Raw genomic sequence first — 57,671 nt, forward strand, 5'->3', positions numbered from 1 at the left:
GGAGAGCATCATCGACATCAGCTACACCATCGCCGTCATCATCGGTATCTTTGTTGTTACCAATACCATCGCTATCGGTATCTACTGATTCTGTGCTATCGAGCGGGAACACATCATCAGCATCAGCGATACCATCATTATCGTCATCAGTATCTTTGTTGTTACCAATGCTATCGCCATCAGTATCAACGGACTCTGTTTTATCTAGAGGGAGAGCATCATCGACATCAGCTACACCATCGCCGTCATCATCGGTATCTTTGTTGTTACCAATACCATCGCTATCGGTATCTACTGATTCTGTGCTATCGAGCGGGAACACATCATCAGCATCAGCTACACCATCACCGTCATCATCGGTATCTTTGTTGTTACCAATACCATCACTATCAGTGTCTAACCACTCAGATGAATCATCAGGAAAAGCATCTTTAGCATCAATAATGCCATCGTCATCTTTATCAGCATTAGGGACAATAACTGCTTTACCGTCCTCATCCTTTATAATTAATTGACCAGCAACAACTTGTTTTATCGTTTCTACATGTTCAGATAGCTTATTCTCAAGTTCTTGAATATCTTGTTTTAGTTCTTCAGCAGACTCTGGAACAATACCTAACTCAACAATGGCATTTGCTTTAGATGCAACGTCACCCAAGTTACTTTCTACATAATCAGAAAGAATGGTGCTTGTTTCAATATTTAAATCTTGAGCAACTTTTGCTAATGCTTCTTCCTTTGTCATTTGATTATTCATATTGATCTGAACAAGCGTAGACAAAGGTGAGATAATAGATTCACCAGCAGGTGCTGATAATACGAAAGGTTTTGCAATAGGAACGCCAGCTTTATTGGTCTCGGTTACTGTATCTTCATCGACAGTTTTGCCAGCAATTGCTTTAACCATTACAGAATATTGTTCAGGGTTATCTATACCTGAAACATCTAAATCAGCGACACCGCCATCTTTAGATATTGCGAATGGTTCATTTTTATCGTGTAAAGAGTTGCCATTAATATCAAGCCACACTTCAGCATTTCTTAAATATCCATCCACAGCTTTAATAGAATAGACATCTGACGTTACAGCTGATTCTGGTATTGGATCTTTTGTTTTTGATATTTCTCCATCAGAATCACTACCACACCCTGAAAGTGGAACCGTGGCAAACCCCATTGCTACAATGAGTGGCTTCAATTTCATGTTAACTCCTTTAACTAGCCAAGTTTCTTATCAACACGATAAAACTTATTGATAATTCATCATTGATAAGTTCATTAAAAGAGGGTTTATTTTATCTTTTCATGTAAAAGTAAAAAAATGCGACTCATAACGAATTTTATTGAAACAATCTCACACTTTATAAATAACAAGACCGAGTTTTTCAGATCATTATCTCAGCATAATTATCTACCAAGAATTCGCAAAAGACATAAGTTACTCACTGGTTATCACTAGCCAATAATTCACTGAATACAGTATAAAAATTATCTATCGCAATATTAATGATATTTAACTTCTTTTTTTTGTTGCTATATAACTTTAAACCTTAGGTGTAATTTAAATGAGCTATTTATTCAACATGAATTTATGAACGTAGTTACGGAGTAATTAAAAGCCTACGCATTAATTTCACTATCCTTATCAATATCTTTAGGTCTTGTAATTGACAAAAGAAAAATCCAATTAAACCTTAGCGTTAATTGCTGGTAGTCGCAGAGCCACCCCTGATTTTCCACTTTGATAGAAAAAGGTAATAGTGTTCCAATACACGTACTCACAGTCATCTGTGTATAACAAATATTTTGCTGGCTCTTTATAAGCCAGTTATTTCTAACTTTAACTAACTGATCAATAATATAAATTATGAATGCCTTAGATGAACAAAAACTCAGTCAACTGAGTCCTTTTGAAATTAAAAACACACTACTAACATTGGCTTCATCGCAATCCGACATTGCCCTAATAGACGCTGGTCGTGGCAATCCTAATTGGGTAGCAACCTTACCTCGTGAGGCTTTTTTTCAATTAGGGTTATTTGCACTGAGTGAAGCTAACTTAAAATTTAAAAATTATGATAACTTTGGCGGAACAGCAGATAAGCTTGGCATCTTCCAACGTTTACAACAATTTTGTTTTAAAACAGAAAATCAAAATAATCATGGGTTAACATTTTTACTCAATGCTATTGATTATCTTAAGACGAATCAAGCGATTAATCCTGACGAGATTGTATTTGAATGGACCAATGGGGTACTAGGTGATGATTACCCTGTTCCAGATAGAATGCTTAAACACGCAGAATGCATTATACAACAATATTTAAGTAGTGCGCTTTGCGATAATCAAAATACTTTGCCACAAAGCCCATTTGATTTATTTGCTGTTGAGGGCGGCACTGCGGCGATTGTTTATATCTTTAATACCTTAAAAAGTAATCGCTTATTATGTGCTGGTGATAGTATTGCGATTGCAACACCGATATTTACGCCTTATATAGAAATTCCGGATCTTGAAGACTATGCGCTAAACCGTATTGAGATTGAAGCTAGTGAGGATCTTATCTGGCAAATATCCGATACTGAATTAAATAAATTACTAGATCCAAACATTAGAGCGTTCTTTGTAACGAACCCTAGCAATCCACCCTCAGTAAAATTGAGTGATGAAACGCTAACTAAAATTGCAAATATTGTTAAACAACGTCCAGATCTTATTATTATCACTGATGATGTTTATGGCACGTTTGCCGATAACTTTACCTCACTGGCAATGATCGTTCCTCATAATACGATACTTGTTTATTCATTCTCTAAATATTTTGGTGCAACAGGATGGCGTTTAGGTGTTATCGGTATCCAACCTGATAATATTTTAGATGAGTTACTAAGAAAACAATCAAATGAAGTTAAACATACACTGTTTGAACGCTACAAAAATATTAATTTAGATCCAAATAGTATGAAGTTTATTGATCGCTTGGTCTCAGATAGTCGAGCAGTAGCTTTAAACCATACTGCTGGGCTATCAACACCGCAGCAAATTCAAATGTCACTTTTTGCTGTATTCTCACTCATGGACAATGAACAGCAGTACAAACAAGACGCTAAAAATATCATTCGCGACCGCTATCATCATTTAATGGAACATATGAAAGGTACACCAGTGGTTGCAGAAGATAATCCTAATGGCGTGTTTTATTATGTTGAGATTGATATAGCACGAATTGCTAATGAACTTTATGGTGAGAAATTCTTAACGTGGTTAACCAAAACGTACAACGCACTAGATTTTGTTGTACGACTCGCTCAAGAAAATGCGATCATCGTGATGCCAGGAGCTGGTTTTGATGCTCCTCAATGGTCCATTCGTATATCTCTCGCCAACTTAGATAATGAGAAATACGATACCTTAATGGATAACATTAATAATATGGTAATGAGCTATCACGATGAGTTTAATGGTTGACATACATCATTAATAATAAGCCACCATCTGTTATATATGGTGGCTTATTATACTATAAGCATCGAGATATAAGTTGAATCAACTTTGCCGCTAATTTCGCGGTTTGGTTAGCATAATCATATTCAGGATTGAGCTCAGCGATATCAACTAACTTTACTTTTCCGCTTGCCATAATATGTTTAATTGCCCATTCGACCATAGGTAAACCAACCCCCTGCATTTGGGTCATATTCACACCAGGTGCAATAGATGCAGAAAATACATCAAGCCCAATACTTAACTGTATAACGTCAACACTATCGATATATTTATCAATTTTGGTTTGTACTGCTTTTTTATTGCGTGATGTTATTTGGTTATCAAGCAACCACTCACACCCCAAATCTTCAGCCAATTTAAACATTGCTTGTGAATTAGCACGATCGCATATACCTAAACCAAGGTAATGAAAATCTCGGTGATGCTCCTTGCTATAACATAATGCAGAATGAAAAGCCGAACCAGAACGAACAGACAAGGTTGGTCGCAACTCAAAATGTGCATCAAAATTGATGATCCCAACACGCGCTTGGCAAGGCTGATAACTCATCGTTGGATCTTCTTGCGTCGCCGATAAAGCAACAACATTATCAGGTATCGATTTAGCTACTTGCCATTCGGTATGTATTTTTGCTTTATCATCGGCAAAATCAGATAACGCTTGATAACTTGCAATAGATATTTCATGACCGCCCCCTAACACTATAGGGAAATGCCCAGAATGGAGTAAACCATGTACAACTTGCGCTTGCTTATCACTTAATGATGAGAAATTTGTATCGTCATCAACCAGTTCTATATCGCCAGCATCATAAAAGGGCAGCTTTGAATGCGAATGTGTACTGGGAAGAATACGTCGAATACTTGCTGGTCCTTCCTTCGCCCCTTGTCGACCTCGATTCCAGCCAATACTAAGATCAGAAATAATGCCGAGTAAAACAATCCCTTGTTCTCGTTGATCAATATAAGGAGAAATTAACGTATGTGATCGATGTGGAATACGAGACTTAACATCATCAGTTTTAAATAATTTTTTTAAATGATCTACAAACATACGTTTATCTTCCTTTGATCAAAAACGTTGTAATTTAATGTTGTGGTGGTAAAGCGCGAGCAGCCTGTAAGACACACATAACAATTTTATTTTTACGGCTATTGATACGTTCAGCTGGTGCCATGACACTCACTGCGCCAGCCACTTTATTACCGATAAAAACGGGCGCACTCACACCAGAAACACCTTGGTCAATTTCAGACGTACTAATAGCAAAACCATCTTGTTTAATCAGATCAAGCTCTGTTAACCATGCGTCTAATTGCTCTTTCTCTGTGATCTCGTAATGCTTCAAAATACGTAATTGGCGAGAAAGGGGTAAATGCGCCAAAATAACTTTTGATGAAGCACCACGGATAAGAGGTTGGCTCTGCCCTTTTTCATAGCTACAACGTAAAGTGTATGGACTATCAATGCTATCGACACACAAAGCATTAAAGCCAACAGGCACCATGTATGCCGACATCTCACCCGTTTGTTGCTGCAAACGTTTCAATATCGGTCGAACACCATCTGGTAATGGTGAGTTAATCTGAAAATTACGTTGTAATTGCAATGCCGCAGGCCCGGCACTGTATGTATTCTGACCGTGATTTTCTTCGATTAAATTCCAATCTCTTAGTAATGCTAAGTAGCGGTATAAACTACTAATAGGCATATTCATTTCGACACTTAACTGCTGAGCTTGCAGAGGGAAAGGTGAAGCTGCAATGTGAATTAATACTTGCAACAGCTTTTCATTAGCACTGAGTGAATTTGTCACGGTGTTGGCTTCTTCTTTTTGTATGATAATTACTTTTAACCAATAAAAAACCATACTGCAAATTAAATTCTTACATGATGAGAATTATATAAAATAATACTCAATTAATTACCGCAATATAAGAAACCTAATATTAAACACTTTATATTTACTGAATTACTATCAAGAAACTTTCTTACCCTATGGGATTTATCGGTCTAATAAACATTTAAATAGCGTTTCAATTTGTTAATTAAAGATCAACGCATTATCACAGTAATAAAAAAGATGTAACTTTTCCGAGATCCTCACCGTCAATCAAGTGAGAAAAAAGACGCTTTTCTATGCTAAATAGCAGATCACGCTAGTAATAATAGGAGGGTTACTGGTAAAATCCTTGCAAAATTGACCGTCACACATAGTAAAAGAGAGTGATTCCTCATGGGAAGAAAGTTCGAAGTACGCAAATTGTCTATGGCAAAAACCCAAGGCGCTAAGATCAAAGTTTACTCAAAGTACGGTAAAGAGATCTACGTTTGTGCTAAGAACGGTAGCCCTGATCCAGATGCTAACCTAGCACTTCGCCGTCTTATTGAAAAAGCGAAGAAAGATCAGGTGCCAAGCCACGTTATCGAAAAAGCAATTGATAAGGCTAAAGGTGGCGGCGGTGAAGATTACTCAACAGCACGTTACGAAGGTTTTGGTCCTGGCAACTGCATGGTTATCGTTGACTGTCTAACTGACAACAACAACCGTACTTTCATGGACGTTCGCCAAGCATTCGTTAAAAACAATGCAAAAATTGGTAGCCCAGGTACTGTTGGCCACATGTTTGAACACCAAGCAGTATTTGAATTCAAAGGCACAGATGAAGAAGCTGTTCTTGAGAATCTAATGATGGAAGATGCTGATGTGACTGACATCACATGTGAAGATGGCGTGATCACTGTTTACGCTCCTCACACAGAATTCTTCAAAATTAAAAATGCACTTGCAGCAACAATGCCAGAAGTAACATTAGATGTTGAAGAAATTTCTTTCGTTCCACAGACAATGACTGAATTGGCTGGCGACGACATCGCAATGTTCGAGAAATTCCTTGATGCATTGAATGATTGTGATGACGTACAAAACGTTTACCACAATGCAGAAATGGCTGACTAATATTTAGTTTGCTGTTGATATAAAAAAGGTCACCTAATGGTGACCTTTTTTGTTTCTGCTGAATTATTATTGGCTTAACGACTTGCCTTTCGTGCTCGTGACATTAACCAAAATGCTAAAGCACCAAAACCTAATGCTTGTAACCATAATTGCTGCCACCAACCAATCATTTGAGCAAAGCTTGCGCCCATCTGATTTAAACCAAGAAAACCATTAATAGCAGCCGTTGACGGTGCTAACTGGGTTAACTCTCGTAGTAATGTTGGCAATTCAGAGGTTGGCCAAATAAAGCCTGCGGTAAACACTAAAGGTAATGAGCTTAATAACACCACCAGCGTGACTAACTCAGAACGTGGAATCAACTGTCCTAATACCATTCCCAACATGATTACCGCTAACAAAAAGGCAATCGTCATGGCAAAAAGATCAGGAATAGACGCCAGTCGATTTACTCCATAATAGGTGAAGGTAAAACCGAAATAGTACGCGGCTAAAACCAAATAAATCACGACAAAGATAAACGCCCTTACCGCCATAATCATCCATACTGGATATTCAGACCAATAACCACTTTTACCTGCCGCCCGCGCTTCATTTTCTGATGCACCGACCATACCGACACCAATTAACAATGTCTGATGTAAGATCAATACAAAAACAGCAGGAACAACATAGTTAATGTAGCCCATCGTGACATTAAACACTGGACGCATGTTTAACTTCATTGCACTGTACTGTTCGGTCGCTTGAACGAAGTTATCCCCCTTTAAAACAAGATGGTTTATCTTCGCCTTTACACCTAAATCAGTGCCTGCAGCGCTTAATCCTTCCACAATGGTACCGTATACCAAGAACAATGCCGCATTACCTGCATATGCCAGTGTTGGGCTAGTCCCTAACATCACGTCTTTGTAGAAATCATGGGGGATCACTAAAATCCCTTCTACTTGACGATCAAGTAACGCTTGTTTTGCCGCATCAATACTGCCTAAGTGCTGAGTAATATGAACCTGGGGTGTGGCATCAGCCATACGGATCAATTCACGACTCATCTGGGTTTGATCAAGATCAACCACGGCAACTTTCTGATCGCGAGGGATCTCATTGCTATAAGGTAGCGGATATAAGAACGAGTAAAAAACTACGCCGCCAAATACTGTAAACACCAAAGAAACATTCGTAAAAATGGCTTTTAGTTCATGCTTAAATAAATTTAACCAGCTCATCTAGGCATCCCCTTTTACAGCATCGCCACTTAATGCTTTACGGCGATGGAATAACATCAACATCACTGCTAATACCATTGCAACCATAAAACACGACAAAACAAACAATTGATGAGATGCCTGATACCACCCCGTCCCATAATCAACTTGCTGTAATTGCACTTCAATATAATGACTTACAGGTAGTAAGCTACGCCACATTTTGGCAATTACAGGCATATCAGTGGCAGGGAAAGTGATCCCCATAAAGGCAAAGGCAGGGGCTGTAAATGCCGCGGCAAAACTCATGGCACGTGGTACTTCCATCGCAAGGAAATAGATAAAAGCCCCCATACTTTGACACGCCAGCACCATTAACAATTGCGCGACAATCAAGATATGCCAATCACCATGCATCGGCCAATCCAATGCTACGTACATCCACCACAAGAACAGCAAGCCTTGGATCAAAAATAACCCAGTATAAGCAGCTAATTTACCCAGTAACTTAGAAACAGGTGACGTTTGTAACCACTTCCATAGTCCTTGTGTTCTCGCTTCATAGGCAATAGCTAATACCGTTGTGGCCACAATCAAGATCTGCCAGATAGACGGGATAATGGCAGAAACCAAAAATTGTCCATAATGGCTATTACTGTTAAATAGCGGTGTAATTTGCCCACGAATAGGCACCGCTTGCCCCATCGCTTGCAACGGCACTGGTGCCCCTGTCGCCATATTCTTAACGGTTTCAACCCCTGCATTGAATGTGCCTTCAGCCAGCAGCATTGCAGAGTTGATCAATTTACCTATTAAAATAAATTGTCCATTATAAAACGTGGTGATCTGTGGCGAAAAACCAAGCTTGGTGTCTTTTTCAAAATTATCTGGGATCACCACCATGGCATAGATTTCATTGGCTCGCATCGCTTCACTGCCCTGATCTGGGCTCGTGAATTGACGTGTAACAGCCATTGTCGGGCTGGCATCCACATAACGAGTAAAATGACGAGACAACTGGCTATGATCAAGATCGACAACACCAACAGGTAAGTTATGCGCTATACCCGTAGAAAAAATAGCCCACATAGTGAGAAATAGCACCGCAGGTAACCACAGTGTTAATGCTCGTAACCAGCCATCTTTCCATATGTTTCGCCATTCTTGCTTCACATACTGAAAGCTATTCATATTACTGCTCTACAATCACGCTCATGCCTACGCGCAAGCCATCAATTGGTTGTGTTGGACGTGCTTCCACTTCAAACGTACGCATATCAAAACCTTTCGCCGTGTCTGTTGCACGCCACGTAGCAAAATCACCCATTACCGCAACGTGTGTTACTTTAAATGAATAGGTTTTATCACCTAATGCAGGAATGGTTACGTTAAACTCTTTACCTTCTTGGTAATCTTTTAGCTTATCTTCTCGCACATTAAAGACAGCCCACGCATCGTTAATATCAATAATATTCACCACAGGAAAACCTTGTGGTGCTAGTTCACCATCATGCAGCAGCACTTGTGAAACTTCCCCTTGGTGCCAACTAGAGATCTTGGTATCAGCAACATACGCTTCTACTTCGGCCACTGCTCCTGCAGCCATTTTCACTTTCTCTTGTGCTGCACGCTTCGTTTCTACTCGTGCACCTTCTTTGGCCATCTCATACATCTGGTATGCTGCACTTTCGGTATATTGTGCCGCTTGCCATTGTGTGAAAGCTTCATCGCGTTTTTGCTCTGCAATCACGCCATCTTTATAAAGGTTATTGACACGGACATAAGTCGTTTTCATCAATTTCGCCGCCGCCGTCGCTTTACGCCACTGATCTTCCGCAGCTGCAATTTGCTGACGTCGCGCGCCTTTTTCCGCTTCTTCTGCCAACGCACCAGCCGCTTGCTCACCTGCTTTCGCTTGTTCTAACTTGGCATCAATTTCCGGACTTAAAATGGTAAAAATAAGTTGTCCCGGTTTAACTTCATCGCCTTTACGAACAAGTACTTGGTCAATACGCCCCGGTACTTTTGAGGAAATATTATATTGCTGCGCTTCAATCTGACCTTGCATACGTTCAGGTTGAGGCTGGTAAGCATGCCAGAAGGTGTAACCCAACCAACCCACAACAGCAATTACAGGAACCGCTACTGCTATAGACTTCAACTTACTCATAACAATTAAACCTCTATACCTTGATATTTCTGATAATTATTAAAGGTGTTCATTTCACCGCTTACCGCAAGTAAACGAGTTAAACACATAACATATTGATAGGCCGCAGCAAGTCGCTGGGTTTTAACGGCGGATAAATACAGTTCAGCGTCAACCACATCCAGTGACGTTGATAACCCTTGGCTAAACGCTTTTTCTCGTAGACGAATATTTTCTTTTGCTAATGCAAGACTCGATTGTAAACCGTTATATTCTTCGACTGCTTGATTAGCTTCTCGATAGGTTTTCTCAACTAACACAGTCAGATCTTGCTCAGCTTGCGCACGTAAATGATTCACTTGTGTCACCATCGAATGCGCCGCTTTTACCTTACCTGAACGGCCAGAGCTGTCGAGAAGCGGAACACTAACACCAATACCTACAGCCCAATCAGGTGCCATTTTAGCGGCAAGAGAGTCGCTTTCGTAAAGGTTATAATCACCGTACAAATAGACTTCTGGATAATACTTGCCTTTCTCTACATCAATTAAGCCATCAGCCTGTTTACGCTTAGCATCCAAAATATGTAAACCAGGGTAACTTGCTAACGTTTTATTTATAAACGCCGACATGGGCGGTAAAGAACTATTAATAAACAAATTAGTAGTAGGTACAGTGGTACTCGATTGCTGCAGTAGTCTTGTTAGCGCAACTTGCGCAATTTCTAAATCACGCACTGATTTTTGTGCGTCAACTTTTGCTTTATCGTAAGCCGCTTCTGCTTGTAGACGTTCAACTTTTGCAATTTGACCTTGCTGCTCTAGTTTAAGCGCATGTTCGTAATGACGTTTTAGCCCTGCTTCAACCTCTTTACGTGTTTCGACAACATTTTTTGCTAAAACAACACCAAAGTAAAAGCGGGATAAATCTTCAAATTTAGCCTGTTGCATCATGGCAAGCATGTATTTCGCTTCTTCTGTTTGTCCTTTAGCAATATCTTGTGCCGCACTAATACGACCACCAGTGAAAATAGGCCAAATAGCACGAACAGAACTGGTTAGCACATCACGATCTGCAATCGTTGACGTTAGTGCAGAATTAAGGTCTAGGCCTGTCACTTTAGTAAGCTCGGCAATAATTTTTGTTAATTCTTGCCCCGCTGCTGTGGATGATGCAGGCATACTGCCAAATAAATCTGAAGGTGACAGTTTTACATCTTGATCCAAACGGGTGTAATTTGCACCAATCGTCACAGTTGGCAAATATAAGTCACTTGCCGCATCTTGCATGTACTCTGCTTGCTCAACACTTGAACGTCCGGCCGCCAAACCATCATTCTTCGTCACGACAGTATGCCACGCATCACTAAACGCAATGGGTGATGCATAAATACTCGGTGTGATCGCTAGCAAAGCGATAGCCAGTGGTTTAACCATAAATGGTTTTATTCTCATAAGGTAACCCTTTGATACCAGTTTTTCTTAATGCTTTTTTATTCTAGAGCAATAACTCTAAAACAAAACAATTTTTTATGTATAGAGCCATCTTGCTTTATCGATAAACTGTATGAATATTATTCAGATAATTCGAATAATAACAGCATACTCTTATTGCGTTATTGTTATTACTAAAGATATAAAAAAACCCACTGTCAAGCGGGTTTAATATGGGATCACATCATAGTATTGATTAAACAAATACCCAAATAATGATCTATCGAGCTAAACGAATCAACGAGCGCCCTAATAAGCGTTCTAATTCATCAATACTTTGCTGACCATAACGCTGCTCACAAAGAGTAAATAAGCGTTCAATTCCACGGTGGGCAAACTCATGTGATGTTTCTGCAGAAGAAATATGATGGAAGAGTAAGCGTAAAATTGCACGGAATTTTTCATCATCAAGCGCAACTGACCAGCTTGCAGAAAATGCTGCTAAATCGTCTGTTAAATCAAGCTTATCTACAAACAGCTGATAGATACGCCCATCAAGTGCATGCGCAAAGTCTTGTTTCTTTGGGAAATGATGGCTAATACCGGTACGAGAGATCCCTGTTTGATTACTTAACGTGGTGTATGACATTTTGTCGTAACCTAAGGTAAGAATTTGATCAATTACAGCATCCATAATCGTTTGAATGGTTATCTCTGTATCTTCTTTACTTCGCTTTGGCATAATGAGTTGACTCTATTGTAATCATTTTATGCAACAGTACGATTTCAATAATTATCCTTCATTGAAATCAGTGGCTAGTATTAGTATTACAAAATGTGATTCCCTTAACTAGCGCTAACTCACATTTTTAGCGACATCATGTTGTATCTGGTTAAAAAGCGCCAAATCAAATGTAATTATTTACTTTACAAGCCATTTACTAAATAGAACAGTCCACCAATTAGCGACCAAACTTTTTCGCTTGTTGTTCAATATTACGATAAAGGATCTGGGTCCAAAACGGTTGATTCACTGACGCCAGCAACTTCCCTTTTTTCGGGTCGTGTGGGCTAATAACCACCTCAATATTCTCAAGCCCTGTTCTTTGGGCGAGTAAAAATAGTTCTTCAATACTATAATCGCCCATGGCTAAACAGCCTGTCGATGCTTGTTTACCATGAATGAAAATATTACTACCTGGAGACGTTCTGCCTTCTAATTTTGCGTATTTACGATCAAAAGCATTCGGGTAATCTAGCTTCATCGAAAGGTGAAAGCGACTATTGGGATTCAATAAAGAAACACGATAAATACCTTCAGGAACTTGTTTATCACCTTCCCGTAGTTTAGGTCCTTTTTTACCGCTTATTTTCTCGATATTGTAACGCTTAACGTAAGACCACTTACCTTTCTCTTCTGCCCAAAGTTCTACTGACATTTCTTCTTTCATCGCAAAGAGTGCAATATTTTTCGGAGGGTAAGATAAACCTGCTTGTTCAAAATAACGTTTCATCCTTGGCTCAACGAAAGGAGAGTAACGCTTCATTACATCATCAACGGTTCGTGTACCTGCGGGAGGGTAAGTTGAATACGAATAGGCTGCTTGAGCATCAGTAACAGCGGTGAACATAACCAATAATGGCAATAACGCTTTTTTAAACACAAAACCCTCGGTACTTGCAGTGTCATCTTTGGAAATAAACGAAATCAGTAACAGATATCATCAAAAGTAGGCGCTAGTGTACTGCCGTTTTGCCGTGGCGCAACCGATAGTGTGGACATTTTTACAACAAAATATTGCACATTATTTACACTTCTAGATAAGTCATTAAAATACCTATCGCTATTTCGTTAATTGGCATTCACACTACACAAGGTACAATAGAGACAATACTCTTCATATAATTAGGTATACAGATTTTGCATACGTTAGAACAACTACGCTCTGGTGAACTGGCGCATATTTCCCGACTAAAAATTTCGCAGCAATTAACCACATTTCCTCTCGAAATTCTTTCGCTAGCAAATAGTTTGGAAATCCTAGATTTAACGGATAACAAACTGAGCCAGTTACCTGACGACTTTGCCAAGCTAACCAAGCTGCGCATTGTGTTTATGTCAAATAACTGCTTTACCGAGTTACCGAAGGTCTTAGGGGCTTGCCCAAACTTAGAAATGATCGGGTTTAAATCAAACCAGATCACTACCGTTGATGAAACATCGTTACCTCAAAAACTGCGGTGGCTGATTTTAACCGATAATAATATCGCTCAATTACCACAAAGTTTAGGATTACGCCCCCGCCTGCAGAAACTTGCATTAGCAGGTAATCAACTCACAGAATTGCCAACCACAATGGATCAACTACATAATTTAGAGTTAATCCGTTTATCTGCTAACCGCTTACAAACATTTCCAACTCAACTGCTTAATTTGCCAAAACTCGCGTGGCTGGCCTTTTCTGGTAATGATTTTAATCGCCATCAGCAGGTAAACAATACATTGCCTGAAGTGGTACCGAATGATTACACATTACGATCAGTGCTAGGGCAAGGCGCATCTGGCGTTATTTCATTAGCCGAATGGAAAAATAATACCCATCAACTGGCAGCAGATATCGCAGTTAAAGTTTTTAAAGGTGAGGTGACGTCTGACGGTTACCCACAAGATGAATTAAACGCTTGTCTCAAAACAGGTCGCCACCCAAACCTTGTACAATCATTAGCACACGTTACAGATCCTAAACATTTAGCACTTGTTATGGCATTAATCCCTGCGCACTTTAAAAACTTAGGCTTACCACCAACGTTTGAAACCTGTACACGCGATACCTTTCCTAACGGCTTTACGTTAACCATTGAGCAAATCACAAAAATAGTGTCACAAATGACAAACGTGATTGAACATATGCAAAACCAAGGTGTGGCTCATGGTGATATTTATGCCCATAACGTCCTCTTTGATGAGCATGCCAATATTCTGGTTGGCGATTTTGGTGCCGCTTCCATTTACGATGATTTACCTCTAATAATACAGCAACAAATCAAAACCATCGAAAACCGAGCATTAGGTTATTTCATTGAAGATTTACTCAGTATTTGTGAATCACAAGATCGCACGTCATCGCGTTATCAAACACTCTACCAAAAGGCGCAAAATTACATTCAGTTGTCATCTTTTTAAGCGACAATAAAAGTACTTTTTTATTGTCGCCTTTATCAACAACAAAACAAACATGATCGTGTTAACAAATCTGATACAAAGTCATTAATTTATTCTATAAATAATCAGAATTGTTTTCATACAAGCGTTTTAAATAATTGATTGATTTTATAATAATAAATACCCGAGTCACTCACCAGAACTTAAAATATTGTCTGTTTAGCTCACTGATTTTCCTTACGCAACACCTTGACTAGCACCTAAAATACGCTTTAAATTTAACATTATAATAACAAACGATGTCATCGAACGATTTCATCCTTGTAGCAAACCATTTAAGGGAAACTAATATGGCTCAACTGCTACCCAATGACATGATCCTACAATGGGCAGAAGAACGTCCTACTGATATCTATCTTCGCCAAATTATCAACCGTGAATTTGTTGACTACACCTATGCAGATGTTGCAGATAAGGCTTTACGTCTAGTCAGCGCCTTTCGTGCACTGGGGATCCAACCGGGCGAGCGTATTGCTCTCGTCTCTAAAAACTGTGCGGAATGGTTTATTTGTGATTTGGCCATGATGCTAGGTAGTTATATCAGTGTTCCTATTTTCCCAACAGCTGGGGCTGATACCATTGAGCATTGCATTACTCATAGTGACAGTAAATTAGTGATTATCGGTAAACTTGATAGCCCTGATGCCATCAATAGCGTGACACAAAAGCTATCCGATATACCGACGATCTCTTTTAGCTACCCAGGAACACCTGAAGGGAAATATAATTTTTCTACGCTGATTGAACAACATGCCCCAAGCAAGGAACGTCCAGCACATACTGATGATGAATTAATGTCGATTGTTTATACATCGGGCACATCTGGGCTTCCTAAAGGCGCGATGCTGACCTATGGCGCTTTTGCTTGGGCATCACATCAAATAATCAATCATATTGGATTAGGTGAAACAGAGCGGTTATTTTCTTATCTCCCACTCGCACACATAACTGAGCGGGTTTACATTTTTGGTTCATCCATCATGTCTGGTCTTCAAGTGGCATTTCCTGAGTCTCTTGATACCTTTATCGATGATGTAAAAATGCACCGCCCTACTATTTTTGTTTCTGTCCCGCGTTTATGGACGCTTTTCCAACAACGAATTCAAGAGAAACTACCACCAGCCAAACTGAATCTGTTACTTAAGATTCCATTTATTTCTGGCTTAATAAAGCGCAAGCTCGCTGATGGTTTAGGGCTTAACGAAGCGCGAGTATTAGGCTGTGGTTCTGCTCCCGTTTCTGCGGGTTTATTACGTTGGTATGAAAGTATTGGCCTCAATATTACCGAAGCTTGGGGTATGACAGAATCTTTTGCCTATAGCACATTAAACCACCCATACCGTAGTGACAAAGTCGGTAGTGTTGGTAATGCAGGCCCAGGCGTTGAACTGAAAATTGCCGCAGATGATGAGATATTAGTACGTAGTAAAGGCCTATTTGCCGGTTATTACAATAATGATGCTGCAACCAAAGAAAGCTTTGATAGCGAAGGCTGGTTACATACTGGTGATATCGGTTTTATTGATGAAGATGGTTACCTCACCATCCAAGGTCGTAAAAAAGATACCTTCAAAACGGCTAAAGGGAAATTCGTCTCGCCCGTACCAATTGAGAAACGTCTGTTTGAACTTAGTAACGTCGAGATGATGTGTTTAGTCGGTTCTGGAATGCCAGCCCCTATTTTATTAGCACTCCCGCATCACTTCCCTAACTTTGATCGTAAACGTTACGAGAAACGCGTTCATCATGTAATAGAAACGATTAATCGCGAGCTAGAGTCTCACGCAAAGATCAAAGGTGTGTTAATGATCAAAGAGCCTTGGTCAATTGAGAATGGTATTTTAACACCAACCCTTAAAATTAAACGTCATGTACTCGAGCAAAAATACTCGGATATTGGACATGATTGGCCTAGCGATACATTGGTACGCTGGGAGGAATAAATTTATATAGAATAGAGTAACAAAAGCCTGATAACGCCTTCCAGCATTAAGTTATCAGGCTTTTTTTCTTACTCGTTAAGAAATGACTTAAAATAATTAGCGCTAGTTTTCATCTCCTCGCTAGCGTTATTTTCAATCTAATGAGCACATTCCTTAATTCTCTTTTGTTGCTTATTAAATAGCGAAAACAATTGCCATTATTTCTTATTAAAGACGCGAACTTTGTATAATTTAATTTACAGTATCAATAACTTAGCTGCAAAGTTGTCACTTGCACTGATAAAGAAAATATTTATCATACAAATATCTTCTTTGTTCTATTAATAATTAAGGATTTACAATGGCTAAGGGCGATATGAAAACATGTAAAGGCAAACGTCGTGCACATTCACATGGTAATGCACGTTTAACGACAGAAGGTCAAAGAAAGCATCATCAAGCATAATTTGACCTAAATCGATCTTGCTAATACTCCGAAAACTAAGTCCAGTAATCTATATCTGGACTTAGTTTTTCTGATCGTGTTTATTTATACCATCGATTTCCATACGCTAAAGAATAATCAGGTTGATCGATTCCACTTGCCATCTTCTCATCATCTTGTAATGGGCCAATCACCGTTTTATAAGGAATAATTCCTGCCCAAACGGATAAATCCATATCTCGTTCATCATCATTTACTCCATTACAGCCAATTTTTACTGACGCCTCTGTTAATGGCATCATGAGTAATTCCGTCGCAGTAAGTTCTTTTTCATTACCTTGTCGTACACATTCACTTCGTCCCGGTGCGATTTGCTCAATAAAGTGGTTCAGTAACGCATTTTTATATTGGTTATCATCAATAGCATCAAACTGTCCAAAGACCATTGCTGAGCGATAATGGGCACTGTGATGAAATGCAGAGCGTGCAAGTACCCAACCATCAAATAACGTAAATGTTAAACAACAAGGTTGCCCCTTTTTTAACGCACGAATTAAACGGCTATTTTTAGCCCCATGGACATAGATATTATTATCAACTCGCCATACCAACATCGGAATAACTATAGGTTGCTCATTTTGCTCAATAGCAATATGTGCAAGTAAGCTTTCGTCAATTATTTGATAGAGCTTTTCTGTCTCGAAAACGGCTTTATTCGGATTTTTCTTTATCGTCGTTCTATCTGTGCTTGATAACATCGCAATCTCTCCTATTGATCCACAATTACACTTCCTTCTAATAGACATAACATCAAACTTTGGTACTGTAGGTAAGAGCCAGTTTTGAATAGTGGATGGATCCAGTTTGACATTAATTGATACCGGAGATTTAACCCTTTGCCATCATCAAGGCTCGCGCCAGCAGAGTTTGTTTAATGCTATTCGCGATAAAATCACCCAAGGATATTGGCCGAAGAACAGTAAGTTGCCATCAACTCGTCATCTAGCACAAATACTCGATGTCAGTCGTAATACGATTATTGCCACATACAACCAACTTGTTGCTGAAGGTTATATTCGTAGCCAAGCAGGTAGCGGTTTTTATGTCGCAGCCACCCTACCAGATCATTACCTCACGACAACGAGCAGTGAAGATTCACTTAAACAACCCACAACCAAACAACAAATAAACACAACGAATAATGCCTTTGCTCCTGGCGTACCAGATCTTGCCGCATTTCCTAGAAAAAAGTGGCAACGTCTTTATCTACAACAGTTTGATCGAACACAGTTTCTTGGTTGTAACGATCTACAAGGTGAGTGGGAGTTTAGAGAAGTATTAACGCATTACTTGAAAACATCACGCTCTGTCGATGTCACCGCCGATAGGATCATTTCAACATCGGGGGCACAACAAGCATTAATCATGGCAATAATGGCAAGCACTCAGCCTAACGATATAGTCCTTGTTGAAAATCCCGGTTATGCTCAAATGCGTAAAGTGGTTAACTTATGCAATGTAAAAATAGCACCGCTTTCAGTGACTCCATTCGATGGAATTAACCTTCAACAGTTATCGAAAACAAAAGCGAAAGCCATTTACATTACCCCCAGCAACCAATATCCATTAGGCACAACACTTAATATCTCTCAACGGATCCAATTACTAAAGTGGGCAAGCCAACATAATGTGACCATTATTGAAGATGATTACGACAGTGAATTTCAATATGCTCACCGCCCTTATCCTTCCTTACAAGGACTTGCAGCTCAAACCAATATCAATGTGAATATCATCTATATTGGTACTTTTAGTAAAGTGATGTGCAACAGTATTCGTCTTGGTTATATGGTCGTCCCTCAAGCTCTTCTTCCTCGTTACCTTGAGATAAAAGATGCTCTCAGCGGTGAAACGCAAGCCCAGCTTCAATTAGCAATGACGGAGTTTATTCATGACGGCCACTTGCTTCGTCACATTCGGAAAATGCGCCGGCTATACCAAGCAAAACATCAACAAATGCTCCAAAGTATTAAAGACAGTTTTGCCCAGCAATGGGAAGTGATCAGTCAAGCTGCGGGGCTTCATATTACCGTAAGATGGCACCAGAACGTCTGTGAAAAACAATTTTGTGATCAGGCTTTTAAGCACAATATTATTGTACGACCACTGAGTTATTATGAGCTGCCGAATACTATTCGAAACTGGCAGGGTATTGTACTTGGCTTTGGTAATACCTCCATTGATGACATACCAGTATTGATTGAGAACTTGAAAACTTGCTTCAACCACCTGTTAACGGAAAACAGACATGATGAATATTTTTAGTCAATTACCCGCTAAACTTGATAATGAAGAGTTTACCGACTTACTTAAAACCGATTCGGTACGAATTGAGCGCATTGTCTCGCAAGGACATATAACACCAGTAGATGAATGGTACGATCAATCTGAAAATGAATGGGTTATCGTATTAGAAGGAAGAGCTGAAGTGAGTTTTACCAATGGTGAAATTAAACGTATAGAAAAAGGCGATCACCTTTATATTCCAGCTCACCAAAAGCACCGCGTAAGTTGGACAGAACCAAATAAACTGACGATTTGGTTAGCGGTATTTTTTAATTAACAAGATCACCACACTAAGACAGCATTATGTTAGCGAAAAGCAGTGCGGACATTCCTGCGGGACTCTCGACCTCGGCTAGGTGCATCAATACATGCCAACAACAGCTTAAATTTTAGATACAAAAAAGCCCCGTCATTTCTGACGGGGCTTCGTTGTATTGGCGGAGCGGACGGGACTCGAACCCGCGACCCCCGGCGTGACAGGCCGGTATTCTAACCAACTGAACTACCGCTCCAATTCTTTATGAAACCCGATAAATCGAATCTCTAGAATATGGCGGAGAGATAGGGATTTGAACCCTAGATACGCTATAAACGTATGCCGGTTTTCAAGACCGGTGCTTTCAACCACTCAGCCATCTCTCCGTAAGTGCCGCGAATAATACCTAGCAATCACTCACCTGTAAAGCCTATTTTTAAACAAATCCACCATTCGTTTAAAAAACAGGCTTTAGCGCGCATTTTTACTTAAATATCATACACAAAAAGTTCTAATTTTATTTATCCTGCTAATTTTTCAGCATTAATCTGTGCTTCAAGTTTTTCTCGACCTTGAGGTGTTATACGTAAACATTCTTCAAATTGACTAAAACGCTGACTTTCAATCTGATAATAAGCCGCCAGTAAATCAGGTTCTATCCCGACTCGCTGACGCGCTTCTTTTAAACTTAAATCCATTAGTTCTGCACAATTAATGGTATCTAATGGCTGACAGTCAGAAACGTATCCAAGATGCGCCGCTTTCTTAAATACAGCAATATCATCATCAGAAAATTTATACGGCCCTGGGTATAAATATTTAGCAGCAAACGCGTACATCTTCTTTTCTGCCGTTGACATTCGATTTGATGAGCCCATCGTAAAACCAATAACAAATGCCTCATCTTTCGGTAGCATTCCCCGCCCTAATAAAAGGTGAATAACATCATGATCTTCTAAGCTAACAGCGCCATTAAATAAATTGATCCCAGGGATATCAAACTTAGGATTCTCAATTAATCTCACAATCAATGGTATATCTGCGCTGCCAGCAGCCACTGGAGCTTGAGTCGCTAAACATTCTCTAATGGTGGCATTTTCTTCTTCTAACGGTACGTACCATTTTTTCCAATGCGTGCCGTTCGCTGGTAGTAAATTTTTCTTGATTCCATTTTCCATCTTAAATTCCTTTTCAAAGATTAAAGTTCAATTAACTGAGACAAGTTCTGTTGAATGTCTTTGCCCTTTTCAGCATCTTTAATACGGCTTTCCATTTGTTCGGTTAATTGATCCATTTCTAAAATAGATTGTGCCATTTGCGGTAAAGCTTTAACTCGATACTGGCTAATATCATTTAATGCAGCATTAATATTTGAAAAGGCTTGTTTTAACTTACTGATATCTAATTGGCTCTCAGAAGCTTGTTTTTGGATACTGACCCCTTGATCTCGAAGTTGCTCACTGGTTTGTAATATCAGATCATTAGTAGTGTCATTAACAGCTTGGGTCGCATCTAATAGTTTTTTCTGATGTTGAAGTGCAATCGACATGACTGACGCTGTTTCAAGCGCAGATACCGTCACATTTATCGCGCGATCAACGCCTCGAATAAGCTCGCGGTTATTTTGCATGATAACTTCAGTGGTAATCACCGCTTGCTGATTAACAGCCAATGTTTGCTGCAAATCCATCACACGCTGACGTAATGGAAATAACACCTGCTCTTGTAAAAACTTAACTTTGGTTTCTGTATTTTGGGCTGTCTCGATTGTTTGATTTACTTTCTCATCAAGCAATTGACCAAAGCGAACATAATCTTCAAGCAGAAATGTTAACTCACGATAACGAATTTGATCGGCTTCAAGTGTGATATTGTCACGTTGTAATTGTGCTTGACCGCCTCTAAGCGATTGCACAATATCCTTAATCACCCCTTCTGCCGTTTGATAACGTGAAAACCATTTCGCTATAGGGGTTCCAACAAAAGGAAGAAAGCTGAGTAAACGTCGTATCGTGCCCATGGTAAAGTCAGTACGATTGGGATTAACCGCATTCACTTGTTGTTGCAAGTCTAATAAGCTTTTTGCTGTTCCACCACCATCTTGAGCATCATCAACTAACGTATGCAATGGGGTTTTCAATAACTGGCTACATTGAGCTAACTGACGACAACTATCTTCACCTAAAGAGGTCATCAAGTTTGTCATGTCTCGTTGCTGCGTTAAATCACGTTCGCCGATAGCTAATAACATTGAAACGGTTTCTTCTACTTTCGTACTGATTTTATCGTGAGTTTCAGGAACTGATACTGGAATATCTAAGGCTTGTTTTACCGTATCAGGCGTCGCTACTATAAGAGTCGTATTTTCCTGTGCCATTGTTCATCCTTAACGAGTACTGTATTTTTGTGCGCGCTGTGCAAGTAGACGTAACTCTTCCATTGCCGTTTCTAATTCCATTCCTTGCTGCGATGAAAGAAGCGATATTTGAGAAAGTTGCGTTGTGACACGATCAAGCTCTGTCATTGCTTGTTCGTTTTCGATTAATACGGTTGTGATATGCTGATGAGCATCTTTATAGATAACAATTCGATGCTGCAAAGCATCTATTTTTTGTTCTAATAAGATTTGAGGCGATGTGATTTGTGTTAATTGGCAATTAAGATCACTGAGTTGCTGTTGAATATAGTCAATATCAATACCTGAGACGGCTTTAGTATTTACAATCACTGTCTGCAAATTATCTAACGCTCCAACAAAGACCGCTTCAGCCATTGTGATATAGCGTGAGTACGCTAATTCGTCTTTATTTAAGACCCTATCTAATACCTGCTGGAACGCATTGAATTTTAAACCTAATTGATCAACTTGCTTTAGCGCATCTTGCTGTTTTATTTGGCTTAGCTCTTGCTTTAAATCAACCAGCGTTTGCTCTCGTTGTTGTAATAAACTGCGATGATACTTCTCAACAATAGCCTTAGCATGAGAATTATAATTAACCTTATATCCCCACAGTAATTTACTAAAGCATAATGCAGTAGCTGCAATCGTGACTCCCCAGCTCAATAACTCACCAGAGAACAATAAGCTATATACGGCTCCAATCGCGCCCACCACACCACTATATATAACAATCGGGTGTTGAATACTGTTTGAAATTACCTGATTTTTAATAGCTTGAGGCGACAGAATATCCAATCTACTTCCTTTTAATAAGTTTCACTCATCAACGCAATTTCAACGCGCATTAATCTATTGGCATAACGACGCTGACTTTCCCCACTTAATTGAATTAATGGTTCATCACTTCCTTTACCCACAGCATGAATACGACTGGCTTCAAAGCCGAGTTGATTAACTAAATAGCTTTTTACTGCCTTTGCACGTTTGGCTGATAACTCGATATTTAACGCTTTATCACCACGTAGACCCGTATGACCTTCAACTAGAATTCGAAAATTCGGGTAATGCGATAAACTTTCAGCAGTAAGATTAAGTTGCTGCTGACCGTTTGGTGTCAGTCGCTCGCTACCACTAGAGAAAATAACTGGACGGGTTTTCAACGTGCCTATTTCACTCATATGTGCCCATTGCTTTGCACTTAATGCAGCAAATACTTCGCTAACTGGCCTGTGTGATGGTTCATTTAAAGCAATATCATTAAGTGTTTGTTGTACAGTTTGAATAGGAGGGGAATGTATTATCCTATAAGGATCATTATTGGGTAACCACTGTTGTGGCGTTGCTGATGTATCATTGATAATTGTAATAGTGCTATCGATGGTATCGAGTAGTAACTGGGATTGACTAAACCAAGCAGAGACGTTGTCGTTGAGCCCTATCCATCGTACACCGTTAAGCAACTGCTTAACTTGAGTATTCGGTAAGTCTGTAATACTTTCGAGCTCTTGAACTAATACATTAGGATTATCACGATAATATTTAAGTACCTTAAAATAGGTTGCTAATACGCGATCAAGTATTTCAGGCTTATTTTTAATCACGGCTTTATTGGCAAGAAGTACATCAACAATTAAGTTTTTCGTATCATCAGTACTAATAATGGTTTCAAAATTACCTTCGGCAAGCGCGGTTGACACGTCAGGCTCCCACAATACAGCAACATCTAATTTGCCTTCTATTAATTGTGATAACGCATCGCTTGAGCCAGCAGTCGCAACTCGTTTAACGTTGTTAGATTTAAAAAGATTAAGATCGAAGTGAGAAGATATCGCGCTCAGTAAGTGTTCACTGGGTGAATCATGAGTGTAACCAATCGATAAGGATTTATTCGTTTTCAAATCATTGATCGACGTAACAACATCGGTATTCGCAACAATAGCATCGCCACCATGTGATTCATCAATGACAGCAACAATACTGGCTGGATAACGGTATGCTTTACCTGATGTAATATAAGCATCCACACTTGCAACGGCAAAATCTAATTCACCGTTAGCTATACCTTCCATACGTTGGGAGTAATTAGCACCATCATCAATGCAAGATAAACGATAGCCTTCATTGCGTAATAATCGACGCATTTCTTTAGAGCATAGCGGGTAATAGCCAACCCAGTTATCCATCCCTATTTTTATTACACCTTTGGTATTACGCGCATCCGATGTATCAGCATAAACATGATCATCAATATGGGGCTGTAAAAACTTATAGCTAATTAAACCCATTACCCCTAGCACTAAAATAAAAAGAGCAAACTTACTATGCTTTTGCATATATGACCTTTTTCTTAATTAAAACTAGCGACATCAAACTCTGCAGATTCTGCTAATACATTTTTTAGCCCTGCTAACAGTTTTTCTGGGTTATTAGCCGATTGGTAATAGGTGATCCCTTTTGCATTAAGCGCATGTTGCTCACCAATGCAAAAGCCTATGGTATGAATGGTAACGGGTGAGTCACGGTAGATACGATTAATCGCAGGTTGTGGATTTTCTCCTTGGCTTGCATCACCATCGGTAACAATCACAACGTTATATTCCCCATAACCCAATTGTTTACTGGCTTGATGCTCTAATGCTGCGTAACTCGAATCTAGAGAGCTTTTTAATGGTGTTGCACCACCAGCTGTTACGTCATAAATCGCTTGTTTTAATGTCGCTCGATTATTATTGCCAAGTGGTACACGCAATGACGCATCTTTATTATCAAAAACATATAACCCGACATTGGCTGAATTAGGAATATCATTAATAAAGGTTTGTATTGCTTGCTTTGCCGCGACAATTTTCTTTTGCCCATTACCACAATTAGTATTATCCATAGAACCGCTACCATCAAAAATTAGTAGGTAGTTAGTCGCCAGCCAATTATCAGAAACGAGTGCATTATCATTATTTAATGCTGGCCAATCATTTTTTAATGCGTCAAATCCATATCCACTTAATGCATCTGTTTTTTTTATCTGTGCACTACTGTCTTTTGATCCTGTCGAGTTAACCCCAGAGCTAGGTTTAAAAAACACCACAGCAAAAGCAATAAGGCAGCAAGAATAAATTATAAATCTCATATCATGCCCACTTATAAAGGTTGGAATACATCAGATTCAGCTTCTAACTGAATAATACGAAAGACGACACGCATATTTGATCGCCACTCAGATTCAGTTGCAGGAGCACAAGGTTCATTACCACACATCCCTGTTTTTGGATTACCAAAACCATGCCCAACTAAAGCAAACTGACTCGCATCCAAAGCAATGCCTTGATCGGTAGCGTATGTTAATACGCTTTGTTTAACGCTTTGCGCACGCGATAAGCTGATATTGCGGTTGGATTGTTTAATGCGGTTTAACACCACACCTGTTTCGCCTTTTTTCTTAGAGCGTAAATATTTCAAAGGATCACTGTGACCTTCAACAGTGATCACCGCACCACCATAAGTAGAGGCCAATTCAATTACACGCTTAAACTCTGTTTGATATAGCGACGAATTAAAGTTGTTTTGGTTAGGCTGAAAAGCGACTTCAAAAGAAAACAGTTCGCCATCTGCCAATGAATTCTGTTGCTGTTTCTTTGCAACCACTGAAGCGACACGCTCACTGTTAAAACGTGATTTATTATTAAACTCAATATCAGCACCTAATTGGGTAAAATCCCAATTTGCTAATTGAGGAAGTGAGGAAGCTGACGTTAAACCGAGTCGCTTTAACGTCGTTTGGATTTCTTTACTGACTTTCGTAATATTTCTTGGGTACGCCATGTCACTAAACAATTGCTTATTAGCGTTAATATCTAAATGCTCTGCGTCAGCATAAAGCCCTTTTATGTCTTCTATTGCATCGGGAGAATCAAGCAACAGATCAGCAGAATAAGACAATAACGGTGTCAATTTTGCGCTTTGAGCGTTCGCATTATTAAACAAAACCTTCACTTCATCTGTTGCGCTATTTAACGCTTTTACAAAATTCATTACGTCACTGCGATGGCTATTAAAATAATCCGCTCGCACCGCATAAACATCCGCTATCACTCGGTTAGCCGTTTTAGTTGACATTAATATCTTCGCGCCTTTAACCGAATCTTCAGATCCAGTACCTACAGCTCCCCCCGATGTCAGTGCTAACGCATCAGGTAGAATTACAAATACTGCATCGATATCATTTTCATATAGCGCACTGGCTGGGCTATTATTCGTTCCAGTAAGATCGGGCAACCATTTAATGGTGACATCATCAGGTGTTAACCCTGCATCTTTTAATACAGCTCCCATATAATCCACATGTGGACCATACGCTTGAAGCGCAATCGTCTTACCTTTTAAATCTGCCACGGTACGAATAGTTGGTTTAACAACTAAAGCATCACCACCTGATGACCAAGATAATTGATGAATAATAATAGGGGTAACAGAAGGATTGCTGACGAGTAAATCAGAAGCGGCATTAACCATCCCTAATGTTCCGCGAAGGTATGGCGTTTTTCCTGATAGGTAATTCGTGAGCTGATCTGAAAATTTATCATTTCGATTTAATCTAAATTTCAGTCCATAACTAGAAAAAAGAGAATTACTTGAGGTGATCGATTGGCTACCATTCGCATAAATCGTATTAATATCTGCGCCCCAAGTAATCACTGGCAGTTCAAAAGTCTGTTCATTAACTTTTGAAACTGGCGTATTAATAAGTTGGGCAAGTGGTATTGGATTTATATATTGGGGTTTTGCTGCAGCAAACGTTGAAATCAATACAGCCAACAAAAAAAGCCAATACCGAAAATATCTGATCATCAATCCCATTGTTTCCCCCATTACAACAGTCAAAAACGTAACTACGCTTTTTTGAGTAATAGGTACCATACCGGATAAAAAATACGCGTCAGGCTTGTAGCACGAAACATATGCCAATTTGCGATTGAATTCATAGTAATTATATAAACGATTTTTTGACTTTCAGTTTTTCTAGATAACGCGCATTGAATACTCATTCACCAAAAGCAATAAAACTTGCTTATAAATATGTATTTTAATGTCATTCATTCACTACCAATGCAATCGTTGTGCGTTTTGTTTGAGTCATGTCCGTATATTGTTAACTCAACGTCAAATCAACCCGCGCAATAAAACACCTTTCAATTCCATGACATTTAGCTTGTGAATGCATCATATTCTCCCCATCAGCAGTTAGTGACATTCAAGAGTTAGAGTATTAACTCTTGAAAAATCAATAAAAACATAAAGGAAATTATGATGAAAAAGATTCTATTACCATTAGCACTTGTTCTTACAACAGCATCTGGCGTAGCACTTGCCGATCAGACAGGTCCATACGTAGGTGCAAGCCTTGGTAATGCAACAACGGATCTTAAAGCTGACCATTGGGAACATAACTACGACGAAAATGTAGTTGCATACGGCTTATACGGTGGTTACAACTTCACTGAAAATCTTGGTCTTGAAGCAACATTAGGCCAAACTGGCGAACAAGATAACATTAAAAAAGGTTACGCGACTCTGACTCCTCGCGTAATGATGCCAATTAACGATCAGTTATCCCTATTTGCAAAAGCAGGTGTCGCTTACGTTGCTGTTGATGGCGATTACGATGGCATCGACAATATGAACCGCCACGATATTGATGTTGATGGTTTTGGCTGGACTGCGGGTGCAGGTGTTAACTTTGCCGTTGCTGAACACATCGATCTTCGTGCTGGCATTGATTATCTATCAACAGATCTTGAAAAAGCGGATAACGATAAAGATTTAAACATCGACTCAGAAACAACGATGTACTACGTAGGTGTTAACTACAATTTCTAATGTAGTGTGATCATCTCTAATTGAAAAAAAGCCATTAACGAAAGTTAATGGCTTTTTTCATTATTGCAGTAAAGCACGTTAGATATTTTTACCCAATCTGATTTTTGTGGAATTTTTATTCGTTTACCTCACTAAAAATGAACATATGTTCAACCTTAAGATCATCCGCTCAGCATTTAAAACCAAAGTTATTCTAGTTAGGAGCAACATCTCGCGGTTAACTTCAATTTAACCCACTTTTATTGGGATCCAAACAGGATTTATTCGCATTTTGAATTGACAAAAACACTGAAAAAGTCAATTATCAATTCATCAAATGCTCTTACATAAACCATTCGCTCACAATGTGTGTAAATGGCTTTGTATGAACAGGTTAAGAATAAGTAATAAATTCTTTTGAGCATGACAGCATTTCACGTTATAAATAGTGGCTGGCATGGCATGAGCCCTATAGATAAGGTCAATAGATATGAGCACAAAATTAGAACAACTACGCGCACTAACTACTGTTGTAGCAGATACTGGCGATATTAAAGACATAAAAAAATACCAACCAGAAGACGCGACAACTAACCCATCTTTGATCTTAAAAGCGGCCCAAATCGCTGAATACGCACCACTTATCGATGCTTCTATCGCTTACGCAAAAGCGCAAGGTGATGATAAAGCACAACAAGTACAAGATACTTGCGACATGCTTGCTGTAAACATTGGTAAAGAAATTCTTAACGTTGTACCAGGTCGTATTTCAACTGAAGTTGATGCGCGCCTTTCTTACGATACAGAAGGCAGTGTTACTAAAGCACGTCAACTTATCAAAATGTACAACGATGCTGGTATCAACAACGATCGTATCCTAATCAAACTAGCTTCTACTTGGGAAGGTATCCGTGCAGCGGAAATCCTAGAAAAAGAAGGTATCAACTGTAACCTAACGCTTCTATTCTCTTTTGCGCAGGCTCGTGCTTGTGCTGAAGCTGGCGTATTCCTTATTTCGCCATTCGTTGGTCGTATTATGGACTGGTACAAAGCGAAAGAAGGTCGTGATTTTGCACCACAAGAAGATCCAGGTGTGATTTCTGTAACGAATATCTATAACTACTACAAAGAACACGGTTACAATACCGTAGTTATGGGCGCAAGCTTCCGTAATACTGGTGAAATTCTTGAACTAGCAGGTTGTGACCGTTTAACGATTAGTCCACAACTTCTTCAAGAACTAGAAGAAGCACAAGGTGAGGTTGTTGAGAAACTAAAAGCAACAACTGATCTGAAAGATCGTCCGGCAGCAATGACACATGCTGAGTTCCTATGGGAACATAATCAAGATCCAATGGCCGTTGAGAAACTAGCGGAAGGTATCCGTAACTTCGCAATTGACCAAGGTAAACTTGAAGCTATGATTGCAGAGCGTCTTTAATCGCTTAATTAAGTATTCCAGAAAGCGGCCTTTGCCGCTTTCTTAAGTTTAAATCTCATATATTTGGTGGAAACACTATGGAACATAAAATGTTAGCGAATGCGATTCGTGCTCTAAGCATGGATGGTGTACAACAAGCAAATTCTGGTCACCCTGGCGCACCTATGGGTATGGCAGATATCGCTGAAGTACTTTGGCGTGGTCACATGAATCACAACCCACAAAACCCACAGTGGGCTGATCGCGACCGTTTTGTATTATCAAACGGCCACGGTTCAATGCTTATCTATTCGCTACTTCACCTTACAGGTTACGATCTTTCTATCGATGATCTGAAGAATTTCCGTCAACTTCACTCTAAAACACCGGGTCACCCAGAATACGGTTACGCGCCAGGTGTTGAAACAACAACAGGTCCTTTAGGCCAAGGTATTACTAATGCGGTTGGTATGGCACTTGCTGAAAAAGCAATGGCTGCACAATTTAACCGTGAAGGTCATGACGTTGTTGATCACTACACATACTCTTTCCTTGGTGATGGCTGTCTAATGGAAGGTGTTTCTCACGAAGCATGTTCACTAGCAGGTACATTAGGTCTTGGTAAACTGATCGCATTCTGGGATGACAACGGTATTTCTATCGATGGTCACGTTGAAGGTTGGTTCACTGACAATACGCCAGAGCGTTTTGAATCTTACGGCTGGCATGTCATCCCTGCTGTTGATGGTCACGATGCAGCAGCAATTAATGCAGCAATTGAAGCAGCTAAAGCTGAAACAGGTAAGCCAACACTTATTTGTTGCAAAACAATCATTGGTTTTGGTTCTCCAAACAAATCTGGCTCTCACGACTGTCACGGTGCTCCACTAGGCGCTGATGAAATTAAAGCAGCACGTGAATTCCTAGGTTGGACTTACGGCGCATTTGAAATCCCAGCAGAAATCTATGCTGAATGGGATGCGAAAGAAGCAGGTAAAGTGAAAGAAGCAGCATGGGATGAGAAGTTTGCCGCATACGCTGCTGCTTACCCTGAATTAGCTGCTGAATTCAAACGTCGTATGAACGGCGAGCTACCAGCAAACTGGGAACAAGTGACATCGGAAGTTATTGCAGATCTTCAAGCAAACCCTGCAAATATTGCTTCTCGTAAAGCATCACAAAACGCACTTGAAGCATTCGGTAAAATTTTACCTGAATTCATGGGCGGTTCTGCAGACCTTGCACCATCAAACCTAACCATGTGGTCTGGCTCTAAGTCAATCACTCCAACAGATGCTTCTGGTAACTACATTCACTACGGTGTACGTGAATTTGGTATGACTGCAATCATCAATGGTATGGCACTACACGGTGGTTTTGTTCCTTACGGTGCAACATTCCTAATGTTTATGGAATATGCACGTAATGCAATGCGTATGGCTGCACTGATGAAAATTCAGAACATTCAAGTTTACACGCACGATTCCATCGGTTTAGGTGAAGATGGTCCTACACACCAACCTGTAGAGCAGATTGCTTCTCTACGCCTAACACCAAACATGAGCACATGGCGTCCATGTGACCAAGTTGAATCAGCAGTGGCTTGGAAATACGCAATCGAGCGTAAAGATGGCCCAACATCGCTAATCTTCTCTCGTCAAAACCTAACACAACAAGATCGTGATGCTGCACAAGTAGCTAACATCGCTAAGGGTGGTTACATCCTTAAAGACTGTGAAGGTCAACCTGAGCTAATTTTAATTGCAACAGGTTCAGAAGTCGGTATTGCAGCCGAAGCTTACGCGCAACTAACGGCTGAAGGTCGTAAGGTACGCCTTGTTTCTATGCCTGCAACAGATCTATTTGACAAGCAAGATGCCGCATACCGTGAAAGCGTATTACCTTCAGATGTAACAGCACGTATTGCTATTGAAGCTGGTATTGCTGATTTCTGGTACAAGTATGTTGGTTTCGATGGCCGTATCATCGGTATGACAACATTTGGTGAATCAGCACCAGCTGAAGAGCTATTTAAAATGTTTGGCTTTACAACAGATAATATTGTTGAAACAGCAAAAGAATTATTAGCATAATCGCTTAATAATCATGAAAAAGCCGAGCTTTAAAGCTCGGCTTTTTACTTTCATAAAATGTACTAAATGTTACATATTCAAAGCAACTGATTAGAGACATTAAGCTGTAATAGCTCTTCCCCATTCACTTCAAAACGCAACTTTAAGTGCCCTTCAGTTGATAAGTCTTTAATTAATTTAATCCCTTTACCAGCAAATCTCCGGCTTATTAGTTCATGTATGTCATTGATTAAATTAACCTTATCTTCATTAGATAACACTGATTGTGATGTGACTTTATAGGTGTTAAAAAACATAATTTAAGCTCTGTTCAGACATTTAATCACCCTATGTCAAGTTGCATATTTTGACAATTTTATTTTTGTTTATACATGTAAAGATTAATTAATTTCTTACGTAGAACATTTAACACTTAAAATGAATAAACCTTAATTAATAGACCTATTTCGTTATATCAGCAATTACCAAAAACAAAACTTTTGATTATAAAAACGTGTATTGTTCAATATTTAAATTAAGCGTAAATTTAAATCCATAGACAGACACCAACTTATTTTTAACGCTGTTTATCAAAGGATTTAGTTATGGCACATTTTAATAGTCAAGAGCACAAAGGTTCACAAGGCGGTCATCAACATGGCGCTGAGTTCGAGCATGAAAAAATGGAACGTCGTTACGATGACGGTGCTGAGCATAAACATAACCGTGATCATCATGAAATGCGTGATCATGAGAAAAGTCACCCACATACACAACATGGTGGTGATCCTGTAGGTCATAAGCACCCAGAACAAACTCATGGCGATCGTCATGAACATGATGAGCATCGTCATCATAAAACTAAAGAGCATGACCATAAAGAGTCATCTCGTTTACACCACAAAACATCAACTAAATAAGACTATTTAGTTGAGATAAAGTTCTTATTTAAATAAGAATAATATAAAAAGATTAAGAGCCCAATTAATGAAAGTCTATTTTTATTAATTGGGTTTTTCTATTTATGTTATCAATTTCTAATTAAGTAAGGCTCAATAAAATCTAACACTTCATTTTCACAAAGCCCAACTTCAACCTCGATACCCGCCTCTTTTAAAACCGCGATACCTTTACCACTATTGCGACTGTCTGGATCCAGCGTTGCAACAACAACTTTCTTAATACCTCGTTCAACCAATGTATGTGCACAAGATGGGGTACGTCCGACGAATGAGCACGGTTCTAATGTCACATAAGCAGTAACATCCGTAAAAGGACCGTCATAATTAGCTAGCGCCATCGCTTCAGCATGGTGTTGCCCTGGCGGCTGAGTAAATCCTTCACTCACAACCTCACCATCTTTAACTAATACACATCCAACAGGAGGATTCGGGCGACAGGCTGGTAATGATTGATGAGATAATAAAAGTGCACGCATCATAAATGCTTGTTCTTGAAAATCGTGGTTCATGGTTTCAATACACCTTCGAATAAAACATCTAGTGTATGCTGAATCATAAAAAAAAGCATTTGTGAATAATAACGTATTTATTTTTAATAAAATGTCACTGAATTATGAATGAAATATGAATACTTGCATCATGCTTAATTCAGAGGAAATATCGTTTACTGTGTCCTTCTTAATATAGAGAGACAACCATGAAACGCGTTATCACGACTCTAGTCTTATCATTAACACTGCATTCGTTATCAGCTTTTGCCATGACCGCCAGTTCTCCACAATATACCCAACAGATCACAGATAGTACGATTAAGTATCTGGACCATACTCAACAATTAAATTCCAATCAGCAACAACAAAGCCATGTGTTGACGACAATAAATAACAATAATTACTTATCAACCACAGGGCATAAGGAAGGGCATTTAGAAAGAAACCGGTGGGAAGAAACCCGTATAAGCCGAAGCAACAACCGCTATCGAGAAGAACATAGAAATAAATAATCTCATTCATCAGCCCAAGTTTTGAATCATTCAGTTCAGCCTTGGGCTTTTAGTCAATAACGTAACGAATATTATATCAACACCAACACAAGAATGGTTTTAGGCCCATAACAATTGTCAATAAATCATCGGAACAATGTCTATCATTTAAACAGTAAAAATATAAAACATTGTAAAATAACTAACTTATGTAAGATATTATCTACTTTTAATAAAAATACACCGTAGAATTACTAATCACAACATTAGTTCATTTACGGTTCAGAAAAGCTATGTTTTTATACTCCATCGCAAAAATAAGCTAGTGCCGATTGCACTCACTAAAAATAAAAAACTGACGAGCATTCCAGATTTATGTCTACGTTAAAAACGACAATCTTGAGCAAATTTATTAATTTTCGCTATATTAGCCTTGCAGGTATTTCTCTTATTACTGTAGCTGCAGTTTTATCTATTAATACAACATCAACCCCTCATAAACAGACGGAAGTACAGCTACCCATTTCAACCACACCTGAAGTTGTTCTCCCTGCATTATCACCAAAAGCAATGCAAAAGACAGTCGACATACCGCCGAGTTATGAATATAAGATCAAAAAAGGCGATACCTTAAGTGAGATTTTTTCACGACTGTCGATCCCCTATTCTGATGTCCAATCGATTATGGAAGCCGATTTAAACACGCTTCAAATTGATAAGTTAAAACCCGGCGATATATTACGTTTTTGGATTAATGAAAGTGATCACCAGCTGAATAAATTAGAGCTTGAGTTCAGTTTAGCGCAGCGAATTGATTACATTCGTACTAAAGATGGTGATTTCGATGTAAAAGAGATCACATTACCTGGGGTATGGCGTGAAACAGTTGCGACTGGAACAATTCATGGCAGCTTTAGCGCATCAACTCGTAAAGCGGGGTTATCACACAGTGAGACTCTAGAAATCATGTCTTTACTAAAAGATAAAATGAATTTTAATAAAGACTTAAAAGCAGGTGATACCTTTGAAGTTGTCACTAAACGCAAATATATTAAAAACCAAGCCACCAATGATAGTGAATTACAAGCGATCCGCATTTATTCAGGTAAACGTTTAATTTCAGCCTATTTACACACTGATGGAAATTTTTATGACCAAAATGGTGATAGCTTACAACGTGCATTCCTTCGTTACCCTTATCCGGCGTCGAAGCATTTCCGTATCAGTTCGCCATTTAACCCAAACCGTATTCACCCAGTTACAGGCCGTCGCCAACCACATAATGGTGTGGATTTTGCGACACCATCAGGTACACCAGTACTCGCAACAGGTGATGGCGTTGTAACGTTAGTGACTAACCACCCTTATGCGGGACGTTATGTCGTCATTAAACACAGTGCTAACTACAGCACTCGTTACTTACATAACAGCCGTATTTTGGTTAAGAAAGGTCAACATGTTAAACGTGGTCAAGAAATTGCGCTATCAGGAAGCACAGGCCGTGTAACAGGCCCACACATTCACTATGAATTCTTAATTCGAGGAAAAGCAGTAAATCCAATGACAGCAAAAATTCCATTGGCAGCGTCTGTTCCTCGTAAAGAAAAGAAAGAGTTTGAAAGCGAGGTCGCTAAATATAATAGCTTAATTAAACAATCGGTCGAACAAGATAAAAACCAAATCGCAAGTGTGAATAAATAATACACCAAGCTTTAGTTCAATCATCATAAAACACACGAAAAGCACTTCTTAAATAGAAGTGCTTTTATTTCAGCTCAAACATAACAACTCGCAACAAGTATCTATTACGATAATAACAATTTAATATAACAACAAAGATACATTTAGAAACATTTTACTCGGTAAACATCACTATTTTTGTGACAATGTTATCTATTTATAAAATGAATTTACGCTTATTCTTTTGCCATTGTATGCGCCATGATTGACCTCCTTGTGTTATCGGCATCCAACAATTTTCTATTCTTATATACACTACCGAATACAGGAAGTATCTATGGCTAAGAAAACGCCACCTTTTGAATTTGCCGGCTTATCGATTGACGCGGGTAAACACATTAATTGTGAATTAGAAATTGCTCGTCTTTATACTCATTCACCTCTTTCGGTTTCTGTTGATATTCTTCATGGTAAACACCCAGGTCCCGTATTATTAATCAATGCGGCGATTCATGGTGATGAATTAAATGGTATTGAGGTTGTACGTCAAGTTATTGAAAAAATAGATTTAAACAAACTTCACGGAACGATTATTGCGGTACCTGTGGTTAACGTTTTTGGCTTTATTCATAAATCTCGCTACTTACCCGATCGTCGAGATTTGAACCGTTGTTTCCCTGGCTCTGAACGGGGCTCAATTGCAGGACGCATGGCTTACCAATATTTTAATCAAGTGGTTCGTCGTGCATCGCATGTTATCGATCTACATACCGCTGCAATTTACCGTACTAACTTACCTCAAATTAGAGCTAACCTTGAAAATCCATTAGCTAAAGAGATGGCAATGGCATTTGGCTCGCCGGTTGTCGTTGACGCAAGTCTGCGCGAGGGCTCATTACGAGCAGCTGCTGAAGCATTTAACATACCCGTGATCACATTTGAGGCAGGTGAGGCGTTACGTCTTGATCCACATGCAGTAGGATCTGGCGTTCAAGGCGTATTAAAGGTAATGCGTCATCTAAATATGCTGCGCACTAGCCGTAGCAAAAAAGTTATTGAACCAATGGTGCCAAAAGCGACCCGTTGGATTCGTGCCGACTATGATGGCTTGCTTCGATCCCATGTGGCCTTGGGGGAGAAGGTATCGAAAGATCAAGTCATCGCCACTATTAGCGATCCTGCTGGCAGCAGTGAAGCACCTGTTATTGCGCCACAAGGTGGGATCGTCATTGGCCAGCAAACATTGCCTTTAGTTAACGAAGGTGATGCTATTTTCCATATTGCTTTCTTTGAAGAGCCCGATGGCTTAGTTGAAGAGCAAGTGGAAAGTTACCTTGATGATGCCATCGAAGAATTAGATGATGAGCTAAAATGGGGTATGACAAACTGATTTAGCAGTTCGATCTTCAGTGTAAAACATACAGATATAAAAAAGGCTAAGTGCGAACACTTAGCCTTTCATTTTTATATTAAGCCAATAATGGCAAAACAAAAAATATCATTACCAATCAAACAACTTATCAAAGAAGCCTTCGACTTTTTTCTGCACTTCTTTCGCTTGTTGCTTCACAGCTTGTACCTGACAGTTTTGTTTAAGATCACCATTCGGATCCCAAATAGGCATTCGTGTTGTACCTGAACAATCTTCAATATAGGTACCGTTCGCCGCTACCGTATATTTCTCTCCTTCCAATTCTGAAGGTTGAGTTAAGATTAATGGCTCAGGTTTACGATGCTGAATGTAATCAGTATATAAACGCAATGCGCCTGTCGCACCCGTTAGGTGGGCAGTTTTATTGTCATCACGTCCCATCCATACTGTTACCACTTCACGCCCATCGATACCGACATACCAACTGTCTTTACCATCGTTTGTCGTGCCCGTTTTACCTGCCAAATGGCTATTTGGGAACAATTTATTCAATGAATGTGCGGTACCAAATTTTACCGTATCTTGCAGTGCATACATAGTTAACCATGCAGCCTGACTTGGCACTACCGATGAAGCTTTAGGCCAATTTTGGTAGAGTACTTTGCCATCTTCATCAACCACCGCATTTAATGCCGTTAATGGCGCTAAATAGCCATTATTACCAATGGCTTGGTACATCTGAGTAACTTCTAATGGCGACAAGGCGATCGAACCTAAAAATAACGACGGTACTTGAGGGATCTCTTCAAACGGAATCCCTAATTTTGTTAATGTTTTTGAGACTTTTTCAACTCCCAAAGCCATACCTAGATTAACCGTCGGAACATTGTACGATTTGGCTAACGCCACAAATAAAGGCACTTCACCACGATATTTACGATCATAGTTTCGAGGACTCCATACCGCACCATCTTGCATCTTAATAGAAAGAGGCTGATCTTTGAGTGAAGTTGCAAGCGTGTACTGCTCTGGGTCTTCTAATGCTGATAAGTAAATAGAAGGTTTCACTACCGAGCCAATTTGACGTTGTGCATTTATTGCACGATTATAACCAGGGAAATTAGGGTTACTTCCTCCAATCATAGCGCGAATTTCACCTGTTGTACGGTCAGCAATCACCATCGCGGTTTGTAAGTTTTTACCCGAACGTTTTTCCACTAACGGGATCATTTTCTCGACAGATTCTTCAGCCAACTTTTGCGATTGAGGATCGAGTGAAGTAAACAGACGTAAGCCTTTACCTTCTTCAAAAGCATCACCTACTTTTTGCTCTAACTCACGTTTAAGTTGATCAAAGTACGCAGGCTGACGTTTCGCAAGTTGTCCTTTTGATTGAACATCCAACGGTAATTTTATTGCTGCTTGATATTCTTTATCCGTTAACAATTTATTGTCTAACATGATTTTTAATACCACGTTACGACGATCTTTCGCGCGCTCAGGGTTGCGCCAAGGGTTGTAGTAAGACGGACCTTTTACCAAACCAATTAACAGTGCTAATTGATCAGGACGCAATTCCGACAATGGGCGATCAAAGTAATAACGAGATGCCAAAGCAAAGCCATGAATACCACGTCCACCATATTGAGCGAGATAAACTTGGTTCATGTAAGCATCAAGTACTTCTTCTTTACCATATTTATAATCGATGATAATCGCCATATAGGCTTCTTTAAATTTACGCCATAAACTGCGCTCACTCGATAAAAACATATTTTTAGCAAGTTGCTGTGTTAGCGTACTACCACCTTGAACTGTGTGCCCAGCTTTGATATTAGCGACAAAAGCACGAGCAATACCCACTAAAGAAATACCATCATGCTCATAAAAGTGACGATCTTCAGTATCAATCAGACCTTCGACTAATAACTTAGGCATTTTATCTTCAGGGAGATAAATTCGTTGCTGGTCATTTTTCGCTTCTAACATGCCCAACATTTTAGGATCAATATGAAGGAAACCAAGCTCTTTATTTGTATCAAGATCCTTGATTTGGCTGATCCCTTCGCTGTTGAATGTCACAACAACATGACGAGCACCTTCTGCACCCTCTTTAAAGTTAAATGGTCGACGAACAAATTCAACAGACCAGCCATTCGCTTTATATTCACCACTTTGATCAGGCTTCGCGACCTTTTGATAACCCAATACTTTTAACTCATTCACTAACGAGTTATAGCTAACTGGCGCTCCTGGTTGAAGGGCAAGCTCGCGAGCATAAACCACCGAAGGTAATTGCCACAGTTGACCTGAAAACTTCTCACTGATGGTTTTGTTTAAGTTATTCCCAAGATAAGCCATGCCCAAGCCACCAATAATGGCAACAGTAAGAATACTACGCTTAATTAATTTACGCGTTGATGATGGCTGTGGCTTATCCTGTTGATTATCAGGCTGATGTTTATTTGATGTCATTCATTTTTCCAATTTAACAACTACGACTTTACTAAAAAATAATTATCAAACAATAAGATAAATAAGATGGCTGTTAAATTACTACCTTATATAAAATCAATATAGTTGGGCTAAACATAATCCTAATTATCAATGATCATGTCATCCTAGTGTCAGTTCTATATTGTATGATTTTTTTATCAAGGCTGGCAAAAAACATTATTTTATATGGCGCGTTCGTTGAACATCTATCTCTGTAATAATGAGATTAACCTATCCTCAAAAGACAGCGTTTGATTTCGTATCATTAGGCATGACAAATGCTTTGTGGCGTAATAAGCGGTTAATTCATCTGGCTTTGGGTCGCAATTTATTCGCAAATCATCCACAATAACGCCTTTAAGAAAGCCAGCGATCAATTCCGATCGGGCACAGGTACCATGAGATAGCTATGCAACGTGATTATACTTTAAACTGCCTATTAACAATGCCTCGCCATGAGCTTGAAGAATTTAGCTTACGCGTAATCAGCCGCATGGTGCCGGAAGATGTAATGCAGGAAATATTCACTTTTGAACAAGAAGAAGTGGATAGTGAAGAACGCCTTAAGTCAGCACAATTTGATGCAATGCTACGCATGACAGCGGTTGCTTTGGGTGAAGTCAAGGAAGCATTTTCAGAATCGGATAACGCTAAGCAAAATATTGAACGTATGACACGCTTAATTCTTTGGCATTTTTACGCTATCTCATTCCAGCTAGAGGAAGCTGTCACATTAGAGCAGCACTGTGCTGAAGTTGAAAAGATTTTAGCCAATGCGCCTGACAACGCATTTGGTTGGATAAGTGTACTGACAGAATTACTTCATCGTTACGCAGCATTAAGCGAAGAAAAATAACCATTCCTCGCATCATTAATAGTTAAATAAAAAGGCGTACCCTTAGGATACGCCTTTTTTTAAATTTTTTATTGCCGATACTAAATACTATTAATAATCGAAATCGCTGTACTCCGGACTCTCAAAACGTGAACGTGTCATACGACGTTTCTTTTTGTTACGAGATTGATTCAAATCTTGAAAATCATCATTAAATTCAGAGTTGAATTTTGATTTGCTGCCCTTGTGAAACTTTTGGTCTAACTTAGCCATTTGCGATTCCTGAACTACATCCAGAGTAAGTAATTAATAAATAGAACACAGGCAATATTAATGCTCTATTGTGACAAAAATACGTCGCTTTTTTGTAAAATCAGTGACAACTGCCTTGTTTGTTTTCCACTTGATTTATTGCTTAATTCGTATTTTTTCTAAGACTAATTCAGGAACTCGCTCTCTGTACAACAAGATATTTTACTGCTTATCAGCAAAAAAACTTATCCATTGTTTTCGGTCACATTCTTAAAAGGAACTTCGACCAAAGCGTTGATCAAGTCCTCTTTTTCGTTATCTTCTCGCCATACTAAATATAAGCTTTGATCCATAACTGGCGCGTCTTTTACGACATGAAGTAAGCCTTTTTTCTTAGCACTTTCGACAACAGGCGATGGCAGATAACCAACTCCAGCATTCGCTAAAATATAATCAAGCGCCATTTTAACAGAATGTGTATGCATAATTGGTGTACGCTGAAGCTCAGCAATACGACTGTGCTCAACAGAAAATCGTGTGCCCCAATCTAAAAAGACAAGTGGAATATCACGCGTATCATGTAAGCAACAATTACTTTTATTAGTCACTAACTGTAATTGGTAATCTCGAACTTTACGTACATTGAGATTTTCAATTTTCGGTGGTTCGCTGGTAATAAAGAGATCGATGCTCTGATCAAACAAGCGTTTTGCCATCCCTTCACGTTTAACCGACTCTAAGCGTAATGCTAGCCCAGGCATATTGGCATAGATATGGTTAATCCAATCAGAAATCCCATCAAACTCCCAGAATAAAGGAGATGCACCAATGGCTAATTGGGTATTGAGGCTATCTGTTAATGCAACATCCTGCTTCGCACGCCCCCATGTTTGCAAAATAGCTTCAGCATAAGGCTGTAAACGCTCACCAGCTGCAGTTAGATGGACATTACCACGTTGACGAGAAAACAACGGGTTACCTAGCTGAGACTCAAGCTGTCGAATACGAAAGCTGACGGCAGACTGCGTTAAATATAAATTATCAGCTGCACGGCCAAAGTGACGAGTCTTAGTTACTTCTAAAAATGTTTTTAGTAATTCTGTATCCACAGCGAAATTCTCAAGAATAAGAAGGATAAGTTGCGTGATTATCGTGCTATTTAAGCATTATATATCTAATAAGCAAGAGCTTAATCTAGATCTTAAACGATATGATGATTTATGGTATCAAATCATTAAAAAAATTCATTAGAACGATAAAAAATGTTTGATTTACAACTCACCAAGTCTGGATAAATATCACCGCAAATCACATCAAGGACTTTATGAATGAGAAGTGAAGGTAAATTTTACGACGATAAAAATTTCCCACGTGGCTTTAATCGCTCGGGGGTTTTTACAATTAGTGAAGCCAGCGTCTTAGAAAATTACGGACGTATTATGCGTGCCTTACATGAAGGGACTACTCAACCAATCGATGAGTCTGAAACTCAGTTCCTTGCTGAAGTGTTAGGTCAGCAAGCAGCAGTGTCTGAATTTGGTAAGTGTTGGTTAAAATACCTGAACCACACCACTCATAAAGCACGCAGTTATACCTTATGCGTGTCGCAACGTCCCAACAATGGCGTATACGGCGACGATGATGATGCCGATAGTGGTAGTGATAGCGATTTAGACTATTAATTACTATCAGAGGGCTCACCTCTGTTTATCGAGTAACAATGAAGCCATCCCACTCTCGTGCGATGGCTTATTTCTTTTTAATAGCCTGTAAAACAGGCACTTTCTTGGTAGAGCTATGAAAATTTGTTTTGTTATGTATCCGTGGGACAAAGTTGAAGCCGAAAACGACTCCACACTACGTCTTATCCATGAAGCCGCAAGCCGCGGTCACACGGTTGCTATAACAACACCAAGTAACTTAACTATGCGTGACAGCATGGCTATTGCATTCTGTAACGTATTAAAAAAAGGTGATGTATCAAACAATATTCCAAGCTTTTACCGCAAAGCTGAATTTAACAAAGCCGAGCTACCATTAGCGGGCTTTGATGTTATTTTTATGCGTGCTAACCCACCTCTAGATACCATGGCACTTAATTTCTTAGATTCTGTGCGTGAGCATACTTTCATTATCAATGATATTGATGGTCTGCGTGTGGCTAATAACAAGCTATATACAGCATCGCTACCCGATCCAAACCATGAATATATTCCAGCAACACACGTATCAAAGAACCGTGAATACTTAGAGCGTGTATTAGACGAATCAACGCAAGATCGCATGATCCTAAAACCACTAAATGGTTACGGTGGTAAAGGCGTTATCTTGGTTGAAAAGAGTGCAAAATCAAGCGTTAAATCATTACTTGATTTCTACATTGGTGACGATGAAAACTATGTGATCTTACAAGATTACATTGAAGGTGCAGAACAAGGCGATGTTCGCATTCTACTGCTTAATGGTGAACCTATTGGTGCAATGCGCCGTGTACCAGCAGAAGGCGATGTACGTTCAAACATTCATGCCGGTGGCCGTGAAGTAAAACACGTACTAACAAAGCAAGAACTTAACCTATGTAAACACATTGGCCCTAAGCTTGTGCGCGACGGCCTGTTCTTTGTTGGACTAGACGTTATTAACGGCAAACTGGTTGAAGTAAATGTATTAAGCCCTGGCGGTATTACCCGTATCAATCGTCTTAACCGTGTGAAACTTCAACGTAATGTCCTGGATTTTGCTGAGAGCGTAGTAATGGCGAAAGAAGTCGGCATTGCACGTAAAAATGATTTTCGAAAGGTGATTGCTGATGCTGCATACTGAGTTAGAGGTTCTGGAGAAAATCCGCAGCCTGACTCCCTTTGAAGCGGAACTTGATGATGGCAGCTTGATAATTCGTGTTAGCGAATATCAGCCTTATATTGCTACAGCCATTCATCATGGACACAACCTTCGTGGCGAGTTAAAAGAAAAATGTGCGCTAACAGAAGAAGAGCGCTACTTTGAAGAAGATCCATTTACTGGCGATTTTATTTCATCTCTGCCAATCATTCTTCAGGGTGAAGATTCACGTTACGAATACGATCTTAACCGTGACCCAAGCAATTGCATCTATGACGATGCGTGGGGTAAAAAAGTATGGCTTGAGCCATTAACGGTAGAAGAGCGTGCGGAAACACATGAAAAACATAACCGCTACTATCGTATTCTTAAATGTCTTATTGAAACATTAGAAAAAGAATTTGGGTTATGTTTGTTATATGACATCCATTCATATAACTACCAACGTATTGACGAGAAAACACCAACATTCAATGTCGGTACTAAGCAAATTAACTGTCGTCGTTGGCGGAAAGAGATTGATGCCATGCTTGAAGGTTTAAATAGCATAGAGCTACCTAACCTTGAAGTAACAGCATTAGAAAACGATGTCTTTAAAGGCATGGGTTACCAAGCTACTTTCATTAAAGAAAACTTTAAAAACACATTAATCCTACCGATTGAAGTAAAAAAAGTATTCATGAATGAGGAAGGCGGCGAAGCGTATCCATTAGTGATTGAAAAGTTGAAAGAATCCATGAAAACCGTGATAACGGAACATGCTGCTTTCACTATCACTAAACGCACAAAAGCCAAAGGTTTAACAGGTAATGATCTGCTTGCTTCGAACTTATCCAAAGAAGTAGTCAAACTGGATCGACAGCTATATCGTATTGCTCGTGGTATCAATACGCTTAGCTACATCAACCCAACGAACCTTAAGCAAGAAAAGCGACGCTTTTTAAGTAAGCCGCATAGCTATCAGCCACAGTTCACTTATCGCCAACTTGATTTAGACCCATACAAGTTCCGTGAGCAACTTTACCGACTACCCGTAGAAGGTATCCGTGATGCTGACGTACAAAAAATGTATCGCAAAGTTATCGACCAATTAGCGGTACGTATTGATCTACTTTGTAGTATTGGTACTGATGAGTTCTTATATAATTCATTACGTTACTACGGTCAGCCTGATGAACGTGATATTGCTAATGCAAAATTTATTCTTCATGCTTGTGAATACAAAGAGCAGCAACCTGCCACAATCACAGCCAATGAAGCAATAGAAGCGTTTAAAGAAGCGGCGCAAGAGTACGACATTCCTTGTAAAATCGTTTCTTCTAAACAGCTAATTGCACGTGCAATGGTCAGTGGTAAAACGATCAAGGTGAACCCAAACAGTCGTTTTACACAAGGTGATTTAGATGCGTTAATTCATCACGAACTGGGAGTGCACTTAGTCACGTCAGTCAATGCTGAACGTCAACCATTGAAGATCCTACAACTGGGTTTACCTGGTAATACGCATACACAAGAAGGCCTTGCGATTCTTTGTGAGCACTTATCAGGTAGCTTCCCACTACACCGCCTAAAAACATTGGCGTTGCGTGTTGTCGCTGTAGAGATGATGGTCAATGGTGATAGCTTTAACGATTGTTTTAATAGTTTAAAACATGAGTATGGCATCAGTAATGATGAAGCATTTACCGTAACGGCACGTGTGTATCGTGGTGGTGGTTTCACTAAAGATTTCTTATATCTTCGTGGCTTAAAAGATGCGATTCAAGCGTATAAGAATGAAGATTTAACATCATTATTTATTGGTAAGACTGGCTTTGAATTTAAGCCCCTGCTTGATGAACTCATCGAGCGCGGGATCTTAAAACAACCCGATTACTTACCTAAAGCACTAGAGATAGATGCGGATATCGATCCAGTGATGGAGTTTATGCTTAACTCGATTCGTTAATCGACAAGCACATCAACCCTAAACAAAAAGCGACTAATCGGTCGCTTTTTTTATACGTTATTAACGCATTAACGTTACATTGGTAATGTAATTACGATCACCCCAGATAATCGTACAAATCAATAACACCAACATTAGGTAATCAGTCGTTTTTAGGCTTACCACGCATCAGTACAGCCGCGATAATGGCCTATACCACGGTAATAACAGCAGGGATGTAGAATGCGTAGCGTCTATTTCTCGTGTAAGCGATATAAATATTTATCCAACTATAATTTCACAACATATAAAAAAGGCAGCCTGATAGACTGCCTTTCAAATTGATAAACATTTCATTTTTAGCGATTAGTTGCCAGGCACAACGCGTGTCGTATTACCCTGCTGATAAATATCAACACGTTGGCCTACACGGAAAATCATATTTGGATCGACTTCCTGCACAACCGCAATGGTTCTACCGCTATCAAGTTTAATCACGATATTAACGCCATTGCGCTGACTAATTGCATCACCCGCTTTATTACCTAAAGCTGCGCCAGCTAAACCGCCGCCAATAGCCGCAATATCAGAACCACTACCGCCACCAACTTTCGAACCCAGAATGGCACCAATGGCACCACCAGCAATAGTACCAATCATATTTTCACCGCCACCACTCATGGTTACGGCATCTAATTTGATGATCGTACCGGTTAATACATTTTGTACTGTGCGTGCCTCACCGACATCATAAGCATTACCATATGGATTTTGCGCACAACCTGATACACCAAGTGCTGCGACTAGACATAAAGATGCTACTGTATACTTTTTCAATATAACCTCCGTCAATAAAGCAATCTGCTATTACAACGATATAAGTTTGGACGTTAAATTAACATTTTGCTCACAAATCCTGTATTTACACTGAATGGACTAATAAAAACAATATGTTACAATTTATTCGCGTAAGAAGAAGCAAAGCTTTACAATTAGTTTCTCTTTTAAAAGGTAAAAAATACTCAATCTAGTGTGTTTTTTTACCGCGAATTTTATTAATCAACGTCACCACAGCAACCACCGCGGCTCCCGCAATAACACCCACAATACCGTTCATTAATGGTGGTAGAATAGACGCTGAACCAGGCAAATTGACAGCTTGTACAATGTTCTCCACAATTTCATGGGAATGCGGCAATGTATGTACAACGATACCGCCACCGACAAGAAACATCGCAATTGTGCCGACAAACGCCAGAGCCTTCATAAGATAAGGTGCTATGTTCACCAATAGCGAGCCAAAACGGTTTTTCAAACTCGCTTGTTCGCTATGATTTACAAGATATAAACCCGCATCATCTAGCTTCACAATACCTGCAACCAAGCCATAAACACCTGCCGTCATAACCGCAGCAATTACGCTGACAACAATGGCTTGAGTTAAAAATGGATGATCTTGTACAACCCCTAAAGAAATCACAATAATTTCAGCAGAAAGAACAAAATCAGTACGAATAGCCCCTTTTATTTTCTCTTTTTCATACTCTGCGATATCAACATCACTTTGCGCTAACACATCAACTTTATCTTCCGTGTTTGCCTCTGAATGAAATAATTTCTCAACGATTTTTTCAACACCTTCAAAGCATAAGAATAAACCGCCTAATAACAGCATTGGTTGAATCAGCCATGGGGCTATTACGCTGATCAATAACGCTGCGGGAACCAAGATCAGCTTATTTTTAAATGAGCCTTTTGCGACACCCCATACAACAGGAATTTCGCGTTCAGCACGTACCCCCGTTACCTGTTGGGCATTCAATGCTAAATCATCGCCTAACACACCCGCTGTTTTTCGTGCTGCTACTTTTGTCATCACAGCAACATCGTCTAATACGGTCGCGATATCATCTAACAAAGTTAATAAACTTGCACCTGCCACAGGTTACTACTCCTTCCATTAAGAGCCCATTGCTCTTAAATACACAAACTAACAATATGATGTTAATACTAAACCGTTAATACTGACTTCATTCACAACAGTTAAGCATTATACTGCCTATACTAAAAAAATAAAAACCAGTGTTTTTTATCGCGCTTTAGCGCTCTTTTCAATTAAAGTCGGTATAAAGCCTATTGGCTAATCTTTCTTATCATAACGATAAATCTTTTTTGATTGCAGTTAGCCTCATTCAATTGTCTAATCGCCAAGCACCCTCTTTTCGGTTTGAGGTGTAGACTGAGATTGGAATTCCTCTCTTTACGTTATGTCATACCGTGCTAGTAGCAGCACGACCTGTTCGGAAATGACAATGAAATTATTCGCAGCACTATACCTACAAGCATTTTCTTGTCTGAATAAAGTATGCGACAACGCAGCCAACAGCACCAGACCAACCCAATCTAGACGATCGACACGTATATTCATTAATAGTAATGATGAAACGAACTCGGATAGTCCCAGTTACGTGTAATTAAATGCAACACACTACTGTTAGATGTGGACTGCTTTTTTATTAGCGTGACCTTTAGATCCTGACTTTTATGACGTCAGTAACCATAACCTTCTATTTTATTTATATTTTCTGCAGTTCTGTAGGGCTTTTGTTCGCCTTAAAAAACTGACGCGTACTTTGCAAGGATTAAGACTATGAGTGAGTGGACAATTAATAACGCACGTGACGTTTATAATACGCCTTACTGGAGCCAAAACTATTTTGATATTGCACAAGATGGTTCAGTGGTTGCACGTCCTAATTTACAAGCTCCCGGCAATACCATTGGTTTATCGCAACTTGCTGATGAACTGATCGCCGCAGGAGCCTCATTACCGGTATTGGTGCGTTTTCCAGAAATAATGCATCACCGTGTCGACAGCTTATGTAGTGTGTTTAACCAAGCTATTGAAAATTATGGCTATACTGGTGACTACCTTGCGGTTTATCCAATCAAAGTAAACCAACAGCAGGAAGTCGTTAGCGAAATTCTTAAAAGCCAATACGCTAAACAACAACGTCAGTTAGGTTTAGAAGCGGGCAGTAAACCAGAGCTTATGGCTGTGCTGGCTATGGCGCAAGAGGCGAGCTCAGTCATTGTTTGTAATGGCTATAAAGATAAAGAATACATTCGCCTTGCACTCATAGGTGAAAAGCTAGGACACGAAGTGTATATCGTCCTAGAAAAACTATCAGAACTACGCATTATCTTAGAGCAAGCAAAAGAGCTTGGCGTTACTCCTCGTCTTGGTTTACGCGTTCGTTTAGCCTCGCAAGGTAAAGGTAAGTGGCAAGCCAGTGGTGGTGAGAAGTCTAAGTTTGGATTATCGGCATCTCAGGTTTTAACTGTGGTAGATGAACTGCGCCAGCGCGATATGCTAGATTGTCTGCAATTGTTGCATTTCCACTTAGGATCGCAAATCGCCAACATTCGTGATGTAAGAAATGGTGTGGGTGAAGCCGGCCGTGTTTACGCAGAATTGAAAAAAATCGGTGTTGGTATTACAACTATAGATGTTGGTGGTGGTTTGGCCGTGGACTATGAAGGTACCCGTTGCCAAAGCAGTTGTTCAATGAACTACAGTATTAACGAATATGCAAACAACATTGTTTATGTATTAGGTGATATTTGTACTGAATATGATATTGCTATGCCACGCATTATTTCAGAATCTGGGCGTAACTTAACGGCGCATCACGCAGTCTTAATCACCGATGTTGTGGGTGTAGAAAGCTACAAACCAGAAAGCATTAGTGCACCTACTGAAGATGCACCACAAGTGCTACAGAACATGTGGATGTCGTGGAAAGAGCTCTCTGAGCATTCCGATCAACGCTCGTTAGTTGAGATCTACCATGATAACCAAAGCGATTTAGCCGAAGTTCACGCCCTATTTGGGGTTGGGATGATCAGCTTTATCGACCGTGCATGGGCAGAGCAAGTTAGCTTACGCCTATGTTACGAATTACAGAAAAAACTCTCAGATAAAAACCGAGCTCACCGCCCGATTTTAGATGAGTTGCATGAGCGTTTAGCGGATAAGTTCTTTGTGAACTTCTCTTTATTCCAATCATTGCCAGATGCATGGGGTATTGATCAAATCTTCCCTGTATTGCCTTTAAGCAATTTGGATAAAACCCCTGAACGTCGTGCGATTATTTTAGATATCACCTGTGATTCAGATGGTGCCATTGATCAATATGTTGAAAGCCAGGGTATTGAAACCACACTACCGGTTCCAACATGGTCAGCTGAAGAGCCTTACCGTATTGGTTTCTTTATGGTCGGTGCTTATCAAGAAATTTTAGGTGATATGCATAACCTATTTGGTGATACCGACACCGCTGTTGTTCGTACTCGTGCTGACGGTGGTTATGAAATAGAAAAAATTGATCGCGGTGATAGTGTTGGCGATGTATTGCGCTACGTACATTTAGACTCGAAAGAGTTTTTACGCCAATACCAAACAATGGCTGAGCAACATTTAACTGTTCACGAACGTGATGCAATTTTACAAGAATTAGCAGAAGGTCTTGAAGGTTACACTTACCTCGAAGATGTTCGTGCTATCTAATTAATTTATAGACTAAATAAGGTCCCTATCACGTCAATCCTGTGTGATAGGATGTCTTAACAGGGCTTTGCCCAAGATTGTTGTTGGAGAGAACCATGGCAACATTAGCTAACTACCCAGATTACTCACTATACGCAAATGCGTTTGGTTTTTTGCGTCAACCACTCAACTTCTCACCAATGGAGTCTGATGCTGATGTGGTGATCACTGGTATTCCATTTGATATGGCAACCACGGGGCGTTCTGGGAGTCGCATGGGACCTGGCGCGATTCGCCAAATTTCAACCAACCTAGCATGGGAAGGTAAACGTTGGCCATGGACATTTAACTTATTTAAAACTATCAAGATTGCTGACTGTGGCGATCTGGTATTTGATTGTGGTGATGCCGCACAAATGTGTGAGCGTCTAGAAGCACACGCAACCGGCCTATTAGAACAAGGTAAGGCAATGTTAAGCTTTGGTGGCGATCACTTTGTGACCCTGCCGCTGCTTCGTGCTCACGCTAAGCAGTTCGGTAAAATGGCATTGATCCACTTTGATGCCCACACTGACACTTATGATCAAGGCAGTAAGTTTGATCACGGCACCATGTTCTACCATGCACCGAAAGAAGGGTTAATTGACCCTCACCACTCAGTACAAATTGGTATTCGTACCGATCACTGCGACAGCTTAGGCTTTAACGTGATTGATGCTGGCACTGCTAATGATTGGTCGGTTGAGCAAATCGTTTCAACTATCAAAGAAAAAGTGGGTGATATGCCTGTGTACTTAACCTTTGATATTGACTGTTTAGATCCTGCGTTCGCACCGGGTACAGGTACTCCTGTGTGTGGTGGTTTAACATCTGATAAAGCACTGAAAATTATCCGTGCGCTAGAAGGTATTAACTTAGTTGGTATGGACGTGGTTGAAGTAGCACCGTCTTACGATCACGCTGATATGACATCCCTTGCAGCAGCAACAATTGCAACCGATATGCTGCACCTATGGGCATTAACTCATAAGAAAGCAGATATTAAATAAACGATAAAGCACATGCCTATACCCAAGTAACTTCAAGATGCAGTGTTCAGCGAGACGACCTTAGTTCTCAGGCGCGGCAACGATTCGAAGATATAGTGGTTCTACATTGAGAATCGTTAACAAAGTCTGAGAGCTAAGGACGCTCGCCCTTTGGGAGCGTGTCACTGAGCCGACTTATTGCGTCAGACAACTTGGAAAGAGCTCGCTATTCCGCTTCGTTGCCTTCCTTGAATTCGACTCAGTGACCTCGCTCTGAATCAGGCACCTTGAAGCCACTTGGGTATATAAATACAAAAATGCCAGAGCTTTCACTCTGGCATTTCTTTAAGTGTGCTGTTTTATTATTTTGTGTCGTCGCTAGCTAATTAAGATCCCGCCCCACACAACAACAACCAGTGCCATCGCAACAAATACCGCTGCCGAACCAATGTCTTTCGCTCGGCCACTCAACTCATGGTGTTCAGGACCGATACGATCAACCACTGCCTCAATGGCTGAGTTAATCAACTCAACAATCATCACTAACAACAATGAAGCAATCATGATTGCTCGCTCTACCCCAGTCACCGGTAAGAAAAAGCTAATCACAGTCATTAGCACCAGTAGCACTGACTCTTGGCGAAATGCCGCTTCGTTCTTCCATGCAGCTTTCAATCCTTGAACAGAATAGCCTGCGGCATTAATAATTCGAGTTATTCCCGTCGCACCCGGTTTCATTATTATTTTTCTCTCTATTTATAATCAGTTAGCTAGCATTGCATTAATGGGCGCTAATACTACGACATTGTGAAAATATATCTAGTTTAGGTTCATAAACGTTGGTTTTTACGTCCATCATGCCAAGTAGTGAATGGAACAGATAATCTTGTGAATATCCACCGGCTTGTGCTTCTTTTTCTAAGCAAGCACGGTTAATGTGCTGGCTTTTCTGATATTCAGGCGATAACCATAAAATCAATGGCACAGTGGTTTGCTCTTTTGGCGCTATTGCATAAGGTAAACCGTGAAGGTAGACCCCGTCTTCACCTAATGATTCACCGTGATCGGCCATATAGAACATCGCTGTATTGGCATGATGATCATCTTGCTTCAACATATCAATCACTTGGCTCAAGATATAGTCGGTATAAACAATGGTGTTATCGTAGGTATTCTTTACCTGCTGCTGAGTACAGTTTTGCAAATCGCTGGTATCACAGGTAGGGGTAAACACTTTAAATTTAGCAGGATAACGATCGTCATAGGTTGGCCCATGACTACCTATAATATGCAGCACAATAAAGGTATCTTGCTTCGCATCATCAATGTATTGCTGCAGGCCTTTCAATAAGATTTGATCGTAGCACGAGCCGTTATGGCACAAGCTAGGATCAATTTCAGCACTCATCTCAACATGTTTAATGCGATCACATGCCCCTTTACAACCACCATCATTATCTTTCCATAACACATCAATCCCCGCGTGGTGCATCACATCTAATACGCCATCTTGGTGACGTGCGGTCATTGGGTTGTAGTTCGCTTTAGTCATATCAGAGAACATACAAGGCACAGAAGCTGCCGTTGCCGTACCGCAAGATTTAACATCTTTAAAGCTGATCACATTCAATTTTGCCAGCTCAGGGTTGGTATCACGATCGTAACCATTGAGTGAATAGTTCATCGAACGTGATGCTTCACCTAATACCATCACCACCACATTCGGTTTACCTGTTTTTTCAGAGATAACAGCGTGTTCATTTACCGCATCAGTGCCAATGTGTTTAAACGGCATCTTCGCTTCAATTAACTGGTACTGCGCATAACGATAAGTGGCTGACAAATAGTTAGTTGGGTTAATCAGCGCCTTAATTTCAGAGTGGTTACGAACCAAAGACGCATAATCTTTATAATACCCAGCAGCAATCAAGCCAATCACTAGCAACGAGACAACAATCGATCCTAATTTTGACAGTAATTCTTTAAAAAAGGGCTTAAATTGTACTTTCATCGACGTAAAGATGATGGCAGGAATAATCCCGATAACCAATAACCATATCCCACCACCGAGCGATAGATAACTGGTCGCTTCACCGGTATTCGTCTCAAAAATATTAACGATCATACCGTAATCGAAAAATACGCCATAGCTGTACATACCATAGGTTGCTAATGCCGACAGAATAATCAGTACAGGGATCAAAACACGATATATCTTCGGCCAAATAAGTAAGGTAAAGATGATATTTAATGCCGCACAAATAAAGATCGGTATGGATATGGCAAAAATAAGACTATTTGGCGGATTGGCTTCAAATAATTCAGTGATATGTCGCCATAACGCAATATTTTGTATCGCCGTAAAAAACAGTGCGATTAAAAGCGTATATAGCACACTCGTTAAACGAAATTTCATGTGTCTATTCCCAAGAGTATTTATCATCATTTGGTATGGCGTGAACATTGGCATTCCAGTTCACAATTAACGTCATGCCAACCTTGGCGAATCTGTTCCATTTTGGCGGCGAATTATATCTATAAATTCATACAATTAACCAATAACTATATAAATTGCTTTATATCTTAAATGCAAACAAAGATTCAGCTAATGGATAGTGACGTTTTCATACCATCTTCTTTTCACCTTTTAGTAAATATAGAAGATGTACGATAACTGCACCCATGTCGAAAAAAGGTCAAAGCAATATATTCACGCGTTGAATTATGAATAAATAAGCTGTTTACATCCTGACAGGAGATAGAACAAGATACAGTTTTCACCGCTTTGATATAAAAAACGCCAATACGTTCTCTGTATTGGCGTTGGAGTTATCAACATTAGGGGGATTAATGCTGAATCAAATTAACTTTTCACTGAACGACTTATTTCAAAAAGTCGTTGTATAGCATGTAAAGGTGAGCAGAACTCCATGAGAAGTTATTTGCGCCCTGCACCGCCCCTGTTTCAGGGTTGTAATTTTCCTGAATCGGAAGCTGCTTAGTTAAACCTTCTGCATTAGTAAAAAGTTTATTTACCATCTCATGCGCTTCTTTGGTATAGCCATAATTCGCCATCCCCTTCACACCAAAATAAAACTGATCAATCCATACTCGACCACGCCAGTAAATATCGGCACCATAAGCTGGGTTATCAGCCGATGCAGTCCCCAGTGGCACTGTCGTATTAAACTTTCTGGTATCCATCATGTTTGCAACGACCGCTTTAGCTGTCACTTCTGTTGCAGCACCATTAAACAGCGGTGACCAACCTTCAGCACCCATGCCTCGTTTTACAATTGGCTTACCCGCGCAACCATTATTTAATTCTTTCGCTTCAGAACTATCAATATTGATGTCGTAGTAGAAACCAGTGTCAGTATCAAACATACATTTATTAATGTAGTCCCTAGTCTCTACTGCTTTTTGCGTAAAGGTTTCTGCGGCATCGCTATGACCTAATACCTCAGCAATTTGAGCAAGATATTTGTTATCGCTGTACCAGTATGAAGCTTGGTCGACCGATTCTTGCATCAGTGAGTAACCAATCACTTCACCAGATGCGTCTTTGTTCTCACTAAACTTCACCTGCCAATCTTTTTTCGCCAGATTCAGTTTTGCAGTATTAACCGCATCAGTATTACGGTAAGTCACAGCCTTAGCATTGATATTATAACTATTATCAAACTCGTACTTCTCTTTCGCATAACGACCTAGCTGATCGATGGTAGCAATTTCGTCAGAATCAGTCAGCCCTTGCGCATCAGCAATAGTGTCGATAAAACCAAATACCGCGGCATCATCACGACCTGACTCCCAAGACGCTGCAGTCTGTGCAGGGCTGCTTATAGCAACGTAATTGCCCGACTCTAACAGTGCATTGTAATTATCAATACCATAAGCAACTTGCCATTCTGTATCGCCTTCTAACTTATATTTGTAAATAAGCTGGCCATCTTTCGTGTGCTCAGGATCCACTGCCGCACCGTATTCAGGAATACCGTTCTTATTAGTATCACGTGCAGTTAACCACCAATCATGGTATGCCACTAACTGTGGGTACATCTCTTCAAGCCATGCTTTGGCATCACTTGGACGGTTATATTTATCTTTCAGCGCTGTGTAGACTTCCCATACCGCCCATGACGCCAGTGATGGTTTTGTATTACGCTCATTCCATGTTTGTGCATCATTAAATTCGGTTAAGCCCAATGCATCTCCACGTTGCTGAGACATGTTCATACCCACCACATCAAGCAAATAGCCTTTATCATATGGACGTAACACATCGTCAGCTTTCACTTGGTGTTCAAACACTGTGCGAATGTTTTCCATCGCAAGATCAGGATTGAAATGCGCCATTGCATACGCTTGTTTCCACGTATCCCACGGCCATGTTAAGTTACCAGAGAACCAACGTGCGGTTACCGATGGCGTTACTGTATCATGGCTTACCATACCAGCGGGGCTGCGCCAGTTACCAGTTAAGGTTTCAATCGCTTTCACTGCAACCCGCTCTTGTTCTGTCGTTGCATTGTCATTTACTAAACCATGACTTAAGTAACTTTCCCAACGACTAGTGGTCGCATTCATATATTTAATAGGATTTTTCAAAATATCAGCCACAACTGGCTGCTCTTGTTTCCACTCATCCGCCGTTAAAGTATGACTAAAGACGGTATAGATCTTGGTTTCTTTTTCATTACCAATATCTGACGTTGATTGATATTCCAAACCCTTTACTGTTGTTTTAGCGGCAATACTGCGATCAATATAAAAAGCTGAATCACCACGGGTTCTCACCCACCATGAATCACGCTCTTTACCAAACTGTAGAGTAATATTCCCATGATTATCCGTTGTTAAAGTACGCGTTAAATCAGGTAATTGTTCAGCGACTGTTGCTTCATAACATTCTTGCTTATCATCTTTATCTAATTCACTGCATACTGGCTTTTCAACACCATCTAGGGCGTAGAAACGTTCAACTAATTTGCCGTCCCACAATAACGTAAGATCTTGACCACTATTATTAGTAACGGCCGTCTCAACCAATGAGGAACGAGAAGAAACAAACTGCAATGTCATCTCAACACGAATATCATCGGCGGTTAATGTTTGAATTAACGCGCCCGGAATACTGTAAGCAACAGCTTTAAAATCAACAGGCTGACCATCTTTTAAAATAGATAATTTATCGAAATACTCTGCTACCGAAGTATTATATTCTTCAGCGATAGCCGTCACACCAAAGCCACCTTTATTTTCTGGATTTGCTTTTAAATCTGGTAATAGGTGACCATGCCACGCGCCGTCATCATGTAATGGCGTATAAGCCATGTGATTACCCGCTCCAACTTCTGCAAGGTGTTTTGGTGTACCTGTGCGATCAATAATGTCTTTAAACTGCAGGGCTAATTCTGGTTTCTTTTTCTCTTCAGACGATGAACTAGACGAATCATCACTATTACAGCCAGCAGTCAATAATAAAGAGCCGATCACTGCGGCAAGTAATGTTTTCTTAGTTACTATTGGATTATTCGTCATTGTTACACCTTTAATATAAAGAGACATTCCACATGGAATTAATATTATTTTTATGGGTAGAGTATTTTGGTATTGCGCTATAAGCGGAGGGAATATTAAAGACAAATAAAAACACTAAAATTGAAGTAAATCACATAAATAAACCTACTTAAATTCAGCTTAAGTATGGAATGTAACAATCATATACAAGTATAAGAAATAAAATCCATTATATTTTTGAAGTAAATTCACACTATTAATTTATATAGGTTGATTATCTTTTAATCTGAATAAAAACGATAAATAAAAATTAGATCTTCTCCTCAAATAATCATGTTAACTATGATATTTGTTCTACAAACATCCCTTATTAAAAATAAGTTATGTAACATTAGTAACAAGAACAAGGTGTAAAGTAACAATTGAAATTACTATTTTTTGTTTTATTTCTTGATAAATATCACAGTCATTTACTTACATAATATAAATATACTTCCTTAATTCTTTTCCATTAACTATCCAATCCTTTAATTTTTCGGAAAAAGCAGCAAAAATTAACTATTGATGTACAAAAAATTCTTCCTTTTTATTGCATTAATGCTCAAAAATAACCTCGTTGATAAATAGACTACATTTATAACAACATACATCACCATTTATATTTGACGATAAAAACCCTAATCAAGCGTATGAAAAAGGCCAAGTGTTACCCACTTGGCCTTCATTAAAATCATTAACCTATTAAAGAACGAAACATAAGCGAATGTTTACTTTATATTTTCACCGCAGGATCGGGGGCTAGATGATTGAAATCAACCATTTTGCTGTAATTAAACACACGAATATTTTTATCGTGTATCTGATCTAAAGTTAATGGCATTACTTTTTTTGATTCAATCCCAGTCCAATCTGAAAATAACGATAAAAAGTGATAAGCACTAACTTGCTTTTTCAACATCTCATGTTGCTTGCTATCACTTGATAAAATAAAGAATGGCACTTCATAATTTGATTTATGATCCTCTCCGTGTACTAAATAAACATCTTTACCTTTGTTATTTTTATCGCTTAAGCCATGATCAGAGAAATACATTAATGAATATGATTGCTGACTATTTTTTAATATCCCTACCATATTTTTCATTAGCGCATCAAATTCTCGATATGTTGATAAATAACAAGACAGTTGTTTATCTTTTAAATGATAATCATCATGCTTTATTCGACGACAAAATTTTGCGTGTGATCCCATTAAATGAACAACAATCAACTTATGCTGCTTCGTTGGTTCCAGCAAAGCCTGTTTAAATAAAGGTAACAAATCGGAGTCTTGATAATTAATTGAACCATTAAAACTGCCATTTTTCAAAAAATGCGTTTCATTACTTAAAATTGCAAATTTTGAAATAGGCGTATCATAACGTCCTATTTTTCCTTGATTAGATAACCAGTACGTTTTAAACCCTGCGCTATTAGCAAGATTAATAAAGTTAATATTAGGCTTGAACGTTATCCCTTGGCTTAAAGAAAGCGTACGTGGTAATGAAGTTGTTGTATTTGGTGCCGTTGAAATATAGCCATTTAAAAACAAGCCATTGGCAGTATCTAAGTACGGGGTTGTCTTCGCTGGATAACCATATAATGACATATAGTCACGACGCATACTCTCACCAATAACAACAATATAGTTTTGATATTGAGGTGTAACCTGCTGAATATCCAAATTCACTTTATGCGAGAAAGCAGCCTCAAGTGCCTTTTCTTGCACAAAGTAATCAGTAACAGATTGATAGCCGCGTACAAAAAGATGGTTATAAGGTGAAAAATAGAGAAGTACCAATCCAATGACTAACGGAATATCATGTTTAAGTTGATAAGATGTTTTCTTAAATGCAAAGACAAGAATTAAAATAAATAAGCTGGCTGACCAAGGAATAATATCCGATGGAATATTTGAAATAAACTCTAATGCTTCTTGCTTGTTCGTATCTAATAATGACGCAACAGATCCAATATTAGGTGGACCATAAA

45 protein-coding genes, 2 tRNA genes and 1 pseudogene (1 of these 48 running past the window's edge) are annotated in these 57,671 nt (G+C 39.5%); 20 read left to right on the forward strand and 28 right to left on the reverse strand.

The genetic code is table 11. The features are described 5' to 3' along the window. Positions 1-1,204, reverse strand: a pseudogene (locus C9J45_RS11035) (hypothetical protein); the annotation flags it as partial. A 663-nt stretch (positions 1,205-1,867) separates the two neighbouring features. Between C9J45_RS11035 and C9J45_RS11040 the strand changes: the two are divergent. Continuing rightward, positions 1,868-3,469 (forward strand): bifunctional aspartate transaminase/aspartate 4-decarboxylase, encoded by a 1,602-nt coding sequence (locus C9J45_RS11040; protein WP_107261305.1) that lies wholly within the window; start codon positions 1,868-1,870, stop codon positions 3,467-3,469. Positions 3,470-3,521: 52 nt separating this feature from the next. Here C9J45_RS11040 and C9J45_RS11045 read toward each other — a convergent pair whose 3' ends face one another. Continuing rightward, complete coding sequence (locus tag C9J45_RS11045) at positions 3,522-4,562, reverse strand: arginase family protein (protein ID WP_107261308.1); 1,041 nt, start codon at positions 4,560-4,562, stop codon at positions 3,522-3,524. A 34-nt stretch (positions 4,563-4,596) separates the two neighbouring features. After that, positions 4,597-5,379: an IclR family transcriptional regulator gene (locus tag C9J45_RS11050; protein ID WP_107207331.1), complete on the reverse strand. Its 783-nt coding sequence runs from the start codon at positions 5,377-5,379 to the stop codon at positions 4,597-4,599. Between the two features lie 366 nt (positions 5,380-5,745). Here C9J45_RS11050 and C9J45_RS11055 point away from each other — a divergent pair, with 366 nt between their 5' ends. Continuing rightward, positions 5,746-6,468, forward strand: a complete 723-nt coding sequence (locus tag C9J45_RS11055) for a YebC/PmpR family DNA-binding transcriptional regulator (protein ID WP_005366395.1) — start codon at positions 5,746-5,748, stop codon at positions 6,466-6,468. 74 nt (positions 6,469-6,542) lie between these two features. Here the strand turns inward: C9J45_RS11055 and C9J45_RS11060 are convergent, their stop codons facing one another. The 6 genes from C9J45_RS11060 to C9J45_RS11085 form a co-directional block, all read right to left on the reverse strand. Then, positions 6,543-7,694: an ABC transporter permease gene (locus C9J45_RS11060; protein ID WP_107246464.1), complete on the reverse strand. Its 1,152-nt coding sequence runs from the start codon at positions 7,692-7,694 to the stop codon at positions 6,543-6,545. Continuing rightward, complete coding sequence (locus tag C9J45_RS11065; RefSeq protein WP_107207333.1) at positions 7,695-8,864, reverse strand: ABC transporter permease; 1,170 nt, start codon at positions 8,862-8,864, stop codon at positions 7,695-7,697. Position 8,865: 1 nt separating this feature from the next. Further along, a complete protein-coding gene (locus C9J45_RS11070) occupies positions 8,866-9,843 on the reverse strand; it encodes an HlyD family secretion protein (RefSeq protein WP_107207334.1) in 978 nt (325 codons plus the stop codon). Positions 9,844-9,848: 5 nt separating this feature from the next. Then, positions 9,849-11,276: a TolC family protein gene (locus tag C9J45_RS11075; RefSeq protein WP_107207335.1), complete on the reverse strand. Its 1,428-nt coding sequence runs from the start codon at positions 11,274-11,276 to the stop codon at positions 9,849-9,851. Between the two features lie 259 nt (positions 11,277-11,535). After that, positions 11,536-11,997: a TetR/AcrR family transcriptional regulator gene (locus tag C9J45_RS11080; RefSeq protein ID WP_045083083.1), complete on the reverse strand. Its 462-nt coding sequence runs from the start codon at positions 11,995-11,997 to the stop codon at positions 11,536-11,538. Between the two features lie 220 nt (positions 11,998-12,217). Continuing rightward, entirely contained in the window at positions 12,218-12,919 is a 702-nt protein-coding gene (locus C9J45_RS11085) for a murein L,D-transpeptidase family protein (RefSeq protein WP_107287954.1), read from the reverse strand. Between the two features lie 257 nt (positions 12,920-13,176). Here C9J45_RS11085 and C9J45_RS11090 point away from each other — a divergent pair, with 257 nt between their 5' ends. The 3 genes from C9J45_RS11090 to C9J45_RS11100 all read left to right on the forward strand — a co-directional run bounded on the left by C9J45_RS11090 (position 13,177) and on the right by C9J45_RS11100 (position 16,866). Next, complete coding sequence (locus C9J45_RS11090) at positions 13,177-14,439, forward strand: leucine-rich repeat-containing protein kinase family protein (RefSeq protein ID WP_107292525.1); 1,263 nt, start codon at positions 13,177-13,179, stop codon at positions 14,437-14,439. 329 nt (positions 14,440-14,768) lie between these two features. Further along, the gene (locus C9J45_RS11095; protein ID WP_107207338.1) at positions 14,769-16,421 is read left to right on the forward strand and encodes an AMP-binding protein; all 1,653 of its coding nucleotides are present in this window, start codon (positions 14,769-14,771) and stop codon (positions 16,419-16,421) included. Positions 16,422-16,761: 340 nt separating this feature from the next. Next, positions 16,762-16,866 (forward strand): 30S ribosomal protein THX, encoded by a 105-nt coding sequence (locus C9J45_RS11100; protein WP_005366407.1) that lies wholly within the window; start codon positions 16,762-16,764, stop codon positions 16,864-16,866. Positions 16,867-16,946: 80 nt separating this feature from the next. Here C9J45_RS11100 and C9J45_RS11105 read toward each other — a convergent pair whose 3' ends face one another. Then, on the reverse strand, positions 16,947-17,603 hold the full coding sequence (locus tag C9J45_RS11105; protein ID WP_107246472.1) for a pyridoxamine 5'-phosphate oxidase family protein: 657 nt from the start codon (positions 17,601-17,603) through the stop codon (positions 16,947-16,949). Positions 17,604-17,694: 91 nt separating this feature from the next. On the opposite strand from C9J45_RS11105, the gene C9J45_RS11110 reads away from it, so the two are divergent. Together C9J45_RS11110 and C9J45_RS11115 are read left to right on the forward strand one after the other, a co-directional pair. Continuing rightward, positions 17,695-19,170 carry a PLP-dependent aminotransferase family protein gene (locus C9J45_RS11110; protein ID WP_199189324.1) on the forward strand — a complete coding sequence of 492 codons (1,476 nt, stop codon included), beginning with the start codon at positions 17,695-17,697 and terminating at the stop codon, positions 19,168-19,170. Next, on the forward strand, positions 19,154-19,468 hold the full coding sequence (locus C9J45_RS11115) for a cupin domain-containing protein (RefSeq protein WP_107207341.1): 315 nt from the start codon (positions 19,154-19,156) through the stop codon (positions 19,466-19,468). Before C9J45_RS11110 ends, C9J45_RS11115 begins: the two co-directional genes overlap by 17 nt. A 158-nt stretch (positions 19,469-19,626) precedes the next feature. Here C9J45_RS11115 and C9J45_RS11120 read toward each other — a convergent pair. The 8 genes from C9J45_RS11120 to C9J45_RS11155 form a co-directional block, all read right to left on the reverse strand. Further along, positions 19,627-19,703, reverse strand: a tRNA-Asp gene (locus tag C9J45_RS11120). Positions 19,704-19,742: 39 nt separating this feature from the next. Further along, positions 19,743-19,833 (reverse strand) — tRNA-Ser (locus tag C9J45_RS11125). A 135-nt stretch (positions 19,834-19,968) separates the two neighbouring features. Beyond that, entirely contained in the window at positions 19,969-20,625 is a 657-nt protein-coding gene (locus C9J45_RS11130; RefSeq protein WP_052955886.1) for a hypothetical protein, read from the reverse strand. Between the two features lie 20 nt (positions 20,626-20,645). After that, a complete protein-coding gene (locus tag C9J45_RS11135; RefSeq protein ID WP_105061550.1) occupies positions 20,646-21,824 on the reverse strand; it encodes a toxic anion resistance protein in 1,179 nt (392 codons plus the stop codon). Positions 21,825-21,833: 9 nt separating this feature from the next. After that, the gene (locus tag C9J45_RS11140; RefSeq protein ID WP_005366422.1) at positions 21,834-22,643 is read right to left on the reverse strand and encodes a hypothetical protein; all 810 of its coding nucleotides are present in this window, start codon (positions 22,641-22,643) and stop codon (positions 21,834-21,836) included. A gap of 11 nt (positions 22,644-22,654) precedes the next feature. Further along, positions 22,655-24,181 (reverse strand): phosphate ABC transporter substrate-binding/OmpA family protein, encoded by a 1,527-nt coding sequence (locus C9J45_RS11145; RefSeq protein ID WP_107292527.1) that lies wholly within the window; start codon positions 24,179-24,181, stop codon positions 22,655-22,657. A 14-nt stretch (positions 24,182-24,195) separates the two neighbouring features. Beyond that, positions 24,196-24,975, reverse strand: coding sequence for a VWA domain-containing protein (locus C9J45_RS11150; protein WP_107292528.1), 780 nt, complete (start codon positions 24,973-24,975; stop codon positions 24,196-24,198). A gap of 11 nt (positions 24,976-24,986) precedes the next feature. Then, positions 24,987-26,660 (reverse strand): ABC transporter substrate-binding protein, encoded by a 1,674-nt coding sequence (locus C9J45_RS11155; protein WP_233217694.1) that lies wholly within the window; start codon positions 26,658-26,660, stop codon positions 24,987-24,989. Positions 26,661-27,152: 492 nt separating this feature from the next. Between C9J45_RS11155 and C9J45_RS11160 the strand changes: the two genes are divergently transcribed. The 4 genes from C9J45_RS11160 to C9J45_RS11180 all read left to right on the forward strand — a co-directional run bounded on the left by C9J45_RS11160 (position 27,153) and on the right by C9J45_RS11180 (position 32,113). Beyond that, entirely contained in the window at positions 27,153-27,722 is a 570-nt protein-coding gene (locus C9J45_RS11160) for an outer membrane protein (protein WP_107287957.1), read from the forward strand. A 469-nt stretch (positions 27,723-28,191) separates the two neighbouring features. Beyond that, the gene (tal, locus tag C9J45_RS11165; protein ID WP_107292530.1) at positions 28,192-29,142 is read left to right on the forward strand and encodes a transaldolase; all 951 of its coding nucleotides are present in this window, start codon (positions 28,192-28,194) and stop codon (positions 29,140-29,142) included. Positions 29,143-29,219: 77 nt separating this feature from the next. Continuing rightward, on the forward strand, positions 29,220-31,214 hold the full coding sequence (gene tkt / locus C9J45_RS11170; protein ID WP_107207344.1) for a transketolase: 1,995 nt from the start codon (positions 29,220-29,222) through the stop codon (positions 31,212-31,214). A gap of 584 nt (positions 31,215-31,798) precedes the next feature. After that, on the forward strand, positions 31,799-32,113 hold the full coding sequence (locus tag C9J45_RS11180) for a hypothetical protein (RefSeq protein WP_045083097.1): 315 nt from the start codon (positions 31,799-31,801) through the stop codon (positions 32,111-32,113). A gap of 110 nt (positions 32,114-32,223) precedes the next feature. Here C9J45_RS11180 and C9J45_RS11185 read toward each other — a convergent pair whose 3' ends face one another. Continuing rightward, a complete protein-coding gene (locus tag C9J45_RS11185; protein ID WP_107246481.1) occupies positions 32,224-32,664 on the reverse strand; it encodes a bifunctional diaminohydroxyphosphoribosylaminopyrimidine deaminase/5-amino-6-(5-phosphoribosylamino)uracil reductase RibD in 441 nt (146 codons plus the stop codon). 188 nt (positions 32,665-32,852) lie between these two features. Between C9J45_RS11185 and C9J45_RS21505 the strand changes: the two genes are divergently transcribed. From C9J45_RS21505 to C9J45_RS11195, 3 genes are all read left to right on the forward strand, one after another. After that, entirely contained in the window at positions 32,853-33,158 is a 306-nt protein-coding gene (locus tag C9J45_RS21505; protein WP_146144065.1) for a hypothetical protein, read from the forward strand. Positions 33,159-33,512: 354 nt separating this feature from the next. Then, positions 33,513-34,838, forward strand: coding sequence for a peptidoglycan DD-metalloendopeptidase family protein (locus C9J45_RS11190; RefSeq protein ID WP_107246483.1), 1,326 nt, complete (start codon positions 33,513-33,515; stop codon positions 34,836-34,838). A gap of 316 nt (positions 34,839-35,154) precedes the next feature. After that, on the forward strand, positions 35,155-36,207 hold the full coding sequence (locus C9J45_RS11195; protein ID WP_107207348.1) for a succinylglutamate desuccinylase/aspartoacylase family protein: 1,053 nt from the start codon (positions 35,155-35,157) through the stop codon (positions 36,205-36,207). A gap of 111 nt (positions 36,208-36,318) precedes the next feature. Here C9J45_RS11195 and mrcB read toward each other — a convergent pair whose 3' ends face one another. Continuing rightward, positions 36,319-38,664 (reverse strand): penicillin-binding protein 1B, encoded by a 2,346-nt coding sequence (mrcB, locus tag C9J45_RS11200; protein WP_107246485.1) that lies wholly within the window; start codon positions 38,662-38,664, stop codon positions 36,319-36,321. Positions 38,665-39,094: 430 nt separating this feature from the next. On the opposite strand from mrcB, the gene C9J45_RS11205 reads away from it, so the two are divergent. Then, positions 39,095-39,541, forward strand: coding sequence for an exoribonuclease R (locus C9J45_RS11205; protein WP_107246486.1), 447 nt, complete (start codon positions 39,095-39,097; stop codon positions 39,539-39,541). A gap of 90 nt (positions 39,542-39,631) precedes the next feature. Here the strand turns inward: C9J45_RS11205 and C9J45_RS21650 are convergent, their stop codons facing one another. Beyond that, a complete protein-coding gene (locus tag C9J45_RS21650; RefSeq protein WP_198038485.1) occupies positions 39,632-39,793 on the reverse strand; it encodes a hypothetical protein in 162 nt (53 codons plus the stop codon). A 224-nt stretch (positions 39,794-40,017) separates the two neighbouring features. Further along, complete coding sequence (gene hdfR / locus C9J45_RS11210) at positions 40,018-40,881, reverse strand: HTH-type transcriptional regulator HdfR (protein WP_107207351.1); 864 nt, start codon at positions 40,879-40,881, stop codon at positions 40,018-40,020. Between the two features lie 219 nt (positions 40,882-41,100). Here hdfR and maoP point away from each other — a divergent pair, with 219 nt between their 5' ends. From maoP to C9J45_RS11225, 3 genes are all read left to right on the forward strand, one after another. Continuing rightward, positions 41,101-41,454 (forward strand): DUF413 domain-containing protein, encoded by a 354-nt coding sequence (maoP, locus tag C9J45_RS11215; RefSeq protein ID WP_107207352.1) that lies wholly within the window; start codon positions 41,101-41,103, stop codon positions 41,452-41,454. A gap of 115 nt (positions 41,455-41,569) precedes the next feature. Then, positions 41,570-42,595: a glutathione synthase gene (gshB, locus tag C9J45_RS11220; RefSeq protein WP_107207353.1), complete on the forward strand. Its 1,026-nt coding sequence runs from the start codon at positions 41,570-41,572 to the stop codon at positions 42,593-42,595. Then, positions 42,582-44,561, forward strand: a complete 1,980-nt coding sequence (locus tag C9J45_RS11225) for a flavohemoglobin expression-modulating QEGLA motif protein (RefSeq protein WP_107207354.1) — start codon at positions 42,582-42,584, stop codon at positions 44,559-44,561. Before gshB ends, C9J45_RS11225 begins: the two co-directional genes overlap by 14 nt. Positions 44,562-44,906: 345 nt before the next feature. Here the strand turns inward: C9J45_RS11225 and C9J45_RS11230 are convergent, their stop codons facing one another. Next, positions 44,907-45,377 (reverse strand): glycine zipper 2TM domain-containing protein, encoded by a 471-nt coding sequence (locus C9J45_RS11230; RefSeq protein WP_107207355.1) that lies wholly within the window; start codon positions 45,375-45,377, stop codon positions 44,907-44,909. Positions 45,378-45,567: 190 nt separating this feature from the next. After that, positions 45,568-46,482, reverse strand: coding sequence for a DUF808 domain-containing protein (locus C9J45_RS11235; RefSeq protein ID WP_107207356.1), 915 nt, complete (start codon positions 46,480-46,482; stop codon positions 45,568-45,570). Between the two features lie 708 nt (positions 46,483-47,190). Between C9J45_RS11235 and speA the strand changes: the two genes are divergently transcribed. Together speA and speB are read left to right on the forward strand one after the other, a co-directional pair. Then, entirely contained in the window at positions 47,191-49,110 is a 1,920-nt protein-coding gene (speA, locus tag C9J45_RS11240; RefSeq protein ID WP_107290649.1) for a biosynthetic arginine decarboxylase, read from the forward strand. 95 nt (positions 49,111-49,205) lie between these two features. After that, positions 49,206-50,138: an agmatinase gene (speB, locus tag C9J45_RS11245; RefSeq protein ID WP_107207358.1), complete on the forward strand. Its 933-nt coding sequence runs from the start codon at positions 49,206-49,208 to the stop codon at positions 50,136-50,138. Between the two features lie 357 nt (positions 50,139-50,495). Here speB and C9J45_RS11250 read toward each other — a convergent pair whose 3' ends face one another. The 4 genes from C9J45_RS11250 to C9J45_RS11265 form a co-directional block, all read right to left on the reverse strand. Further along, entirely contained in the window at positions 50,496-50,855 is a 360-nt protein-coding gene (locus C9J45_RS11250; protein WP_008988692.1) for a diacylglycerol kinase, read from the reverse strand. Between the two features lie 43 nt (positions 50,856-50,898). After that, positions 50,899-52,533: a phosphoethanolamine transferase EptA gene (gene eptA / locus C9J45_RS11255; RefSeq protein WP_107290650.1), complete on the reverse strand. Its 1,635-nt coding sequence runs from the start codon at positions 52,531-52,533 to the stop codon at positions 50,899-50,901. A gap of 467 nt (positions 52,534-53,000) precedes the next feature. After that, a complete protein-coding gene (ygjK, locus tag C9J45_RS11260; RefSeq protein WP_107292531.1) occupies positions 53,001-55,661 on the reverse strand; it encodes an alpha-glucosidase in 2,661 nt (886 codons plus the stop codon). A 751-nt stretch (positions 55,662-56,412) separates the two neighbouring features. Next, positions 56,413-57,671, reverse strand: partial view of a phosphoethanolamine transferase gene (locus C9J45_RS11265; RefSeq protein WP_107292532.1) — the 3' portion only. The gene runs 145 nt beyond the window's last position; 1,259 of the gene's 1,404 nt are visible here — the last part of the coding sequence; its start codon lies off the right edge, out of view — the gene reads right to left on this strand; it ends in the stop codon at positions 56,413-56,415.

Source organism: Photobacterium sp. GB-1, assembly GCF_003026165.1.
In the GTDB taxonomy this organism is placed as follows: Bacteria; Pseudomonadota; Gammaproteobacteria; order Enterobacterales; family Vibrionaceae; genus Photobacterium.

Bases quoted from the DNA above. Each gene is read 5' to 3' on its own strand.
- C9J45_RS11225 (WP_107207354.1), top strand. From the start codon at position 42,582: ATGCTGCATACTGAGTTAGAGGTTCTGGAGAAAATCCGCAGCCTGACT.
- C9J45_RS11075 (WP_107207335.1), bottom strand. From the start codon at position 11,276: ATGAGAATAAAACCATTTATGGTTAAACCACTGGCTATCGCTTTGCTA.
- C9J45_RS11105 (WP_107246472.1), bottom strand. From the start codon at position 17,603: ATGTTATCAAGCACAGATAGAACGACGATAAAGAAAAATCCGAATAAA.
- eptA (WP_107290650.1), bottom strand. From the start codon at position 52,533: ATGAAATTTCGTTTAACGAGTGTGCTATATACGCTTTTAATCGCACTG.
- C9J45_RS11095 (WP_107207338.1), top strand. From the start codon at position 14,769: ATGGCTCAACTGCTACCCAATGACATGATCCTACAATGGGCAGAAGAA.
- speB (WP_107207358.1), top strand. From the start codon at position 49,206: ATGGCAACATTAGCTAACTACCCAGATTACTCACTATACGCAAATGCG.
- C9J45_RS11185 (WP_107246481.1), bottom strand. From the start codon at position 32,664: ATGAACCACGATTTTCAAGAACAAGCATTTATGATGCGTGCACTTTTA.
- C9J45_RS11160 (WP_107287957.1), top strand. From the start codon at position 27,153: ATGAAAAAGATTCTATTACCATTAGCACTTGTTCTTACAACAGCATCT.
- C9J45_RS11250 (WP_008988692.1), bottom strand. From the start codon at position 50,855: ATGAAACCGGGTGCGACGGGAATAACTCGAATTATTAATGCCGCAGGC.
- C9J45_RS11205 (WP_107246486.1), top strand. From the start codon at position 39,095: ATGCAACGTGATTATACTTTAAACTGCCTATTAACAATGCCTCGCCAT.
- C9J45_RS21650 (WP_198038485.1), bottom strand. From the start codon at position 39,793: ATGGCTAAGTTAGACCAAAAGTTTCACAAGGGCAGCAAATCAAAATTC.
- speA (WP_107290649.1), top strand. From the start codon at position 47,191: ATGAGTGAGTGGACAATTAATAACGCACGTGACGTTTATAATACGCCT.
- C9J45_RS11045 (WP_107261308.1), bottom strand. From the start codon at position 4,562: ATGTTTGTAGATCATTTAAAAAAATTATTTAAAACTGATGATGTTAAG.
- C9J45_RS11060 (WP_107246464.1), bottom strand. From the start codon at position 7,694: ATGAGCTGGTTAAATTTATTTAAGCATGAACTAAAAGCCATTTTTACG.
- mrcB (WP_107246485.1), bottom strand. From the start codon at position 38,664: ATGACATCAAATAAACATCAGCCTGATAATCAACAGGATAAGCCACAG.
- C9J45_RS11190 (WP_107246483.1), top strand. From the start codon at position 33,513: ATGTCTACGTTAAAAACGACAATCTTGAGCAAATTTATTAATTTTCGC.
- ygjK (WP_107292531.1), bottom strand. From the start codon at position 55,661: ATGACGAATAATCCAATAGTAACTAAGAAAACATTACTTGCCGCAGTG.
- C9J45_RS21505 (WP_146144065.1), top strand. From the start codon at position 32,853: ATGAAACGCGTTATCACGACTCTAGTCTTATCATTAACACTGCATTCG.
- C9J45_RS11180 (WP_045083097.1), top strand. From the start codon at position 31,799: ATGGCACATTTTAATAGTCAAGAGCACAAAGGTTCACAAGGCGGTCAT.
- tal (WP_107292530.1), top strand. From the start codon at position 28,192: ATGAGCACAAAATTAGAACAACTACGCGCACTAACTACTGTTGTAGCA.
- C9J45_RS11080 (WP_045083083.1), bottom strand. From the start codon at position 11,997: ATGCCAAAGCGAAGTAAAGAAGATACAGAGATAACCATTCAAACGATT.
- C9J45_RS11130 (WP_052955886.1), bottom strand. From the start codon at position 20,625: ATGGAAAATGGAATCAAGAAAAATTTACTACCAGCGAACGGCACGCAT.
- C9J45_RS11135 (WP_105061550.1), bottom strand. From the start codon at position 21,824: ATGGCACAGGAAAATACGACTCTTATAGTAGCGACGCCTGATACGGTA.
- C9J45_RS11115 (WP_107207341.1), top strand. From the start codon at position 19,154: ATGATGAATATTTTTAGTCAATTACCCGCTAAACTTGATAATGAAGAG.
- C9J45_RS11100 (WP_005366407.1), top strand. From the start codon at position 16,762: ATGGCTAAGGGCGATATGAAAACATGTAAAGGCAAACGTCGTGCACAT.
- C9J45_RS11040 (WP_107261305.1), top strand. From the start codon at position 1,868: ATGAATGCCTTAGATGAACAAAAACTCAGTCAACTGAGTCCTTTTGAA.
- gshB (WP_107207353.1), top strand. From the start codon at position 41,570: ATGAAAATTTGTTTTGTTATGTATCCGTGGGACAAAGTTGAAGCCGAA.
- C9J45_RS11150 (WP_107292528.1), bottom strand. From the start codon at position 24,975: ATGAGATTTATAATTTATTCTTGCTGCCTTATTGCTTTTGCTGTGGTG.
- C9J45_RS11050 (WP_107207331.1), bottom strand. From the start codon at position 5,379: ATGGTTTTTTATTGGTTAAAAGTAATTATCATACAAAAAGAAGAAGCC.
- C9J45_RS11070 (WP_107207334.1), bottom strand. From the start codon at position 9,843: ATGAGTAAGTTGAAGTCTATAGCAGTAGCGGTTCCTGTAATTGCTGTT.
- tkt (WP_107207344.1), top strand. From the start codon at position 29,220: ATGGAACATAAAATGTTAGCGAATGCGATTCGTGCTCTAAGCATGGAT.
- maoP (WP_107207352.1), top strand. From the start codon at position 41,101: ATGAGAAGTGAAGGTAAATTTTACGACGATAAAAATTTCCCACGTGGC.
- C9J45_RS11055 (WP_005366395.1), top strand. From the start codon at position 5,746: ATGGGAAGAAAGTTCGAAGTACGCAAATTGTCTATGGCAAAAACCCAA.
- C9J45_RS11145 (WP_107292527.1), bottom strand. From the start codon at position 24,181: ATGCAAAAGCATAGTAAGTTTGCTCTTTTTATTTTAGTGCTAGGGGTA.
- C9J45_RS11065 (WP_107207333.1), bottom strand. From the start codon at position 8,864: ATGAATAGCTTTCAGTATGTGAAGCAAGAATGGCGAAACATATGGAAA.
- C9J45_RS11195 (WP_107207348.1), top strand. From the start codon at position 35,155: ATGGCTAAGAAAACGCCACCTTTTGAATTTGCCGGCTTATCGATTGAC.